This is a genomic window from Pantoea sp. BAV 3049, assembly GCF_009765445.1.
Classification (GTDB): Bacteria; Pseudomonadota; Gammaproteobacteria; order Enterobacterales; family Enterobacteriaceae; genus Erwinia.
Genome location: NZ_WHOY01000031.1, coordinates 3,052,942 through 3,108,720, shown reverse-complemented (window position 1 = coordinate 3,108,720; position 55,779 = coordinate 3,052,942). Strand labels below are relative to the sequence as shown.

The following is a 55,779-nucleotide window of genomic DNA, read 5'->3' as shown; positions in this document are numbered from 1 at the left end:
GGGCTTGCTCCTGGCCACAAAGGATTAGGATCTTGATACTGCTTCTGATGAAGAAGCTTGTGGATAATCTAACTGGAGAAGAGGCAAACGATGGTCGTTTAATTGAAATGCTGATGGGATGAGACACAAATTTTTGGCATATTTTTATGATGTGTTATTAAAAAACACCTGTCTCAATTTTCAGATGCCTTTTCAGGATTAATACATCCATTAGCCTTTCAGGTTTTCAAAAAATTCTGCTGCTGACGTATATTCGGCAGGCAGACAGACATGTATTTTCTTATGCTATTTAAGTATCGGTATTGATGGATTCAAATATCATAACTCTGCATTTTTGCTTAATTGTCGTATTCCATGATTTTTCCAGTTTTAATATTTTTTCCTTATGATTCGGTAAATGTTCTATGGTTTTTTATTGTAATGTCTGGTAAGTGTCTGGCATTCCTTTTTTTCGATTGATTTCTGCCAGTTGACTCATGTCAGGTTCAGTAAAAGCAGCATTGATATTAAAAGAAAAAATGGAGGTAAATAAAACAGTGTTAATTATTTTCATAGAACTCAACCCTTCTTTTACATCTGTCATAAGGAACAGTAAACCAGATTGAACGGTCTGCAACTACTTTTCCAAACCCCGTTACATCGCTGACTCACGGACGAACTTACCTGGCTTCGTTCTGCATGACGGTCATTGTAACAATCAGATGCCTGCAAGGTTATGCTGCCAGAGACAAATAATACCCCCTCAATAAACCCTGTAAATGCTGAAAGTCGGCTTGAAAAAAATCAAGAGTTTTGCCCGATATTGACTGGTGTGAAGATATTCCCTTGACCTTAACCCAACGGGAAGGTGCAGGATGAACACCGATCTTCTTCACTCACTGATAAGGAAAGCCAGTATGAACAAGTTATTTTGCAGCATGATCGCCACCCTGGTCCTGTCCGCTACCGCCCAGGCGGCAGACAAAATGTCTATGCCAATGGATGGCGGGCAGTCAACCACTCCGGCGCAACAGAGCTACCAGGCAGGAATGGATAAAATGCATCAGCAGATGATGGCGGGGATGAAAGAGTCCGATCCGGATAAAGCCTTTGCGGAAGGGATGACGGCGCATCATCAGGGGGCCATTGAGATGGCGAAAACCGAGTTGCAATACGGCAAGGATCCGGAAATGCGGGCGCTGGCTGAGGCGATCATCAAAGCGCAGCAGCCGGAAATCGACCAGATGCAGAGCTGGCTGAAACAGCAGAAAAAATAGCGTTGAAAATCGGAAAAGGGACGCGGAATAATTTCGCCCGCAGCACGGAAAGTTGTTAAAATTACCGTTTACTCCTTTTCACGGAAGCCGCTATGACATCTGAAATTTCCCATCCGGCCAGCAGCCCAAAACAGGCTGCGTTGCAGCTGGTGATTGAGCTGGTTCGCGCAGGCAAACTCAGCCCGATGCAGGGTGATGCCTCGAATATGATCTCCATTTATGAGCAGTTCAAAGCGCACTTTGAGGCTGACAAAAACAAGCATTCGTCGGATTCTGCGATTTCCTGACGTGTCACGGGCGGTATTGCCGCCCGTAATCCCTTCTTATCCACTGATCCGAGCGTCACAGAGCAGGCAAGGGTGGGCTGTTTGAGATATCAGCCAGATCAACAGACGCGACGGGCCACAACGGGCCATAATCAGTGCGTATCAGGCCACGATATAGCCGCGATCCATCTTCACCGCGCGGTCGCACATATGGTCGATCACGTCAGGATCGTGGCTGACCAGCACCATCGTCAGGTTATCCTGCTGTTTCAGGGTGTTCAGCAGGTTGAGGATCTCCGCCTGTACCGACATATCCAGCGCAGAAGTGGGCTCATCCAGCAGCAGGATTTTTGGCTCCAGCAGCAGTGCGCGGACGATCGCCACGCGCTGTCGCTGACCCCCTGAAAGCTGGTGTGAGTAACGATCTGCCAGCACCGGATCCAGTCCGACATGACGGAAGCCACTGTCGATACGATCGTTAATATCCTGTACTTTCAGCAGCTTCAGCGGCTCCGCCAGAGTGCGGCGCAGGCGGTGGCGCGGATGCAGCGAAGCATAGGGATCCTGAAACACCATCTGCACGTCACGTCGCAACTGCCCGGTAAAATCCTTACCCGGTAACACGCTATGCCCGGCCAGCGTCATGCTGCCACGCCAGTTCGGGTTCAGACCGGCTATCACCCACAGCAGCGACGATTTACCGCAACCGGAGGGGCCGACCAGCCCAAAGCACTCCCCGCTCGCCACGTTCAGCGACACATCATGTACCACAGTGCGCTGCTCATAGCCCTGACGGTGCGAAACGCTCAGCGTTTGCAGTTCAATCATGTTCACGGTGTGCCTCCAGCGCGGCACGATCCAGTACCGGCAGCGGTTTCCCCTGCGTTGCCTTGCCCGGACGGCAGGACCACAGGGTTCTGGTATAAGGATGGGTGGCCCGCGGCAGGTCGGTGGCAGGCAGTGTGTCCAGGATCTCGCCCTGATACATCACCATCACCCGCTCGCAGTGTTCTGAAACCTGCTGCAAATCGTGGCTGATCAGCAGCAGCCCCATATTGCGTTGTTCAACCAGACGGCGGATCAGCGCCAGTACCTGATCGCGCATGACATGATCCAGCGCGGAAGTGGGTTCATCGGCGATCAAAAACTGCGGATCGGCAATCAGCGCAATGGCCAGCATCACACGTTGTCCCATCCCGCCGGAAAGCTGATGCGGATAGCGCTGCATCAACTGAGCGGGCTGGGGCAGGCCAACGGCATCCAGCATCTCGCAGACTTTCTCTTTGATCTCTGCGCGGCTCAGCCTGGCGTGCAGCTTCAGCGGCTCGGCCACCTGCCAGCCGATAGTGCGCATTGGGTTAAGGGCATATTTTGGATCCTGCATCACCATCGCCAGCTGGCTGCCGCGCAGCGTATTCCAGCTGCGCTCATTGAGAGTCAGCGCATTTTCACCGGCAACGCTCAGCGTGTCTGCCTGCAGGTCAAGCGAAGGTGACAGCAGTCCCATCAGGCTACGGGCGGTCAGGGATTTGCCGGAGCCAGACTCGCCGACCAGCGCCACGCGCTCACGCCCCAGCGAGAAGCTGATACTTTTGACCAGTTCTGCGCCCGTCGCACTGGCGATGGAGAGGTTTTTTGCCATGATCAGTGGGGAAATATCAGTTGGCATTTCGGGTATCCAGTCGGTCACGCAGGCCGTCGCCCGTCAGATTAAAGGCCAGGCTGGCAAACAGGATCGCGCCACCCGGTGCGGCGGCCACCCACCACTGGTCGAAGATCACCTTGCTGCCTTCTGCCACCATCGAGCCCCACTCTGCGGTAGGAGGCTGTACGCCCATCCCGAGGAAACCAAGCCCTGCAGCGGAGAGAATTATCCCGCCCAGACTCAGCGCCGCCCGTACCACCGCACCTGGCATACAGAGCGGCAGAATGTGGCCGAACATCAGGCGCAGGCCGTTGATGCCCTGCATCCGCGCTGCGGCAAGATAGTCACTGCGGCGTAGCGCCAGCGTCTCGGCCCTCGCCTGGCGGGCAAACGGCGGCCAGCTGGTTAGCGCCAGTGCCAGCGCGCCGTTCATCAGGCCCGGCCCCAGCATCGCTACCAGCGCCAGTGCAATCACCAGGTTAGGCAAGGACAGGAAAATATCGGTAATGCGCATCAGTACACGCTCGCTCCAGCCGCCGAGATAGCCCGCGCAGATGCCCACCAGCATACCGACCGGAATGGTCAGCACCAGGATCAGCGAGACCAGCAGTAGTGTCGGGCGCGCACCGTAGATCACTCTGGAGAGCAGGTCGCGGCCAAATCCGTCGGTGCCGAACCAGTGTGCAGCCGAAGGCGGCAGCAGGCGGGCTGACATCGTCTGGGCATTAGGATCGAAAGGGGCCAACAGCGGAGCCAGCAGGGCCGCGAGGATCAGGATCGCCACCAGCGTACCGCCAATCGCCAGCGACGTCATACGGGATCGGCGGCGGCGTGGCTTCGCGAGTTCAATATCAGTTAAATTTTGCGTCATCGGGTTCTCGGGTCGGTGAGATAAGTTAACGCATCCGCCAGCGCATTCAGGGTGATAAAGCAGCCGCCAATCAGCAGTGTAGAACCGAGGATCGCCGGAGTATCTGAAGCGAACAGCGCGGTAGTCATATACCGTCCAACGCCCGGCCAGGCAAACACCGTTTCGGTCAGCACCGAGCCTTCCAGCAGCGTGGCATAGGAGAGAGCCAGCACGGTAATCAGCGTGCCACGGACATTTGGAAAAACGTGCTGCAACAGAATACGCCCCCGGCTGGTACCTTTAGCACGAGCCAGCGTCACATACTCTTTGCTGCTCTCTTCCAGCAGTGCGGCGCGCAGCAGGCGGGTGATCCCGGCCATCGCCAGCAGTCCCAGCACCACCACCGGCAGCCACAGGTGGGCAATGGCGTTGCGGAACATCTCCGGGTCGCCGGAAAGCCAGCTGTCGACCAGCACCAGTCCGGTTTTCGGTTCCAGCGTGTAGACCCAGATATCGTCCAGCCGTCCCGGCCCGGCGGACCAGTGCAGCACGGCATAAAACAGCAGCAACCCCAGCAACCCCAGCCAGAAAACCGGCACCGAGTAGCCGAGCAGTGAAATCAGGCGGGCGAGATTATCCAGCACGCTGCCCGGCTTCCATGCCGCCAGTAGCGCCAGCAGGACGCCAAAGACCGCACCAAAGATCATCGCACAGGTCGCCAGCTCAATCGTTGCCGGGAAGGTCCGCAGCAGATCGGTTGCAACCGGCTGATTGGTCAGACGGGAAATGCCCAGGTCGCCGTGGGCGAGATGGGTCAGATAGTGCCAGAACTGCATCAGCAGCGGCTGATCCAGCCCCAGTTCGCGGCGTGCCTGAGCATAGGTGGATTCGCTGGCGTGATCGCCGACAATCTGCAACACCGGATCAACCGGGGAGAGGTGGGAAAGCATAAACGTGAATGCCAGCAACCCCAGCAGCGTCACCGCCAGTGACAGCAGCCCGGTGAGCAGCCTCCCGCTTCGCAACCAGAAAAGCCGGGCGGACCCGGCTTCAGCAACAAACAGAGCCATTACTTACTGACCTGGCTGTAGTAAACCATATCCGGGTTGATCCCCTGAACGTAGCCTTTCAGGTTGGAACGCAGGGCAATCAGGTTACGTGCCTGCAAACCGACCACGTACGGCGAGTTCTGCTGCACTTCACGCTGCATACTTTCATAGAGCTTGATGCGTTTTGCCTTGTCGCTCTCCGCCGTGGCGGCCAGCGTTTGCTTGCTCAGTTCCGGAATATGCCAGTTTGAACGCCATGCCAGCGTTTTGCTACCGTCTTCCGGATTATAGGCAAAGGCTGCGGCGTTGGTGTTTGGATCGAAATAGTCCGCGCCCCAGGCATTCAGCGTTGCCTCATATTTATGCGCCTTCACCGAGGTGGAGATCTCACTGCTCAGGCCCGGGATCAGCTCAACGGTAATGCCGCCTTTGGCAAAGCTGGCCTGCAGCGCCTGTGCGATGTCGAGATAAGGCGGCTGATTGCTGACGCTCAGCTTGAAGTGGACGTCTTTCAGACCGGCTTTGCTGAGAATGGCTTTGGCTTTAGCCGGATCGAAGGTGAACGGGTTGTCATTCAGCGCGCCCAGGAAGCCCTGTGGCAGGAAGGACTGGTGTACCTGGAACTGGCCCTTCAGCAGGTCGTCGGCGATGCCGTGGTAGTCAAACAGATAGCGTGACGCTTCCCACAGCGCCGGGTTTTTCAGTACCGGGTTAGCGTCAATGTTGAACTGAATGTAATACAGCGATGCCATCGGAATGGCCATCGGCGTCACGTCTGGCTTGTTCTTCAGCGCGGCCATCTGGTCGGCACCCAGATTACGGGCGATATCCGCATCACCCTGCTCAAGCAGCAGACGGCGGGCAGCCGGTTCCGGCACGTTTTTGATCAACACGTTTTTCAGTTTTGGTGCGCCGCCCGGTGAGCTTGGGTTTGCGGAGAGCAGCACCACTTCATGCGGGATATATTTGCGGATCTGGAACGGGCCGCTGCCCGCCGAATGCATTTGCAGCCATTTATTGCCAAGATCGCCTTTCTGTTCGTTGGCTGTCGCCGTTTTCGCATCAACAATCGACGATACCGGCGCAGCCAGCAGGCTCAGCACATAGGTCGGGCTGACGTTGGCTGTCCAGCTGATCTGCACATGGGTATCGTCGACTTTTTTCAACTGCGCATCGATATTGTCTTTGGTCCAGCCCAGCTGAGTCAGGATAAATGAAGGATCGAGATCCAGCTTCACCACGCGGCTGAGGGAGAAGATCACGTCTTCAGGACGAACCGGATTGCCTGAGGCAAACTTCGCGCCGTCACGCAGGGTAAAGGTAAGGCTGCGGTTATCGCTGCCAGGCCGCCAGCTTGATGCCAGCGTGGGCTTCAGGTCGGTAGGATTTTGCGGATCGGACTGGACCAGACGCTGATAGAGGTTGGTGAACGCCTGGACCGAGGTCAGTTCAAAGCCTTCGGCCGGGTCAAAACTGCTGGCATCATCGATAGACTGGGCAATCACCAGGGTATCCGGAGGAGTGGCGGCATGGGCTGCGAAAGCACCGGCCAGCGCCACGGCAATCATTGACGGAACTACAATTTTCATGACGTTTCCTTACCTTTTAATGTGAGCGCGAGTGTAGATTACCTGCGCGCCAGATAAATAGTAGATTATCCGCTATCGTTATGCTTAGCGGTTATAAGGGAAAGGCATTGGTTATAATAGTTCAACGTCGGTGAGGAATTTTACGGTTGCAGCGTCATCCATAGCCAGGGCGCAACGCCGATAAAATTATTCAGCATATGCAGAAAGATTGGCAGCTTGAGGCCAGAAGAATTCAGCCTGGCATAACACAGCAGCAGGGAGAGGGCGATTAGCGCCAGCAGGGTTTGCAGGTGCGCATACTGAGTGTGCATCGTGGCAAAGATAATCGAGGTCAGCAGCGCACACGCCAGCCGTTGTTTTGGAGCCCATGTCAGCAGGGCCTGCATTACAAATCCGCGAAAAATAATCTCTTCAAACACCGGCGCTAACAGCACTACCGCCAGGGCAAAAGCGATCGTCCGGGGAACGGATTGATCATCCCCCAGCTGGGAGCCGGTCCAGCTCTCCTGCTGCATATAAAAAGATTGTGAAACAATCAGCGCCAGCAGCAGCAGGCTATAGATCACTGTCTGGCGCTGTTTCAGCTGGCCTGACGGAATATTGTCATAGTGGCGGGAGTACCAGCGCCAGAGCGGCACCAGTACGGCAAACTCAACGACGCAAAGCACAGGCATCACCAGGCCATTTTCAGCTAAAGCGCGAAAACCCGGCATGACACCAACCAGCAGAGTGATGCTGTACCACACCAGGCACATTCCCAGGCACAACAGGGTGCAGGTCATTTTATCTGACTCGTTGTTCATCAGCAGGCTCCGGGGCGGGGAAGGGCGGATGTTAACAAGCGCTGCGGGAGCTGTCGAGACGCGCGAATAACTTGACGGCTGGCCTAAATTGTTCAGCTTCCAGGCCGATAATGCTTTAACGAGCGCGTCTGCAGGAGCAGAGGACCTGCGATTTAACAGCTGTCATAAAGGCTTATTACGAACCGGGAAGGTTTGTCAGCCCGTGGGATAAGGTCCGTAGTACATGAAGATTGCCCCTCTGCTAAGTAATCCGGCGCTTACCGATGGCCAGAAAACGACATTTTTTACCCGACGGCTGCTGATGTCGCTGACTCTGCTACTCAGTGGAGTAATGCTGTTCGCCATGCTGATGGTGGTGGGTATCGCCTGGCGGCAGAACGAGAACTCACTCCGGCAGGAAACTTTTTTACTACACAACGCCTGGAAGGAAAGCCGGCAGAATATCCTGACCGATATCCGTGATTATGCTTTCTGGGGTGAGGCCTGGAACCACCTTCATCTGAGGGTTGATCCCGTCTGGGCTTACGATCAGCAAAACTTCGGACCGGGTTTATACAGCGAATATCATTATGAAGGCGTGTTTGTGGTTGATGGCGAAGGGCGTACCCGCTATTCGGTGATCAACGGTAAAATGTCGGATCTGCCGCTGGAAAGCTGGCTGGGCATTCACGCTGCACCGCTGATCAAGCGGGCCCGTGAGCTGGCAGTGGAGGAGAATGCCATCACGCAAAATGCCCTGATTGGTTCAACTCCGGCGATTGTTGCGGCTGCACCGATCACCACCGGAAAAGTGCCGGGGTTACAAATGATCCCGGGACCGCCGTCGGTGATGGTGTTCATTAATCGTTTCACGCCAGAAAAGTTGAAGAAGTTCGGCATGTCGGTCGGGGTGGAGAACGCCCGTATTCCTGACAGTGCGCAGGACAGCTTTGTGCCACCTTTCCTCAATGAGGAAGTGGCGGATGATGCACCGGTTGCTATCCGTTGGGATTCTGCCGAACCCGGGCGAAATTTGCTGATGTATCTGCTGCCGGTATTGTTCGCCGCAGCGATCATTCTTGGCTCCATGGTCCGCCAGGTGATCAATCACGCAATGCACAACGCCACGCTTTCTGACCAGCGTTTTACGCAGCTGATGCACAGTCAGCGGGAGCTGGCCGCCAGCGAGGCGCGTTTCCGTGACGTGGCGGAAACCTCATCTGACTGGATCTGGGAAACCAATGCTCATGGCATGATAACCTATCTGTCGAAGCGTTTTTGTACGGTGACCGGCTACGAGGGGCCGAAGCTACTGGGGCGCTCGATCGATGATGTTCTGCACAATGAAACCCAGCCTGTATCCGCCTGGATTTTTCAGCAGCGCCAGGATAACCCGCGGCGAACGCTGCGCTGTCACTCTTTCTCAGCGCAGGGGGAAACCCGTATTTGCAGCCTGGTGGCTAATCCGGTGGAATTGAATGGCCAGTTGACGGGGTATCGTGGCACGGTGTCTGACATAACGCAGGAGGTGGAGGCGCAGGCCCGCATCCACTACCTGTCGCAGCATGATGCGCTGACCAGTTTGCCAAACCGGACGTATATGTGTGAGTTTTTGCGCGGCAGACTGCAGGCACAACCAACTGCTGAGCGACCATTAGTGCTGATCAGTCTGGATCTGGACCACTTCAAACCGGTTAACGATACCTGGGGCCATGCGGCGGGAGACAGCTTGCTGACCGAGGTTGCTCACCGTTTGCGCAGCGTTCTGAAAGCGGGCGACCTGGTTTCGCGGCAGGGCGGCGATGAATTTATCCTGATTGTCGGGGATATGAGCTGCGAAGCTGAAATCAACGACTGCTGTCGGGCTTTGCTCAGCGAGATTTGCCGGCCCTTTCATCTGGGACAGCAGGAAGTCTTTATCGGGGCCAGCATGGGTATTGCGCTGGCACCGAAGGATGCGATGCAGGCAGATGAGCTGTTGCGGCTGGCCGATATCGCGCTGTACAAGTCGAAGCAAAAAGGACGCAATCGCTGGACCTGGTACAGCCCGGAGATGGCGGAACAGCTGGTACACAAGCGCGAAATGGAGCGCAACCTGCGCAAAGCTATCGGCGGCAACGAGCTGCGGTTGTTCTATCAGCCGCGCTACGACCTGAAAGAGGCACGGCTGGAAGGGGCGGAAGCGCTAATCCGTTGGGAGCATCCTGCCACCGGGATAATCATGCCGGACAGCTTTATTCCTCTGGCGGAGGAGACCGGCCAGATTATTGAAATCAGCGACTGGGTGCTGCAACGGGCCTGTACCGATGCGCTGAGCTGGCCGGAGCCAATGTATGTCTCAGTGAATATCTCGCCGGTGGAATTCCGCAGCGGCAATCTTGCAAACCGCGTGGCCAGAGCACTGACCAACAGTGGGCTGGATGCCCGGCGGCTTGAGCTGGAGATCACCGAGAATATCACCCTGGAAAATCCGCAGAATGCGCTGGAGATTATGCTGGCGCTGAAAAAGTTGGGGGTCCGGTTAACGGTGGATGACTTCGGTGCGGGCCACGCTTCGCTGGGCTACCTGAAGACCTTCCCGTTCGATGGCATGAAGATGGACCGATCCTATATGAACGGTTTCCCGCATTCGGCACAGGCAACGTCGATAGTGGAGGGCATTATCGGCCTGGGCAAAGCGTTCTCGCTGACCGTTACGGCCGAAGGCATTGAAACGCACGAGCAGTTGATTGAGCTGCAGGCTATCGCCTGTCAGGAAGGACAGGGGTATTACCTCGGTCGCCCAATGCCATTGGAGCGATTTCACCTGCTGCTGAAGACCCCGGAACTGCTTCACTCCTGAGTGTTGAATAATAAAAGATCCCGCTGAACCGGGCTTATTTTATGCCGCAGAAGGCTTTTCCCTGCCTGACAATTTTGCCAGTGCGTTAATAAAATGATATGGAATACCTTTATCGTTCACTTTTTGATGAACATGATCCCATATTCTGGCTCTTACCCGGCACGGTCCCCGTCGTTCTGACATGACGCTTGTGCGTGTTATCCATTCTATAAATCCGTTGAGTATGATTGTCGTGGAAAGTCAGTAAGTAGCGGACCACGTGGGGCCGCGCCGGACTTTTTTCCACGTGATAAGCAACGATTTCATACCAGTTTCTGCAGTCAAATATGTGTTTCGTTCCATGAAAACTGAGCAGCAATTCTGAGTGATGGTCCATCATCGTTATCTTTGCCTTATGACCAGGCATAATCCTGTGGTTGGGTGTTTTCAAGCACCTGTGGTGAGTATATTTATCACTGACCGCATAACGTATGTTGGCCACACAAAGGAAGAGAACCTGGCGATGGGAAGGGCGTAAATTTTTTTGTTGGATAAGCCCGCAAAATGAGATCTTTTGCTTTTACGGACTTTTACCACGACCAGAGTCATCGAATCCGCCCGTATTCTTAATAAGGGGCATTTTTTCTTTAACGGATTGGATCTGGTAACCTTGGGTGGAAATTGCCGAAAATGCACAGGAGAGATCATGAAAATGAAAGGAACAATAGCGGTTGCTGCGGCTCTGTTTGCCCTGGCGGGCTGCCAGTCTGCTGCAACAAAAAATAGCACCACTGCACAGGTTGATCCGGAGATGGATCGCTGTGGTGCATCGGAATATCAGCAATATGTTGGCAAACCGCTTTCATCCATCAACGGGATCCGTTTTGAGCATCCAGCCAGAGCGGTGCCTTACAACTCGGCGGTGACGATGGATTTCAACCTCAACCGCCTGAATTTTATGGGTGATGCCCAGGGTAAAATCAGCCGTGTGTATTGTGGATAAACGCCTCCGCAGCTAAGCGGGGCAGCATACAGCTCTGAACTTAAAGCGCGGGGTACACGGACCATAAATAAAGCGTCTCGCGCCATATACGGCGCGAGTCAAGCTGCCACAGATGCGTTGTTTGCGTCTTTATGATTGGTCCGTGTACCCCGCGCAGGCACGGTTTTTGGGTTTAGCTATACCATTTCTTCACCCACCACAGGCGCAGCTGGATCCCCCACGAGCTGCTCCACCCGGTGGTGCTCTGGATCACTTTCCCTTTTGAGATAATCATCCAGGTCGGCGTGACGCTGACGTCCCAGCGTGCTGCCATCTCCCCGCGCGGATCGTTCACCACCGGCATGGTCAGATGCTTGCCGCGCAGGTAGCGGACCACGCTGATGTCATCCCCCGAGCGCAGGGCTACAGTCAGTACGTTCACTCCGTCGTCGCTAAGATCCAGCACCGTAGGGGTCGTGTGGCGGCAGATAGCACACCAGCTGGCCCAGAAATAGACCAGCAGGGGCTTCTTCGCGCTGAGCTCCGCCAGGGTGACATCTTTGCCATCGATGGTGTGCAGTATTTGATCGGCAAAACCTTCAGGAGCCTGCGGTGCCCGAAAAAAATCGGCCACCGAAAACACCCCAATCAACAGCGCAACCATCAACAGCATATCCCGCAGCACGCGGCGGTACTTAGCCACGATCGGCCTGCTCCAGCTGGGCTTTCACCAGCGCTTCCAGCTGCTCGTAAGGGACGGCACCGGAAACCAGCTGATCCCCGATCAACGTGGCTGGAGTTCCGGAGACGGCCAGATGCTGTGCCAGCTGCAGGTTTGTGTTCACCGTGTCGCTGCTGAGCTGATCAGGGTCGATAAACATTGCACCAACTTTGTTCGCTGCGGCTTTGATACTGGCATCATCGTGATAGCCTTTTTTTGCCATCAGACGCTGATGGAGCAGCCAGAATTTAGCCGGATCCTGACGCCACAGCATCAGCGCCTGACGGGCAGAAGTCAGGGAACTTTCAGACCGGTAGGGCAGAGGTTTAATCACCACCGCGACCTGAGGGTGATTTTTGACCAGCTTCTCCAGTTCAGGATCAAACTTCTTGCAGTAAACGCAGTTGTAATCGGTGAAATTCACCAGCGTGACCTTCGCGTCTTTCGCGCCAAGGCGTGGACTGTTGACATCATGGAACAGCGCCTGCTTATTCTGCTCAATCACCTGGCGGCGTATGTCTCCCTGCTCTTTCTGCGCCTGCTTATCGTAAGCATCCGCTGCCTCGGCAAGGAATGACGGGTTTTTCACCAGCGTTTCCTGGATCAGCTCTTTGATTCGGGTTTCCTGTTCCGGTGTGAAAGGGGCAGCAGCCAGTACGGGAGCAGAAACCACCAGCAGAGCAATCAGTAATTTTTTCATTCAGCACTTCCTTTTGCAGTCGTTAAAACAGTAAGAACTTCTTTGTGATCGAGCAACGGAGACAGCACGGTTCCCTGACTGTTCCCGGGGCCATACACCTGATTAAACGGCACGGCTACGCTGCCGCGACGCTGTAAAAATGCAGTGATGGTGGCGGAAGGACGGCTCCAGTCGCCGCGCAATGCCACCACGTCATCTGCCTGCAGCGCCTGCTGAACGTCAGAGCGCAGCAGGACATTGTATTTGTTGGCTTTGCAGCTGATGCACCAGTCGGCGGTTACCTCAACAAAGACCCGTTTATTACTGGTCAGCGCTTCTGAAATCGCCTGCTCGCTCAGTGGCTGCCAGTTGATCTTATCCTGTCGGGTTCCCTGTAAGCCTGTCGCGCTGAGGGAAGCCGCCAGCAGAATACTCCCGGCAAGCAGAGCACCGGAGCCTGCGCAAATCGCTGCGGTTTTTCTACCATGAATACGCCATGCTGCGAACCACAGCAACAGCAATACCGCCCCGGTAAGCGTCAATGTCAACGGTGTACCAAGGTGACTGGTCAGCAGGCTGAGCAGCCAGAGGGCCGACAGCAGCATCAGCGAGGCCATAGCCAGCCGCACTACGTTCATCCAGCGACCCGGTTTCGGCAGCTTCAGTGCCAGCGACGGTAAGAGGGCGATCAGCAGCCACGGCAGGCTCATCCCCACGCCAAGGGCGATAAATATAATCCACAGTACCGGTAAAGAAGCCGCCAGCGCAAAGGCTACCGCGGTGCCAAGGAAAGGCGCGGAGCAGGGAGTGGCCAGCAGAGTGGCGAACGCGCCCTGCAGAAAATGGCCGGTCAGTCCATTGCTGTTGTGCGTTGCCAGGCGAGTCGACAGTGAAGAAGGCAGGCGGAAATAATACAGGCCAAACAGGCTGGCGCTGAACAGCAGGGTGACCAGCGCCATAAAGGCGATAAACCACGGGTTCTGGAACTGAATTCCCCAGCCGAGCGCATGATTGCTCAGCCTGAGTCCGGTCATCAGCACGGCCAGCGCCATAAACGAACTGATAATGCCCGCGCTGGACGCGACAAATTGCAGTCGGACGCTGCGTTTGTCGCGTTGCTCAACCTGGAGAATGGAGCCGAGCTTCATTCCCAGCACTGGCAGCACACAGGGCATCAGGTTGAGGATAAAGCCACCGGCCAGCGCAATCAGCATCACCTGCCACAGTGCAACCCCTTGTGTCACGGCGGCCAGTGGTGCACCAATCTCCAGTTCGCTCTGCTGCGCAAGACCGCGATCGGTCAGCACCAGCGAAACCTTCCCGCCCTGTAAATCAGGCGCATTGTCTCCCCACTGGTCGCTCACCGGAATAGTGGCCTGCAGGGTATCGCCCTTTACCGTTAAGGTGGGTTTGCCAAAGCTGGCGTCGCTGTGATCGTCCAGATATAGCTGTGGCTCGTTCCAGCCGGACTTGCGGGTAATGGTGATCTGCAACAATCCCGGCTGATAACCGGCGTGCAATGTCTCGCTCAGCCCGGAAGGCAGAGGAACCTTGCCCATTGCCTGGGCGAAATCATGCGTGAACTGGTCGTCAGCAGGCGTGCTGAGATCCAGCTCAAAAGGATAGTCTGTCAGGATGCAGACATTGCTGCAGATCGGCAGGGTCAGCGTACCGCTCAGCTTACCAGCAGGCAGATTTTTCAGCTCAATGGGTAGCGAAACCTGGTGGTGATAACCCTGAGTGCTCAGGCCGGCAACATCAAACCGTTGTGGTGCTGGCCAGAACCACTGCGCTTTGACGGATTCAGGCTGCCAGTGAATGACCGGTGCCACACCTCCTTCACCAGGCGAGCGCCAGTAAGTTTTCCAGCCGTCCTGTAGATGAATATCCAACAGGGCTTGTACCGGTTTTCCAGGAATGTTTTCTGCGCGGAGTCTGATCTGCGCGTGACCGTTTTGCGGGCTGGTCATCCAGCCGCTGTCGGCGGCCTGCAGGGCAGGCAGCCAGAGTAAGCCAGACAATAAAGCCAGGCTTCTGAAAAGTCTTAACATTATGTTCTCCATGAATCAGTAAGGGGCCGCAGGTGGGGGACCGGGGGCTCATTCACGGAAAACGCAGTGACAGAGGTGTATTCGCCTTTCAGGCGGAGCCTGCGATGGCCGCAAATACAAACGTGGCAGGTGCATGATTAACGGAGGGAAAATAAGGATCAGGATTGCCATCAGCAACAGAGCCATGTCGGTCACTTCAGGCGAAACGGATTGCAGGGACTTAAAGCTCAGATCGCAGGCTGAAGGGCCGTCAGCCACTTCGCTCGTCTGGGCGCTGATCGAGGGGTCAGCAGTTAACGCAGGCAGGCCCAGCCCGCGGATCCCGATGCAAATCAGGATGACCAGGCAGGCCACGCTTAAAAATCCCGTTGCGTATCGCCGCTGAAGAGTCATGCATTATCCTGTAGAAAGTTGCGTTTATGATAACGGGATAATTTCAACGGGCAATCATTCTGCATGTAAACATTCGTAATATCAGAAAAAGGAATTTTTGCCTGCCACAGGCCCCGCCCGGTAGTGGCAGAGTGCTGTAGCGTCCGCTAAGCTGAATTCTTAAATGTTATCCCGCCTTGCCCGAGGCCCGCTCAATGAAGCCAGATGTCAGCGTCACTTTTGCCACTCCCTCATTTCTGGACGAGGTTCGCAGGCTGGATTTCAGTTTTACCGTAAGCCAGGAACTTAAGCCGGAATTTGATCGGCCAGTCGGCGAGGGGGTCAGTGATGTCGAACCCTACGAGAAGCGCTATTTCAACCGGCCGCAGGACTTCTCTGGCTATATTGATAACCAGGATGCACAGCTGTTTGCTGCCCATGTTGATCGGCAGGCTGCCGGTTATTTAGCAATCAGCCGTCACTGGAATGGCCTGGCACTGGTGGAGGATATTGCGATTGGAAAAGCGTTTCGCCAGCAAGGGTGCGGACGTCAGCTGATGGACAAAGCGCAGGAGTGGGCGCGGGAAAAATCCCTGGGCGGTTTAACGCTGGAAACGCAGAGTAATAATGTTGTGGCCTGTCTTTTTTATCAACGTTACGGTTTTACGCTCAGTGGTATCGACCGCGATCTCTATCGCGCGCTTGATCCTCAGGCACATGAAACCGCACTGTTCTGGTATTTGTGGTTTGAATAAGCGGCTCAGGACTCTTTTTCATCCAGCAGTTGGGTCAGCAAATTTCGGTAGCCCTGCAGCGTCGCTTCATCCACTTCACCTTCCAGTTTTGAAATCACGCTGGCAAGGATCACCTTGCTGGTGGTCGGTCTGCCGCTGCGCATCAGTTCGGTGAGGATGGCGGCCAGCAGCTCGCTCTCTTTCGGCGCGTGAAAGGCCGGACTGTTAAAATAATCGGTAATGGCGCGGCCTGCGCCCGGTGCAGATTGTCTCATGGTAAACCTCCAGAAAAGCGCCACCGATCGCCCAGCGGCTAACCGATGAGATCAGGAAATAAATAGTTAAATTCGATCCGGTTCGCCAGAACGGCGAACCGCTACTTAGCCTGGAAAATAATCAGGCGGAGATAAATTACTCTAGAACGGGGCGGCAGGAAGTCCAGTAACAATCAGCAATATTTTTCATTTTGCTGACAGGATTATGATGAACCTGGCCAGGTGGTGATCACTTCTGATACGCCGTTAATGATAAATTGCACGCCCATGCACACCAGCAGGAAGCCCATCAGGCGCGAGATCGCTTCTATACCGCCTTTTCCTACCAGACGCATTATCGCGCCGGAACTGCGCAAAGAACCCCACAAGATCAGGCTGACGGCGAAAAAGGTTAGCACCGGCGCTACGGAGAGTACCCAGGGGGAGAACTCGGTGCTGTGCCGGATAGTAGAGGCGCCGCTGATGATCATGGCGATGGTGCCCGGGCCAGCCGTGCTGGGCATCGCCAGCGGTACAAAAGCGATGTTGACAGTCTGGCGTTCGCTCAGTTCATCCAGCTTGTGCCTCGCCTCCATCGAGTGTCCGGCCTGCTGCTGTGGAAAGAGCATACGAAAGCCGATAAAGGCAACGATCAGGCCACCCGCAATGCGTAAACCCGGAATGGAGATGCCAAAGGTGTCCATCACCGCATTACCGGCATAAAATGCCACGGTCATAATGATAAACACATACAGCGATGCCTGCATTGACTGGCGGTTGCGTTCGGCGTAGTTCATGTCGCCTGCCAGGCCGAGGAACAGCGCAACGGTGGTTAGCGGGTTTGCCAGCGGCAGCAGCACCACCAGACCCAGTCCGATGGCTTTAAAAAGTTCGAGCATGTTCCTTTCCTTGCTGAAAGAGTAGGGTAGCAGGGCGCCATAATGCCCGATCCTCCGGCGCTTTCGTAGTCTGGCGAAAGCTGACTGCAGCGGAGTTGATCTGCGTCGGTGAGGAAAATAAAGGTAAACTTTATTCTAATGGTCGGTTAAATATCATCCGACCTAAAATAATGTCAATTAATTAGTGTTATTTATCATGACCTTATTGTTTGTTCCGTTTTTTTTGGCCGATGGGGCTTGTGCTGCACCCTTCGTTATGAGTAAATGCACCGTCGGTTTTGAAACAGACAACGTATGCGAGCAATTTTATTAAAGCAGTTTTCAGTTAAAGCGTTATCCTCGATATCACTTCTTCCTGACTTCCTTCTTAAGTGCCTCATAAGTCCACCCTGTTGACAAACCCCGTGCCCATTGCGGCTTAATACTTATTGAAGGAAAGACAAATGTCTAACAAAATGACTGGTTTAGTAAAATGGTTTAACGCTGAGAAAGGTTTCGGCTTCATCTCCCCAACCGACGGCAGCAAAGACGTTTTCGTACACTTCTCTGCAATCCAGAACGGCGGCTTCAAAACGCTGGAAGAAGGTCAGAAAGTTGAGTTCTCAATCGAAAACGGTCAGAAAGGCCCGGCAGCTGCTAACGTAACTGCGCTGTAAGATTGCGAACCTTCACCGCTAACCGCCCAGGCAGTTAACGGCGAAAACGAAGAAACCCGCTTATGGCGGGTTTTTTTGTGCCTGCAATCCGGCCGTTTGTGCAGTATGCCCGCCAGACGCCAGACGCCAGACGCCAGACGCTCCGCGACATTTCCAGCAGGAAAGTCTGTAGCAGCGGCAGGAAAAGCTACCTCATCCGTCAATTACCAGCCCGTTCTGGCCTGCCGGCAGCCAAAAACTTCAAAGTGATCGCTATCACCTTATTTGCCCCTCATTGCTAAAACGCTCTTGTTACACTTTACCCTCGAGCTTCTGCTATAAGGCTTTTTGTACAGCAAGATGGAATCCTGGAAGGTTAACCTCATCTCCGTCTGGTTTGGCTGCCTGTTTACCGGCCTCGCTATCAGCCAGATCATCCCCTTTCTGCCGCTTTACGTTGAGCAATTAGGCGTGACCGACCCCAGCGCGCTGACGCTCTGGTCCGGGTTAATCTTCAGCATCACTTTTATGGTTTCCGCCGTCGTCGCGCCGATGTGGGGCAGCCTTGCTGACCGTAAAGGACGCAAGCTGATGTTGCTGCGTGCTTCCCTGGGCATGGGCGTGGTGATCCTCCTGCAGGCCTTTGTCACCAACGTCTGGCAACTGCTGCTGTTACGGGCCCTGATGGGTCTGACCTCCGGTTATATCCCCAATGCCATGGCTCTGGTTGCGACCCAGGTACCCCGCGAAAGAAGTGGCTGGGCGCTGAGCATGGTGACCACTGCACAGATTTGCGGGGTGATTTTGGGGCCGCTGATGGGGGGCTTCCTGGCTGACTGGGTCGGGCTGCGGGCCGTTTTTCTGATCACCTCCGCGCTGCTTTTGACCAGCTTTCTGATCACGCTGTTCCTGATCAAGGAGACCGGTTATCGCCCGGTGAAAAAAGAGGACAAGCTGAGTGGCAAAATGGTTTTTCGCTCGCTGTCGCACCCGGGGCTGATCGTCAGCCTGTTTATCACCACGCTGGTGATCCAGCTGTGTAATGGTTCCATCAGCCCGATCCTGACGCTGTTTGTTCGTCAGCTTGAGCCTGATGTGCAGAATATCGCCTTTGTCAGCGGTGTGGTCGCGGCAATTCCCGGCGTTTCGGCACTGTTTTCCGCGCCACGATTGGGGAAACTGGGCGATCGCATCGGCGCAGAACGCATCCTGTTCACTGCGTTGATCCTGACTATCCTGCTGTTTATTGCCATGTCCTGGGCGGGCAGCGCTTTCCAGCTTGGCGTGATGCGCTTCCTGCTCGGCTTTGCTGACGGGGCGATGATGCCTGCAGTGCAGACTCTGCTGTTGCGCTACTCCAGCGACCAGATCACCGGGCGGATTTTTGGCTACAACCAGTCGTTTATGTACCTCGGTAACGTGGTGGGGCCGCTGATTGGTTCAGGGGTTTCCGCGATTGGAGGCTTCCGCTGGGTGTTTGCCGCCACGGCGGTCGTGGTGCTGGCGAATACCCTTCAGCTGATCCTGGTTTATCGCCGGGGGAAAGAGGAGCGGAATGTGAATAAAGTGGCCTGAGTGGCACTCAGGCCAGCGCATATTACCGTCCTGTATCAGTGGATTTCAGCGTCACGGTGTAGTGATAGTCTGGCGCAGAAAGCAGGAACTCCGGGCTGACGCTCGGGCTCCATGAGTCATCGCCGCCCACGCCCATATGATAACCGTCCAGGTTCAGCCAGCAGCCTACTTCTTCCCTCAGCAGATGGCGGTGAGTTACCTCACGCAGCTGCTCCAGACTGTAGCGGCTCAGCGAAAAGTGGAAATCACCACTGACCTGCAAGGTACCAAAGGTGAACTGTTTAGTGCCGCATCGCAGGCCGTTTTCACCGGGGTATACGTAAGGCGTAAACATCTCTTCCAGCGGCAGTGACCAGCGTGAGAATTGTGCAGCGAGCTGGCGGTCCGGGTAGTTTTCATCTGGCCCCAGCCCAAGCCAGCTGACCGCCTCATGGCTCTGGCTCAGCTGGCATCGCAGGCCAATTCTGGCCGGTTCGGGCTGACCGGCAGCGACCGACACTTCCACCCGGACAGACATCTCACCCTGGCTGTTAAAGCTGTAATGCTTACGACTGATAAAGCGAATTTCACCCTCATAGCACCAGACATGTTCCGCGATCAGCTGGACGCTGCTGCTCAACTCGTCATAACTCAGTTCGTTCAACTCGCTGGTCAGCTGGTTGAAGCCTGCGCGCTGCCAGCGTTCCACCCACGCATTGGGATCAACTTTCGTCACCTCGCTGATACCAATATCGTTATCCAGCGGGGCACGAACAAAAGAGTCGCGCAAAGGAGAAAGTAGCTGAGGGATGCCCTTTTTCAGCCACTGCACCAGTTCTCCGCTCTGCCGCGAGAACTGCCAGCTCTCCTGCTGAAAATCGACTGTTATACAGTCGTTGTTTTCGATCAGAGTGGGCTGCTGGCTGCCGGAAGGGCGCTGTGTCCTTTCAGGGATTGCAGGCAGCCGCCATTGATCCCAGGCCACGCGCTGTCCGGCTTCAGACCAGCTGGTTGCCTGTGGCTGGGTCACCGCCACATTAAGCCAGACTTCGCCGCTCAGCTTTGGCAACTCACCCAGTTCAACGGTAAGCTTTCCTTCGGCTCTCATTTCCAGCGGCTGACTGCCACCCGATATCCGCTGACCGTTTTGTTCAATGTGCCACTCCAGCTGCTCATTATCGGTGGCGCGGAACAGGTATTCACTGTGGATGGACAGCGTCAGCGGATGGGTATCCAGCAGACTGAACTGGAAAAATTGCTGCGCCCGCTGTGCTTCGAACAGGGCAGGATGCGGCGTGCGATCGGCAAACACCAACCCATTCATGCAGAACTGGCGGTCATTGGGTTTATCGCCAAAGTCACCGCCATAAGCCTGCCATGGCTTACCCTGTTCGTCATAGCGGGTCAGGCTCTGATCCACCCAGTCCCAGACAAAACCGCCCTGCAGACGAGGGAATTCGCGGAACGCCTGCCAGTACTTTGCAAAACCGCCAAAACTGTTGCCCATCGCATGGGCATATTCACAAAGGATCAGCGGTCGGTTCTCGCCAGGCAGGCCGATCCACTTCTTGATCGCCCACTTAGGCACTGCGTCAAACGGCTGATCCTGATCGACTCGTGCGTACATCGGACAGATGATATCGGTGGCAGCGGTATCGGCTCCGCCCCCTTCGTACTGTACGGGACGGGTTGGGTCGCTGCTTTTCACCCAGCGATACAGTGCATCATGCGTACTGCCATGTCCCGATTCATTACCCAGCGACCAGATAATAATGCAGGGATGATTGCGGTCACGCTGTACCATTCGGGTGACGCGCTCGCTGAAGGCATTGAACCAAACCGGATCGTCCGACAGGCGATTCATCGGCTGCATCCCGTGCGTTTCGATATTCGCTTCGTCCACCACATACAGGCCGAAACGATCGCACAGCCGGTACCATAGCGGATGATTGGGATAATGCGAGCAGCGTACGGCATTGAAATTATGCTGCTTCATCAGCCGGATATCGCGGATCATCGTTTCTTCATCCATCACCTGACCGTTCTCCGGGTGATGTTCGTGGCGGTTAGTGCCACGGATCAGCAGGGGTTTACCGTTCAGTTTCAGCTGACCCTGATGAACTTCAACTTTGCGAAAGCCGACATCATATGCCTCGACTTCAATCAGTTGCCCCTGAGGATCGAGCAACGAGATGGTTGCCCGGTAGAGATTGGGAGCTTCTGCGCTCCACAGCGCTGGCTTCTCAACGATCAAATTCAGGGTAGTGCGATCGTTATAATGGCCTCTTTCATCCACCGTTTTGCCGATCAGCGACTGGCGCTGCTGCGCAATACAGCGATCCCGTTGCCACAGGGCTACTTCAACCTGATAGTCATGGGCCTGTTCCAGCGAGCAGATGGCCAGCACCTGCAGGCGAGCTGAGTGATACTCCGGGCTCAGGTGAGTTTCGATCTGCACATCACGGAGCTGTACGGTCGGTTTATGTAACAGGCTGACATCGCGGAAGATCCCGCTCATTCTCCACATATCCTGATCTTCCAGATAACTGCCGTCACTCCAGCGCAATACCAGTACTGCGATGCGGTTTTCTCCCGCCCGGAGCATCCAGGTCAGATCGAACTCTGCGGGCAGGCGACTGTCCTGGGAATAGCCAACAAAATGCCCGTTACACCACAGGTAGAAAGCGGAGTTGACCCCGTCAAAACAGATGCGGGTCTGTCCCTGTTCCAGCCAGTCAGCGCGGCAGAGAAATGTGAGCGAATAACATCCGGTGGGATTCTGTGACGGGACGTGAGGAGGATCGACCGGAATCGGATACTGTACGTTGGTATATATCGGTGCATCGTAACCTGCCAGCTGCCAGTTAGACGGAACATTGAGGGGACGTGCATCCGCCAAATCCTGCTGCAGCCAGCTTTCCGGTACGGCCTCCGGTTGTGGGAAATAACTGAAGATCCATTCACCGTTCAGCAACTGGATATTCTCACCCGGCAGATCGTCTCTTGCCGCTTCCACGCTGCGCCAGCTGGAGAAAGGCGGATGGGCAGGCAGGCGGTTAAGTTGAGTGACCACCGGGTTTTCCCAGTCGCGGCGGCTTAATTGCTGTTGCAGGCTGTTTGCAGGAGAGGAGATCATCGGTAAAACCTCATAAATGTTATGCGCTCACATTGAAGCAAAACAGCGCAACTGTAAAGCAGCCACAGGCGATCCTGCGAGACGGACCTCATCAGCAAATCGCTTTCGTTTCAGTTTGATGATGCTGGCTGGACAGTATTGTTGCTGGTTTCCGCAAGGAAAGCGTTAAGCGTGGTTACTCGTGGTAAAAACGGCCCTGAACAGGAGTTTTCTGCATTGTGGACCGGAAGGGGGGCACTTAATATCAGCGCCAACGTTACCACGAGGAGATAACGATGAGTCGAGTATTGAAAGTTGTGAGTGTGATTGCGCTGGTGACAGCTCTGAGTGGTTGTCTGTTCCCACCTCCGGGTGGCGGCGGTGGCGGCGGTGGCTGGGGTGGCCATCATGGCGGCGGCGGTCCTCGCGGTGGATTCTCAGAAGGCCCCCGCTAAATGAGTTGTGCCAGGGGGAGAGCCCCTGGCTGCAACGGCATAAATGGCGGCAAATGCAGCAAAACGTTTCGCTGGCGCTAAAATATTGCGCCGTTTCACAAATGTGAAACAGGTCGCTTATTTCCGGTTTAAGTCGCGAAAATATATGGCGATTGTCTGTTCTCTTTTCCCTGACGCAATGATAACTTCTTCCTTTACCTCGCTGAGACCTCCGCATGAAAAACCTTATTGCAGAACTGTTAGTCAGGCTGGCGGAAAAAGAAGAAGAGTCTAAAGAGCTGGTCGCCCAGGTTGAAGCGCTGGAAATTGTGGTGACAGCGCTGTTGCGCAAGCTGGACGGCGAGCAGCTTCAGCAAATCACCGACAATATCAGTGTGGCAATGGAGACCGCTGCGAATGCGTGTCCGGCCAGTACGGAAGACTCTTCCCTGCTGAACAGCTATATACAGCGTATGCTGACCCATCCCCGTTCCTGATTCCTGCCGCCTGATTGCTCGCATTCAGGCGTTGTCAGGCCTGATCCCCTTAATTTTTGCGATCCCAGCGGATTTTTTGATCCCGCATCCCCCTCATGTTGCTGATTTCCTGCCAGACTTAACGGGCTTTTAAACCAATTTGAGATGGCAAAAAATGAAAATGAAAATGTTAATGGCCGCGCTGGCGCTGACCGCCGTGGCCAGCGGATATGCTGGTGCAGCAGAAAAAACCGCTCAACAGCAGAAGATGACCGTATGTAACCAGCAGGCCGGGGAGAAATCGCTGAAGGGTGACGAGCGCAAAACCTTTATGAGCAGCTGCCTGAAAAAAGACAGCGGTATGGGCAAAATGACGCCTCAGCAGATGAAAATGAAAACCTGTAATACTCAGGCCGGGGATAAAGCACTGAAAGGTGACGAACGTAAAACCTTTATGAGCAACTGCCTGAAAAAAAGTTAATCTTCACTCTGTATTAACGGGCTCGTCTGAGCCCGTTTGCATTTATTTGTCTGGTAATTAAATTTTTATTTTCAGCTTATTAGCCTCTTTTTATTCCTCAACCTTACTTCCGGAAGTGGTCTTTTTCCCTGTAAATGCCAGGCTTATTAGTCTGAGATTTTGCATAAAAGGAGTACTGTCGTGAGCTATCAGAATGCCATCGTGTTACAGGACTTACCGCAGCAGAAGCCGGTCAGGGTGCCCATTGGCGATACAGGGATCCTTTTAATCCGCGTTCAGGATGAGGTGAAAGCCTATCAGGCGAAATGCCCCCATTCCGGTGCTCCTCTTGAACAGGGAGCCATTGTTGACGGCAGATTAATTTGCCCCTGGCACAAAGCCACCTTTAAAGTCAGTGATGGCAGCCTGTGTGAGCCACTGGCGCTGAGCGACCTGAAACGCTATCCGGTACGGGTTGAGAATGGCATGGTGCAGGTCAATCCCCACGAGGAACCGCCGCTTTATACGTTCCAGGCCGATCAAACTGAGCCGGTATTTGTTATCGCCGGGAGCGGGGCTGCCGGAGCTGCGGCAGCCTGGACGCTGCGGCGGGAAGGTTTCAAAGGCAAGCTGATCCTCGTCGATCGTGAGAGCGAAGCGCCTTACGATCGTACGGTGCTGACCAAGTTTGTCCCATCCGGGAAGATGAAAATCAGCGAAGTGCCGCCGCTGCTGAAGGACGATTTTAACGATTATGCGGAATGGAAACATGGCGACATTGAGCAGCTCGATACTCGTCAGCAGCAGCTGCGTTTTGCCGATGGATCCACGCTGAAATATGACAAGCTGCTTATCGCCACGGGCGGTATCCCACAGCGGCCGGATCTGGAAGGTAAGGCACTGTTTGGCGTCCACGTGCTGCGCAGTATCGAACAGGCCGACACACTGCTGAAAGAAGTGGATAGCACCAGCCAACTGGTGATTGTCGGCAACAGTTTTATCGGTATGGAACTGGCATCCGCGCTGCGGTCACAGGATGTGAAGGTCCAGGTGATCGCCAGAGACCCGCTGCCTTTTAAAAAACAGTTTGGCGAGCAGCTGGCGAAATACTTCCGTGAGCTACATGAAGAGAAGGGCGTGGAGTTTATTGAAGGAGAAGTTGCTGAGCTGAAGAGTGACAACGGTCATGTCAGCGCCGTACAGTTGAAGAGTGGCAAAATTGTGCCAGCAGATGTGGTACTGCTGGCGACTGGCGTCGCACCAGGCACTGGTTTTATTCACGATATTCCGCTCAATGATGACGGCAGTCTCAGCACCAACCTGCAATTGGAAGTGACCAGCAATGTCTGGGCTGCCGGGGATATTGCGAAATTCCCTGCGCCACAGGGTGAGATGCGCATTGAACACTGGCGTGTAGCACAACAGCAGGGCAGGACAGCGGCGAAGAATATGCTTGGCAAAGGCCAGGAGTTTGACCGGGTGCCATTCTTCTGGACAGCGCAATTTGGCACCCGTTATGAATACCTTGGCCATGCAGAAGAGTGGGATGACTTCCAGCTGTTTGGCTCACTGAAGGAGAAAAAATTCGTCGCGTTGTACGGCCAGAAAGGCCAGCTTGCCGCGGTTTCATCCTGCGGGCTGTACACCTTTACGGCCGGACTGGTCGCAAAAATGCAGCAGCCGCTCAGCATGCAGGACGCGGCAAAACTGGCAGAAGAAGCGCTGGGTTGACGAAGCGTTACGCTTTGCTCATCTTCTCTGATTTAGCCATGCACTGCTGTATCGCTTCGATCACCGCCGAACGGAATCCTTTCGCTTCCAGCACTTTCACCGCTTCAATGGTGGTGCCGCCAGGTGAGCAAACCATATCTTTCAGTTCACCAGGGTGTTTGCCTGTCTCCAGCACCATCTGCGCCGAGCCCTTTACCGCCTGGGCAGCAAACTGATAGGCCTGAGCACGTGGCATCCCGCCAAGGACGGCAGCATCGGCCATCGCTTCAATAAACATAAATACATAAGCCGGGGCGGACCCGCTCACACCAACTACCGCGTGGATCATATATTCCGGTACCAGTGCGGCTTTGCCGAAGCCGTTAAAGATTTCTACGATCTCATCCGCCTCTTCTTTGGTCACCAGTACGTTAGGGGTGATTGAAGTCATCCCTTCGTTGACCAACGACGGTGTATTTGGCATCACGCGCACCAGCTTGCGGTCATGACCAAGCACACTGGCCAGGGCGTCCAGCGTTACGCCAGCGGCGATAGAGACCACCACCGTCTCTTTGCTCAGGCTGCCGGAAACGTCCTTCAGCACGTTAAGAATGACGTTAGGTTTCACTGCACCAAACAGGATATCGGCCTGCTTTGCCACTTCTTCCGCGCTGGCGGCCGGAGTAATGCCGTACTGTTCATGCATTGCCTGGTTGGTGGCGGGTTTATGGTCATAAACCCAGATGTTTTCTGCTTTCACCTGACCGGCCGATACCAGCCCACCGATAATGGCTTTTGACATATTGCCGCAGCCAATGAAGCCGATTTTTTTGTCCATCGTCATACCTGTTTTCAGTTTTCATCTGTGTCCAGCTTACGTCATTTCCCGCCTTATTCCAGCATCAGCAATGTTTAATCGGCCGGTTTCACACCGGCTTTTGATCGGAAGGTCAGATTAAATATTGCCATTCCTGAAAAGAACGGCAAGATCACCCGTATTCCCGTCTCAAAGTAAAAAGGAAGTGGCGATGCCAATCTGGGTGGATGCCGATGCGTGCCCGAAAGTGATTAAAGAAGTGCTCTATCGCGCAGCGGATCGTGAGCAAATGATGGTGACTCTGGTGGCTAACCAGACGCTGAGCGTGCCGCCATCACGTTTTCTGCGCACCCTGCGGGTGCCTGCTGGGTTTGATGTGGCCGACAATGAAATTGTGCGCCGGGCTGAAGCGGGGGATTTAGTGATCACCGCCGATATTCCCCTGGCGGCGGAAGTGATGGAAAAGGGCGCCGTGGCGCTGAATCCACGCGGCGAGCGATACAGTGAAGCGACTATCCGTGAGCGTCTGACCATGCGTGATTTTATGGATACCATGCGGGCCAGCGGCGTGCAGACTGGCGGGCCACCTGCGCTTAATCAGCGCGATCGTCAGCAGTTTGCCAACGAGCTGGATAAATGGTTACAGGCACAGAAAAGCAAGAAGTAAGGCGGGAAACTGACCGGACAGAGCGCCCGGTCATGGCTGACTGAAGGGGATTACAGGATCAGACGAAGCTGTCGTCATCGCCAAAATCATCACTGTCGAAGCCGTCATTACCGAAATCACCGTAATCGTTGTTACCGTAATCCTGCTGCAGACCCGCGTCCTGGTTCAGTAACTGGCTGTCGTTGCTGTTACCGTTAAAGGTATCGAGATTATTATCAACGTTCTCCTGCGGCATCGCGGGTTCGTTGATAATGTTTACAATCTCTTCGGGCTGCGAGTGATGGAACATGCTGGTCAGCATATCGGCCATCACTACCCCGCCAGCCACACCCACCGCAGTCTGCAGCGCACCACCCAGGAAGCCGCGAGTTGCTGAAGGTGCCGCAGCAGGTGCTGCTGCCGGTGGTGCAGAATAGGCCGGCTGCTGCTGAGCCGGCGCGCTTCCCCACGGGGAAGATTGCTGAGGCTGTTGCGGCTGCTGACGCTGTCCGCCGCCAAACAGGCCGGAGAGAAAACCGCCGCTGCTCTGCTGGGGCTGCTGCTGTTGCGACTGGGCCAGTTTAGCCTCCAGCTCGCTGACGCGATTATTCAGCTGCTTCATCGCCGCTTCCTGAATAATGATCGCCTGAGCCATGTAATAAGGTGCGCCCGGTTGCTGCTGCAGCTGCTGTTGGATCAATCTTTCCGCTGAGGCATCCCGCGGGCCGGACTGAGTCTCTGCCTGTTTTAAACGGCCAAACAGGCTTTCAATTAACTGTTGTTCTTCGCTCTGCATAGGTAATCCTCCAAAACGGGCGATAAACTCCATTTTGGGGCAGAACAAGGGAAAGTAAACGGGCTTCGGGTAAGTAAATGTTGCCAGAACCTGACGAAAGTTAAATGGAGTGTAAATAAAAAATTACACCTTATTACCCTTTTAAAACATCAGGATAAGCCTTTCTGGCGATCGTTGTGGTGTAAAGAAAAAGTGACTACTGGTGATGGTAACGAATAATCGGTATGATGCGACGCAAAGTTAATCATTATCTGTCCGTCGTCGCGGGGATGCCCGGGGCAATCAGGCTGAGGAAGTGGCTGTTATGTCTTTACCCATTTATCTGATCGGCGCGCGTGGCTGCGGGAAAACAACCGTAGGGCAGGCGCTGGCTACCGCTCTGGGCTACGCCTTCAGCGACACCGATCGTCACCTTCAGCAAACGACCCGTCGCACCGTCGCGGATATCGTGGCAGAAGAGGGCTGGGATGGGTTTCGTCATCGTGAATCACAGTCTCTGCAAGCTGTTACCGCACCTGCCACGGTGATTGCGACCGGCGGCGGTATGGTTCTGGCGGTGGAAAACCGCAACTACATGCGCGAGAAGGGGCAGGTAATCTACCTGAACGCCGAAGCGGGCGTGCTGGCTGCCCGCCTGGAAGCCTATCCGGAGCAGGAGCAGCGTCCGACGCTGACCGGCCGCCCGATTGCCGATGAAATGGTTGAGGTTCTGGCAGCCCGTGACGCGCTTTATCAGGAAGCCTCGCACTACGTGATTAATGCCATGCAACATCCTGATAGTGTGGTGGAAGATATTATCAATATCCTGGCCCTTGCTCGCGCCAGTTGACTCATCCTCCGGGCGACGCCGATATCTCGCCGCCCGTGTTTTTAAGATTTGCCCGATTTATCCCCCCTTCCTGAGAAATTTCAATCATTGTCTATACTTAAGTCACGCAGGTTGTCCGGCCCGTTGCCGGACGGATAATTGAAAATTTCTTACTGGAGGGAAAAAGTATGCCAGGCAGACCGCCCTATCCTCGTGAAGCACACATCAACCCGGTAGAGAAAGGCGCTCCGGGCAAATCAGTAACCTGGTACGAGCTGCGGGCCGACCATCCTAAACCGGACACGCTGATCAGTGAGCATGAAACGGAGCAGGAAGCAATCGACGCCAAAGCGCGATATGAAGACCAGTCAAAAGAATAATTCCGCGCGGCAGGGAAGCCGCTGAATCCTCTCTATTTAATCCTCTTTACAGACCATAATTTCGCGGCAGGCCTTACCTGAAGATTAGCGCTTGACCGCAGCCAGCCATCATCATATTTTCGCACAGGTACTTATTATCCACTGCTTTAATGCCGCTGCAGGCCGACTGGACAGACCATTGAACGATTTTCTGAATAATCCTCTGATCCCCCGTGAATCCCCGCTCCTTTCAGGGGCCGATGCTATGCTTTCTGTATTCGTTGCACCCGTTCATAGCGGCGGTGGGCACCTTGAGAGTGCTCTCGCCTCAGTGAATTTTGCGGAAAGTAAAGCGATGAAAAACACGCTGGCAACCTTAACACTGGGCGTTGCGCCCCGGGATGATCTTCATCCTTTGCTGCTGGAGCATCTGCCGGAAGAACAAATTGCCCATTTTGGCTTGCTGGACGGTCTCACCCCTGAAGAAATTGAGCAACGTTATGCCCCGGTCGCGGGTGAAAAAGTGGCGATGACGCACATCGAAGATGGATCGTATGTGTTACTGTCGGCTGCCAGGGTGGAAGCCGCCCTGCAGCATCTGATCAAAGAACTTGAGCATCAGGGGTTTGAAACAATTCTGATGTTGTGCAGCGGCGAGTATAAAAATCTCGTGACGGATAACGCTGTTTTACTCGAGCCCTACCGCATTTTGCCGCCGCTGGTGGATGCCATCACCGGCGGGCATCAGGTTGGAATTATGGTGGCTCGTGAAGAGTATCTTGGCGAGCAGGCTTACAAATGGCGGACGCTGGCTTCAAAACCGCATTTTGCCGTTGCTAACCCCTGGAAGACCAGCGAGGACGACCTGATTGATGCCGCCCTGCAGCTGCAGGAGCAGGGCGCGGACGTGCTGGTGCTGGACTGCCTCGGTTACCATCAGCGGCACCGTGATTTTTTACAAAAGCTGTTGGGGATCCCTGTGCTGCTGTCTAATGTGCTGATCGCCAGACTGGCAGCAGATTTGCTGGTGTAAACGAGAGAACCTCGGTACCTTTACACTGCTCTTTTACCTTTGTCTCTGATTCTAAGGATATTTATATGCTCAACGTCAGTGAGTACTTCGACGGAAAAGTGAAATCAATTGGTTTCGACAGTGCCTGTACCGGGCGCGCCAGCGTGGGCGTGATGGCGGAAGGAGAATATACGTTTGGCACCGGCCAGCCGGAAGAGATGACTGTGGTCAGCGGCTCGCTGAAAGTGCTGATGCCGGGTGAAGCAGAGTGGAAACACTATGGTCCGGGCGAGATCTTTAACGTACCGGGTCACAGCGAGTTTCATCTGCAGGTTGCAGAGCCTTCCTCTTATCTGTGCCGCTACCTGAAAGAGTGATGTGAAAGCGGGCCGTGCAGACGGCCCGCCAGAGATTAACGCTGTGCTTCGCCGCCAAGAGCTTCAACGGTATTGGCGATCAGCGCGGCCAGTTCGCCGGTCATCAGGATAAAGTCGGCATCAAAACGGGCCGCCACATCTTCCCGATCGATATCATCATTTTGCTCGCGCAGGGTATCGGCAAACTTCAGGCGTTTCAGTGAGCCGTCATCAGACAGCAACATCTGTACGCGCTCCTGCCAGTCCAGCGCCAGTTTGGTCACCAGTTTACCCGCTTCAATATGGTTAGCGATTTCGTCGCAGACCAGGTCCTGCTTCTTGCAACGGATCACGCCGCCATCTTCCAGCAGCGCTTTCAGTTCGGCTTCATCCATCAGTGCGAAACCGGCTGGTGTTTCACCTGAACGCACCCATTCGGTCATGGTCAGCTCGATAGGGCTTTCCAGCGTCAGCGGCACCACCGGCAGCGACCCCAGGCTCTTACGCAGCAGGGCCAGCGTGTCTTCCGCTTTTTTGGCGCTGGCGCAGTCGACCATAATCAGGTTGTTGACGGTATCGATCCACAGGAAGGTCTGGCTGAAGCGACTGAAGGCGCGTGGCAGCAGGCTGTGCAGCACTTCATCCTTCAGCGAGTCTTTTTCGGTTTTCTTCAGCTTGCGCTGCTGTTCCGCTTCCAGCTTGCCGATTTTGGCTTCCAGTGCCTGTTTGATCACCGGGGAAGGCAGGATTTTTTCTTCTTTACGGGCGCAGATCAGGATCTGGCCCGAATGAGCGTGGGTCAGTGCATCGCCGCGTGATCCCATCGGGGACACCCAGCCGGTCTTCGCCATGTCCTGGCTGCCGCAGGGAGTGAAAGTGAATGCATCGAGTTGTTTTTCCATCTCGTCCACCGCCAGCGGAATCTCGCGATTCAGACGATATACCATCAAATTTTTAAACCACAGCATGCTGCTTTCCCTCTCCGGGCGCTTGAGTCGCGCTAATTCAAAGTCAGCGCGCATGATAGCGAATCGGCGGCGGGGTTTCATTGCCTTTCCGCCTGTGGCCTTCTATGGTAAGAAGCTGAGTGCAGAATAATGAGGAATAACAAGTGCGTATCGGTATTGACCTGGGTGGTACTAAAATCGAAGTGATTGCGCTCTCTGATGAGGGCGAGACCCTGTTCCGCTACCGCGTGGCCACACCGCGGGATGATTATCATAAAACCACAGAGGCGATTGTCGGGCTGGTCCAGCTGGCGGAAGAGAAAACCGGTCAGCAGGGCAGTGTGGGCATCGGCATCCCCGGCACGATTTCGCCTTACACACAGCGGGTGAAGAATGCTAACTCCACCTGGCTGAACGGTCAGCCGCTGGACAAAGATCTGCAAAAAATGCTGGGACGGGAAGTGCGGATTGCCAATGACGCCAACTGCCTGGCTGTTTCCGAAGCGGTGGATGGCGCGGCAGCGGGTAAGGCGACGGTATTTGCGGTGATCATCGGTACTGGCTGTGGTGCTGGCGTGGCGCTGAACGGACAGTCCCATATCGGCGGTAACGGTAACGCGGGCGAGTGGGGTCACAACCCACTGCCGTGGATGGATGAAGATGAGCTGCGTTATCGCGATGAGGTTTCCTGTTACTGCGGCAAACAGGGCTGTATCGAAACCTTTATCTCCGGCACTGGCTTCGCAACGGATTACCATCGGTTGAGCGGCGTGGAGCTGAAAGGCGCGGAGATTATCAGGCTGGTGGAACAGCAGGATCCGGTGGCCGAGCTGGCGATGAGCCGCTACGAGCTGCGCCTGGCGAAATCGCTGGCACATGTCGTCAATATTCTCGATCCGGACATGATCGTTCTGGGAGGAGGAATGAGCAACGTCGATCGTCTTTACCAGACCGTGCCGCTACTGATCAAAAAATGGGTATTCGGCGGCGAGTGTGAAACGCCGATTCGCCAGGCGGTACATGGCGACTCCAGCGGCGTGCGTGGTGCGGCATGGCTGTGGCCGCAGTAGTGTATTTTTTTTGAAAGATCGATGGCGACTCTGATGCTTTGGGAGGCAGTAAGGTGCGTCTCCGTCGGGTGTTTGCCGCAGGAACGCGGCAATCAAGCCTCCAGGGTGAGATTCTCAGCGTCCCGTCGGAGACGCACCTTACCGCTGACTATCATCAAAACCGTTTTGACTTTGGCCTGTCGGCTCCTCGCTTAATCCCCTAACAGCATTGCATCGCGTGGGGCACTGGCACGCTGGCCTTTGGTCATCAGGAAATAGAGGTATCCCGCTACCATAAAGGCCACGAACAGGCCGCCAATCACCGCGTTAAACCACAGCATCGCAATCAGGCAGACAAACGCCAGCACCAGCGCAATGCCCGGCACGATCGGATAGCCTGGTGCGCGGAAGGTGCGTTCCATTTCCGGAGCCGTGCGGCGCAGGCGGAACAGGCTCAGCATGCTCATGAGGTACATTACGATAGCGCCGAACACGGCCATGGTGATCATCGCGGCTGTCAGCGTCATGCCCTGCAGGTTAATCCAGCTGTCGCTGAAGATGGCGGCAATCCCGATAACGCCGCCGGCAATGATCGCCCGGTGCGGCGTCTGGAAGCGTGACAGTTTTGCCAGACCTGCAGGCAGATAACCGGCACGGGACAACGCAAAGAACTGGCGCGAATAGCCGAGGATAATGCCGTGGAAGCTGGCGATCAGGCCGAACAGGCCAATCCACACCAGCATGTGCATCCAGCCCGAATTTTCACCCACTACCATTTTCATCGCCTGCGGCAGCGGATCGTTGATGTCGGACAGTTTGCGCCAGTCGCCCGCGCCGCCAGCCATCAGCATCACGCCAATCGCCAGCACCACCAGAGTCAGAATGCCGGTGATATAGGCTTTTGGAATGGTGCGTTTCGGATCTTTTGCCTCTTCGGCGGCCATCGCAGCTCCCTCGATAGCCAGGAAGAACCAGATGGCAAACGGAATGGCCGCGAAAATACCGGAAACGGCAGGCAGACCGAAGTGTTCGCCGCCTGACCAGCCGTGAGCCGCAAAATTGGTGATGCTAAAGCCCGGTGCCACCACGCCCATAAACACCAGCAGCTCAAGTACTGCCAGCACGGTCACCACCAGCTCAAACATCGCTGCCAGCTTCACGCCCAGTATATTCAGCGTCATAAAGACAAGATAGGCTCCCACCGCGGCGTATTTTGGGTTCAGCCCCGGATACTGCACGTTAAGATAGGCCCCGATAGCCATGGCGATAGCCGGTGGCGCAAAAACAAACTCAATCAGAGTTGCCATCCCGGCAATCAGACCACCGGTTTCGCCAAAGGCGCGGCGGCTGTAGGCAAACGGACCGCCCGCGTGTGGGATGGCGGTGGTCAGTTCAGTAAAGCTGAAAATAAAACAGGTATACATGGTGGCGATTAACGCCGTGGTGACCAGAAAGCCCAGCGTGCCTGCCACGCCCCAGCCGTAACTCCAGCCAAAGTACTCACCGGAAATCACCAGACCTACCGCAATGCCCCACAGATGTATTGTGCCCAGAGTGGGCTTTAGCTTGCTTGTCATACCGATATCCCCGTCATGAATTTTATTGTCAGTCGATAATGCAGCCGGTGTCGGGGGGAAACTTGACGCTGGCGTAATGATTTTTGTGCTCTGCAGTCAACTCAGACGCAAGAAAAGTGCCAGATGCACGCTAAAGTCAAAAGAGGGTCGTCTGCGGTCAAGCGGTTCAACGCAGGCGACGCCATGCTGGTAACACAAGGCGGGGAACCGACAGCCAATCCATTCTGGAGCCAGACTATGACCGCACAGCAATATGATGACCTGGATAACACTGCACTGCTGAAACTTGCTCAGCGCGCGCTCACCCGCTACCCGTTTGCTCTGCAGGGCAAGCTCAGCCTGCTTTGCCGTTCTGAAAATGCCACCTTCCTGCTGGAAGCGGGCGGCAAACGTTACGCGCTGCGTCTGCATCGCGGCAACTATCACGAGCGTGCGGATATCGAAAGCGAGCTGAACTGGCTGGATGCACTGCGCGAAACGGGAATTGTGGTGCCACAGGCGGTGCCTGATAGTGAGGGGAAAACCGTGCAAGGTTTGCAGCTGGAAGGCGGCGGCGTGCGCTATGCCGTGCTGTTCGACTGGATCGAAGGGGATATGCCGACCACCGATGTTGATCCGCGCGCGTTTCAGCAGCTGGGGGACATTACTGCCCGGCTGCATCGGCACAGCAAGAGCTGGCAAAAACCGGCAGGCTTTCAGCGCATCATCTGGGATCATCACACTATGGTCAGTCCGCAGAGCCACTGGGGAGACTGGCGTGATGCCCCGAACCTGCGAACGGAAGATCATTCGATCGTTGAAGAGGCGATCGCCCGCGTGGGCAGCGAACTGCAGCTTTTTGGCAAAGATTCTTCGCGTTATGGGCTGATCCACGCCGATCTTCGCCTCACCAACCTGCTGCTCCACAAGGGGGAAACGCGGGTGATCGACTTTGACGACTGCGGCATGGGATGGTATCTGCACGATCTTGCGGCAGCAATCAGTTTCGTGGAGCACCATCCTCGTGCAGCCGACTGGGTGGATAACTGGATCACCGGCTATGAGCAGGTCGCGCATATCACCGATGAAGAGATGGCGCTGGTGCCCACACTGCTGATCCAGCGCCGTATCCAGCTGCTGGCGTGGGCTGGCTCGCATGCCGGGACCGAAATGGCCATCAGCCTGGGGCCGCAGTGGGCCGATCACTCGGTACGCCTGTGCCGCCGCTATCTGGAAACTTCAGAACTGCCGGTCGGTGCCTGATCTGGTATGAAAATTGCTCCTGTTATGGGATGTATTCTGTAGCGGGGGCGATGATGATGGAAACCGGTTTGATCAAACAGCCTGAAATGGCTTCTGCACTTGACGCCAGCATAGCCAGCAATCGTGGCGTGCTGGCCGCCGCCGCCAGCGGGTTAAGCGAATTTATCTGCGATAAAGGAGGCGATGTTGACCGGATTTTCGGCGTCAGCGGCATCGATCCGGAACAGCTGGCCAGCCCGACGCTGAGTCTGGGGTTGATTAACTACTGCCGCGTAATGGAAGAGGCGGCGCGATATTCAGGTTTTGATAACTTCGGTTTGCACTACGGCAAGCAGTTTAAACCACAGTCATTAGGTCTGATTGGCTACGTTGGCCTCTGTTCCGCCACGCTGGAACAGGCGCTGCACAACGTGGTGAATGCCTTTCCCTGGCATCAGCATGACACGCTGACCCGCCTGGTGGACAAAGGGGACAGCTGGCGGCTTGATTATCAGGTGCGTCACGGTGCGATCCTCTGCCGTCGCCAGGATGCCGAACTGACGCTGGGCATGTTTCTGAACCTGATCCGTCACGTGGCCGGTAAAAACTGGGCCCCGCGTGAGGTGCATTTTGAACATCCCCGTCCTGCTCAGTGGCACGAACACTGCAAAGTTTTCGATGCGCCAGTCTATTTTGATCAGCCCTTCAACTCGCTGTTGATCCCGAAGCGGGATCTGGCCCGTGCGATGCCGGACAGCGATCCGATGTTGCTGATGGTGATGCAGGATGCCATCCGCCGCCTGAACAGCGCCGTCCCGCAGCAGAATATTGTCGATCAGGCTCGTGCTCAGGTGCATCTGGTTTTACTGAAAGGTGAACCGGTGCTGGAAGAGGTGGCGGATAAGATGGGATTGTCCAGCTGGTCGCTGCAGCGTCGCCTGCGTGATGAAAACCACAGCTTTACCTCGCTGGTGGATAAGGTGCGTTGTGAGATGGCGACGCATTATCTGCAGCAGAAACAGATCCCGATTTCCGAGATGGCGCTGCTGCTGGGATATTCCGAGGTCAGCGCCTTTTCGCGGGCTTTCCGCCGCTGGTTTGGCATCAGTCCCCGCCAGTGGCGACAGGATGAGCTGGCGGGCTAATCCCGCCAGATTGCGCTGAACATCCCCCGACGCTGGCAGCCCTCCGTCAGGCATTGTTCACGCTGGTTTATTGCGGCCTGAAATCAATGACCAGTTTCGATGGCATTTGCTTCGGCGGCGGGGGTAAATTCTCCGCACTGCTGACCACGCTCCAGGTCTTCAGACACAACACTTCATCCCCGGCGGTGCCCAGCACGCTGTAGCGGCCGTTCTGCCATGCGATGGTGACCGCACACTCGCGGCCTTTATACTGCGCCGCGTTATAGAAATTACGCTGAATGCCATACTGCAGTTTCGCCAGATACTGGCAGTCGTCCCGCGATACGCCCTGCGGCTTGCTGCACTGTTTTTCCGCCGCGTTCTGCATTTCTTCCGCTGTCGGCGCAGGCAGTTTCTTCGGCACCGGAGGCTCTTTCGGTGCTGTCTGGCAGCCTGCCAGCAGAGCGGCCAGCAGAACCATGCCCGTGCCTGAGATGAATCTTGCTGATGCCATTTTTACCCCGGATAGTTAACTCTGTTTCCAATGCTGCTGCCATTCTAAAGCAGGTATCTCGCGGTTTTTACTCCAATGGTCTGTAAAAGGATTCGGTTTGAAAAATCTGACGTTTTATCCTTCTTCAGGGCGTTGGGGTATCCAGCCTGCTGTAGCCCAATCCATTGATTTTACGCACTTTAATCTGCACCGGGATGCGTTCCTTCATCGCTTCCACGTGGCTGATCACCCCAATGGTTTTGCCGCTGGCGTTCAGCGCATCCAGCGCATCCAAAGCACTGTCCAGCGTCTCGGCATCCAGCGTGCCGAAGCCCTCATCCAGGAACAGCGATTCAATGCGGGTCTTGTGGCTGACAAGGTCGGAAAGCGCCAGCGCCAGCGCCAGGCTGACCAGGAAGCTCTCCCCGCCGGAAAGGGTGCGGGTATCGCGCAGCGCATCTGCCTGCCAGGTATCCACTACTTGCAGCTCCAGTGCTTCCTGAGACTTACGCTGTAGCAGATAGCGCCCATGCAGCCGGTTAAGCTGATGGTTCGCCAGCCACATCAGATGATCCAGCGTCAGTCCCTGAGCGAATTTGCGGAATTTATCGCCTTCCTTCGAGCCGATCAGCTGGTTAAGGTAGCCCCAGTCTTCCACGTGCTTCTCATTTTCTGCAATTTGCGTCAGCAGGCTTTGCTGCTGTTGCCGCCGGGTGGCATCGCTGGTCAGCTGCTGGCGGGCCTCGCCCTGCTGGCGGGCATTTTCCCGCAGTCGCAGAGCCAGCGCGGCGACGGTATCGCTCAGCGTTCCGGCTTCCTCCGGCAAATCTTCCGGACGTTGCTGTTGATGGGCAACGAGATTTTTCTGTGCCTGCTCCAGCAGCACGGCGGTTTGCTGACGGCGCTTGTCGTGCTGCTTCTGCAATGTTCTCAGCCGGGCGGCCTGCTCTTCATCGAGCAGGGCAGCGCGGAAGTGCGCTTCATCAGGGAAGTTGCCGGAAGCCAGCGCAGCGATAAAGCCTGCCTGAGTGTCGTTAAGGCGACGGGTTAGTGTGTCTGACTGTTCAGATAGTGAGTTATGCTGTCCGGTCAGAGTATTTAACTGGTTCTGCTGCCGTTGCCACTGCTGCTGAAGTGCCTGGCTGCGTTCAGCGTGATGTTGCGACAGCTCACGCAGCTGGTGCTGCACCTCCGTGGTCAGTTGGTCACCGAAAAGCTTTTGTCGCTGCTCACGCCAGTCCTTCAGCGTATCCTGTTCAGTTTTAAGGCGTTTTTCCAGAGCGTCCAGTCGCTGCTGTTCGCTGAAGATCTCATCATTCAGCGCCTGCTGTTGGGTGGCCAGAGTGGTTAACTGCGGTAGCAGGTCAGTTAGCGCCCGCTCCGCTTTCAGCCATTGCTGCCATTCATTCTGGCGTGCGGTGAGCCAGGATTCATGCTCACCCTGAGCCGGGAGCGTCAGGGCGTAATCAGTCAGTGAAGCCTGCAGGGCGTCACGCTGTACCTTAACTGATTGTTTTTCCAGCACCAACTGCTGTTCATGCTCGCTGATGGCCTGACGGAGAGTAAGCAGTTGCTGACCTGCCAGCTGCTGCTGTTGCAGAAGTTGGGTCAGCTCATTCTGCCGTTGGCTGAGAATATCCTTCTGCTCCTGAAGCGTGCGTGCGCTCTGCTGCAGGGTGAGGAGCTGAGCCTGAAGAGTGGTTTCCTGCCGATCCTGCGCGGCCAGCCATTCTGTCACCTGCTGCTGGTCGTCCGGCGTGAAGCTCTGTGCCAGTCCGGTGACCGCCGTCTGCCATTGAGTGCCCAGCGTGGTGGCTTCCTGTCCGGCTTCGAGCTGTTCCTGCTGCAGTTTCTCCGTCTGTGACAGCAGGTTTTTCACCTGTTCGCGCTTCGTGGTGCCCTGGTCTTTCAGCTTCTCAACCTCAGCCTTCAGTTGCGTCAGCCGCTGCTGGTTTTCTGAAGGCTTCAGGGCCTGATATTCACTAACGGCCGGGTGCTGGCGGGAGCCGCACAGTGGGCAGGGCTGATCCGCTTCCAGATGGGCGCGGTGCTGCTCAAGGTCAGCTATGCGCTGCTCCAGCTCGCAGCGTTTTTCCAGATCCTGCTGGTGCTGATACTTCTCTTTCCAGCCGTTGCGCAAAATATGTAGCTGCTGTTCTGCTTCCTGCAACTGCTGCTGTAAAAGCTGTTGGCTGGCAAGGGTGCGCTGGCTGCGTAACATCAGTTGTTGCCACTGTGGCGAGAGCAGCGCCAGCATCTGCCGCAGCGGGCGCTGTTGGTTGAGACGGGTCAGTGCAGCCTGCAGTTCGCTTTCCGGTTGCTGTTGCTGCAGGGCCAGATGGTTTTTCTCAGTCTCTGAATACTGTTTTTGCGCCTGATCCAGTGCCTGCTGCTGCGGTTTAGCCTGCTGTTCAAGCTGGCTGAGCTGTACCTGCAGCTGTTCCAGATTTTTCTGCTGCTCCGTCAGCCGTTGCTGCTGCGAGATCAGTGCCACTTCACTCTGGTGCTGCTGCTCAAAGCGGGCGCGCCACAGCGGCAGAGATTCGCCCCAGTAAGCAAAGTGCGGGTTGTCCTGCTGCCATTTCTGATTCTGCTGTTGTGCGGTCTGCTTCTCTGCCTGCGCCAGCTGATTCTGTTGCAGGCTGGCCTGACGGCGGGTGAGAGAATGTTGGTAGTCACTGACCTCTTTCGCCAGTTGGGTGCTTTGCTGCTCCAGTGAGGCAATGCGGTTATCCAGCGGCATGACGCTTTCAGTCATCAGCGTCTCCTGCTGCTGGCGATCTGCCTCGTGCTGCTGTCTTTGCACCTCAGCCTCTTTCAACTGAGTGGTGGAACCTTCCAGCTGTTGCTGAGCCTGCTGTAGTTGCTGAGTTAACTGCTGATGCTGCTCTTTCAGCCCCTGCAAATCCTGCTGCTGTTGATTGCGCTGCTGCCAGAGCGGGCGAAGCTTTTCCGCCGGTTCGGCCTGAAGCAGACGATCCAACTGCGCGCTGTCCTGCTGCCAGGCGGTTTCCGCCTGCAGGCGTTGGGTTTCGGCAGCGGTTACAGCCTGAGAAATGGCCTGAAACTGTTGATACCACTGCAGTAAAACCTGCTGACGCTGATGCTGAGAAGTGAGTACCTGCTCCTCTGCTACCCTTTGCTCCAGCTGATCGGTAAGTAGTTGAACCTGCTCTTTATCCAGCAAAGCCATGCCTGCAGCCTGGGCTTTGAGCGTCTCCAGTGCCTGACGGGCATTTTTATGTCGCTCAAAAACGCTGGCCGACAGGCGGCCGTAGATCTCCGTGCCGGTCAGTTCTTCCAGCAGCTCGGCGCGGCTGTTGGCATCGGCATTCAGGAAGGCCGCAAACTGCCCTTGTGACAGCATCATCGATTTGGTGAAGCGTTCAAAATCCAGCCCGGTCAGCGCGGTCAGCATTTCCAGCTTGTCCTTGACCTTGTCGGCAACGATCTGGTTGTCTTCGCAGCGGGCCAGCTCCACTCGCGGTGCCTGCAGGTTGCCGTCCGCCACGCCACGCGCCCGGTTCTGGCTCCAGAAAGCACGCCAGGCCACGCCTTTCACCTCAAACTCCACTTCGGCCAGGCATTCTGAAGTGTCGCGCGTCATCAGGTCATTCTGCGACTGCGACAGTTTTCCCAGTCTGGAGGTTTCGTGATACAGCGCCAGGCAGATTGCATCCAGCAGCGTGGTCTTACCCGCGCCGGTCGGGCCGGTAATGGCGAACAGGCCGTTGCTGGCAAACGGCTCGGCGGTGAAATCAATTTTCCATTCGCCCTTCAGCGAGTTGAGGTTTTTAAAGCGCAGCGTCAGGATCTTCACAGCTGTCCCTCGTTATCAATTTCGGCCAGCGTCTGGTTGAACAGCAGGGTGGCGCGGGCCAGCCGCTCCGGCTCTTCATCGGTTTCCATCGCCAGACGACGGGTGAAGACTTCCTCCACGCTCAGCTCACTCAGCGTTTCATTATTATGACGGTCAATGGCCAGCTCGCGCTGTTCACGGCTGCGGCGCAACAGCACAACTTCCACAGGCAGTTCCAGCGTCATCTCCTGAATACGACGTTGCAGATCGTTCAGCCATGCGCCGGTGACAATTTCTATATCCAGCCACACCGTTTTGCCATCTTCGCGCGGTTGGATCTCCGCCAGCTGGTTTTCGATCGCCTCCAGCGAGCCTTTAATCATCTGCATTGGCTGGAATAAAGGGATATTCAGCGGTTGCACGCTACTCAGCTTGCCGTCAGTAAACCCGACCAGAAAGACGCTTTTCTCCTTACCCAGCTCGTCAAAGCTGAGTGGGATCGGCGAACCGCTGTAGCGGATATGTTCAGTGTTGGCGATGCGTTGTGCACGGTGAATATGTCCCAGCGCGATGTAATCTGCTGGTGGGAAGGCCTGCGCGGGAAAAGCATCCAGCGTGCCGATATAGATATCGCGCACCGCGTCACTTTTGGTCACGCCCATCGTGGTCAGATGCCCGGTGGCAATGATCGGCAGCGGCAGGTCCATCGCCTTCCGCTGAGCCAGCGCTTCCTGCCAGCACTGCTGGTAATGGATGGTGATCGCTTCCAGCAGGGTTTGCTGTTTTTCATGGCCTGACTGACCCGCCTGACTGGTGGTGATATCACGCGGGCGCAGATAGGGAATAGCACAGAGCAGGGCACCAGGCTGGCCGTCGCGGGTATTGAGCAGCAAAACCTGTTCACGCGGGTCATCGCTGGCTGCGGCAATCACCCGCGTATTCAGGCAGGCCAGCAGTTCGCGGGATTCGTTCAGCGTGGCGACTGAATCATGGTTGCCGCCGAGGATCACCAGCTGGCATTGGGTCTGCTGCAGCCTGACCACAAAGCGGTTGTACAGCTCGCGGGCGTAGCTGGGCGGCGAGCCGGTATCGAAAATATCGCCTGCCACAATAATGGCATCCACCTGATGGGTTTCCGCCTGCGCCAGCAGCCAGTCCAGAAAGGCCTGGTGCTCTGCGGCCCGGCTCTTGGTGTAGAAAAACTGGCCCAGATGCCAGTCAGCGGTATGAATCACTCGCATGGGATCCCTTCGGTGCGGAAAGCTGATCCGACGATTATAAACAGCCCCGGCAAAAACCCCAGCGCGAAAGGCGTTTGCGCCTTCAAAAAAGTGTTATAAAACGGTGTTCTTACCGGTGCTTTTTTCATAAAACTGTCATAAAACTGACGCATAATGACGCCGCAAATCCAGTGACATTCCGTCACAGTAGCAGGAGCAATAATGGCTAAGCGCATTCTGGTGGTCGAAGATGAAGCCCCAATCCGTGAGATGTTGTGTTTCGTTCTGGAGCAAAATGACTATCAACCTATTGAAGCTGAAGATTACGACAGTGCCATCAATCTGCTGATCGAACCCTGGCCTGATTTGATTCTGCTGGACTGGATGCTGCCGGGTGGCTCAGGCATTCAGTTTATTAAACATCTCAAGCGCGAAGCGATGACCCGCGATATCCCGGTGATGATGTTAACCGCGCGTGGTGAAGAAGAAGACCGCGTGCGTGGTCTGGAAGTGGGCGCAGACGATTACATTACCAAACCGTTCTCGCCAAAAGAGCTGGTGGCCCGAATTAAAGCGGTGATGCGCCGTATCTCGCCAATGGCGGTGGAAGATGTGATTGAGATGCAGGGACTGAGCCTGGACCCGTCTTCGCATCGCGTGATGTCCGAGACTCAGCCGCTGGAAATGGGCCCGACGGAATACAAACTGCTGCACTTCTTTATGACTCATCCGGAACGTGTATACAGCCGCGAACAGTTGCTTAATCACGTATGGGGAACTAACGTGTACGTCGAAGATCGTACCGTTGACGTGCATATTCGCCGCTTGCGTAAAGCGCTGGAAGTCACCGGGCACGATCGTATGGTGCAGACGGTTCGCGGAACAGGTTATCGTTTCTCTGCACGCTACTGATCGTTCGCACTGGAGTCTTAACCGTGTTGGAACGCCTCTCCTGGAAGAGATTGCTGTTTGAGCTGGTGCTTGCCTGCATGCCCGCCCTGGTGCTGGGGCTGCTGGTTGGCTACCTGCCTTGGCTGCTGTTGATTTCCGTGCTGGCCGTATTAGGCTGGCACTTCGCGAATTTACTTCGTTTATCTCACTGGCTGTGGGTTGACCGCAGCATGACCCCTCCTGCCGGACGCGGCAGCTGGGAACCTCTCTTCTATGGCCTTTATCAGATGCAGGCGCGAAATCGTCGGCGTCGCCGCGAGCTGGGCAGCCTGATCAAGCGCTTCCGCAGCGGGGCGGAGTCGTTACCCGACGCGGTGGTGCTGACCACGGAAGAGGGGACGATTTTCTGGTGTAACGGCCTGGCACAGCAGATGCTGGGATTGCGCTGGCCGGAGGATAACGGCCAGAACATCCTCAACCTGCTGCGTTATCCGGAGTTCACCCGCTATCTTCGCCAGCGTGATTTCTCCCGCCCGCTGACCCTGGTGCTGAACAGCCATCGCCATCTGGAATTCCGCGTGATGCCGTACAGCGAAGGTCAGTGGCTGCTGGTGGCGCGCGATGTGACGCAGATGCATCAGTTGGAAGGGGCGCGCCGCAATTTCTTTGCCAACGTCAGCCACGAGCTGCGCACGCCGTTAACGGTGCTACAGGGCTATCTGGAGATGATGGAAGAGTCGGATATGAAGGGCGCGCTTCGCGATAAGGCGCTGCACACCATGCAGGAGCAGACCCGCAGGATGGACGGGTTGGTGAAACAACTGCTGACATTGTCCCGCATTGAAGCGGCACCGGCGCTGGATCTGCAGGAAAAAGTCGACGTGCCGATGATGTTGCGGCTGCTGCAGCGTGAGGCGGAGACGCTCAGTCAGGGACGGCATGAAATTCATTTCAATACCGATCCGAATCTGCGGGTATTCGGCAATGATGAGCAGTTGCGCAGTGCGATTTCAAACCTGGTGTATAACTCGGTAAATCATACGCCAGAAGGCACACGTATTGATATCAGCTGGCTGAAGACGCCGCAGGGAGCGCAGTTTAAGGTGACGGATAACGGTCCCGGCATTGCGGCAGAGCATATTCCCCGCCTGACGGAGCGTTTCTACCGGGTGGATAAAGCCCGCTCACGGCAGACCGGCGGCAGCGGGTTGGGGCTGGCAATCGTGAAGCATGCGCTCAGCCATCACAACACGCGGCTGGATATCACCAGCCTGCCGGGCAAAGAGACCTGTTTCAACTTTTCACTGCCGCCGAGGTTGATTGTCAGCAACGAATTGTCCCAGAATGCGGTTCGTTGACCGAATCGGAAGTTCAGGATGAAAAAGCTGTTTCTCGCGCTATTGTTGATGCTCAGCACGGTGGCCCAGGCACAAGAGGGCATGCTGGCGGGGAACCTGACCAGCGTCGGGTCGGATACGCTGGGCAATCTTATGACCCTGTGGGGAGAGAGCTTTAACCGGCAGTATCCTGGCGTGAACGTGCAGATCCAGGCAGCCGGTTCGTCTACTGCGCCGACGGCACTGGCCGCCGGGGCGGCACAGCTTGGTGCGATGAGCCGCCCTATGCAGGCCGTTGAGCGGCAGCTGTTTGAAAACAGCTATGGCTATCCGCCGCTGGCGGTTCCGGTTGCCATGGATGCGCTGGTGGTGGTAGTCAATCAGGACAACCCTCTGCAGGGGATGAATGCGCAGCAGCTCGACTCGGTGTTTTCTGTCACCCGTCGATGTGGCGGGACTTTTTCGGTTAATCGTTGGGGAGATCTGCAACTGGGTCAGCCCGGCTGGGCGAAGCGTCCTCTTCAACGGTTCGGCCGCAACTCTGCTTCCGGCACCTGGGGCTTCTTCAAACAGCAGGCGCTGTGCAACGGGGATTTCCGTAATGATGTGGGGGAATATCCTGGCTCGGCTGCCGTGGTGCAGGCGGTGGCGGGAACCCTGAACGGCATTGGTTACGCCAGCATGGGGATTCACCTGAGCGGGGTGAAGACGCTGCCGGTTTCCCGCGAGGGCAATAACTGGATTGCTCCCACCGCGGAGAATATCCGCAGCGGCCTCTATCCATACGCCCGTCCTCTCTATATCTACGTCAACAAAGCGCCCGGCAAGCCGCTGGAGCCGCTGACCAGAGCCTTCCTGCAGCATGCGCTCTCTGTGCGCGGACAGGGGCTGGTGAATCAGGCGGGCTATCTGCCGCTTTCCGACGAGCAGATTGCTCAGGCCCGGAAAATGATCGGCGGGTAGGCTGGCTTTACGGCTTCTTTCCACGCTTAACATGAATTTTCTTCATGCATAATGAAATTTCCTCGGTTGCCGCTGAAAGTTTCTCGTGACATTCTTCCTGTCAGCCATATAGACATCCAGAAGTCTAAAAATAACCAGGCGAAACTATTTCGAACATAAATTATGCGCCGCATGCGCAGGCCAGGAGTGACCAGATATGCAAAGAGATTCCGCTCAGTACCGTGCCGAAGTGGTCGGCAGTTTCCTTCGTCCGGCAGCCATTAAAAAGGCCCGTGAACAGTTCCAGACCGGAGAAATTGATGCACCAGCCCTGCGCCGTATTGAAGATGAAGCGATCCGCGATGTAGTCACCCATCAACGCGCCTGCGGCCTGAAAGTGGTCACCGACGGTGAGTTCCGCCGCGCCTGGTGGCACTTCGACTTCTTTGACGGTCTGGAAGGCGTTGAGCGTTACGAATCCGAACAGGGCATTCAGTTCAATGGTGTACAGACCAAAGCGCACGGTATCCGCGTTATCGGCAAGCTCGGCTTCGGTAACCACCCCATGCTCGAAGACTTCCGCTATCTGCAAAGCATCAGCGGCGATGCGGTTGCCAAAATGACCATCCCAAGCCCAAGCGTGCTGCACTTCCGTGGCGGTCGTAAAGCCATTGATGCCAGCGTCTATCCGGATATGAATGCCTACTTCGACGACCTGGCGCTGACTTACCGTGAGGCGATCAAAGCTTTCTACGATGCGGGCTGTCGCTACCTGCAGCTGGACGATACCGTCTGGGCCTACCTGTGCTCAGAAGATCAGAAAAGTCAGATCCGCGAGCGTGGTGACGATCCGGAAGAGCTGGCCCACATCTATGCGCAGGTGCTGAACAAGGCTATCGAAGGCAAGCCGGACGACCTGACTATTGGTTTGCATGTCTGCCGGGGTAACTTCCGTTCCACCTGGATCTCAGAAGGCGGCTACGAGCCGGTGGCCGAAATTCTGTTTGGCACGGTGAACATTGATGTTTTCTTCCTGGAATACGATAACGAACGTTCAGGCGGCTTTGAGCCTCTGCGCTTTGTTAAGCCAGGCAAGCAGCAGGTGGTGCTGGGTCTGATCACCACCAAAAATGGCGAGCTGGAAAACCCGGAAACCGTGAAAAAGCGCATCGCGGAAGCGGCGCAGTATGTCAGCCTGGATCAGATCTGCCTGAGCCCGCAGTGTGGCTTTGCCTCAACGGAAGAGGGCAACAGCCTGACCGAAGAGCAGCAGTGGGCGAAGCTGCGTCTGGTGGTCGATATCGCTAACGACGTCTGGTAACGCCGCGTCAGATTGTGTAAATGGCGCGGGAATCCGCGCCTTTTGTGCATCTTGCGGCAAATTTCTGCAGAAAATAACCCCGCAGCGAACAAAAAAAATACAAATCATGTAATGCTTCCCGGCAATAAACTGAAGTGATGAACTGGCTAAGAGGATTTTTGCGCTATATCACTCTGCTTTCTCAATCCCGTATTGCCTTTCTCCGCTATAAACGGTTTACTTACCGCCGTTTTAACGTTATCCCCCTGTAAAAAGATCATAATCCGCGCAATTCCGCCACGAAGCGACACCGGACCAGGAGATTTCCCTGTACCGGTTTGAAAATCTGGTGTTTTTAGGGCAGGCAGGGCGATAAAGCTGACATCACGATTTCAATCACACCAGTAACAGGCTAATCCTCTGCTTATGACTAACCGTTTAACTTCCAAAGACATTCTCGCACTGGGCTTTATGACATTTGCCCTGTTCGTGGGTGCCGGTAACATTATTTTCCCGCCGATGGTGGGCATTCAGTCCGGTGAACACGTCTGGATCGCCGCACTTGGCTTCCTGATCACCGCCGTTGGCCTGCCGGTCATTACCGTTATCGCGTTGGCGCGTGTTGGCGGCGGTATTGACGCCCTCAGCTCACCGATTGGTAAAGCGGCCGGGATTGTGCTGGCCACCGTTTGCTATCTGGCCGTTGGCCCGCTTTTCGCCACCCCGCGTACCGCCACCGTCTCCTTCGAAGTGGGGATTGCCCCGCTGACCGGTGACGGCGCGATGCCGCTGTTTATCTACAGCCTGGTCTACTTCGCGCTGGTGATTGGTATTTCACTGTATCCGGGCAAGCTGCTGGATACCGTCGGGCATATCCTGGCTCCGCTGAAAATTGTGGCGCTGACTGTACTGGGCGTCGCTGCGCTGTTATGGCCAGCCGGTGGCATTGCTCCGGCAACAGAAGCCTATCAGCATGCCGCTTTCTCCAGTGGTTTTGTCAATGGCTACCTGACTATGGATACGCTGGGCGCGCTGGTGTTCGGTATCGTTATCGTTAATACCGCCCGTTCACGTGGCGTCAGCGAGTCTTCCCTGCTGACCCGTTACACCATCATTGCTGGTCTGATTGCAGGTATTGGTCTGACGCTGGTCTATCTGACCCTGTTCAAACTGGGTTCTGACAGCGCATCGCTTGTTGACCAGAATGCTAATGGTGCCGCGATCCTGCATGCCTATGTTCAGCAGACTTTTGGTGGCATGGGCAGCTTCTTCCTGGCCGCGCTGATCTTTGTGGCCTGTATGGTCACAGCCGTGGGCCTGACCTGCGCTTGTGCGGAGTTCTTTGAGCAGTATCTGCCGCTGACCTATCGCCAGCTGGTGTTTATCCTCGGCCTGTTCTCAATGCTGGTTTCTAACCTGGGGCTGAGCCACCTGATCCAGTTCTCCATTCCGGTACTGACTGCGATTTATCCTCCGTGCATTGTGCTGGTGCTGCTGAGCTTCACTCTGAGCTGGTGGAAGAAAAGCAGCCGTATCATCGCGCCAACTATGCTGGTCAGCCTGCTGTTTGGTATCGTTGATGCAATCAAAACCACCCAGTTTGCCAATCTGCTGCCTGGCTTCGCCACTCATCTGCCGCTGGCCGATCAGGGTCTGGCCTGGCTGCCGCCGTCACTGGTGATGCTGGTGCTGGTCGCCATTTATGATCGGGCTATGGGGCGTCAGCAGGTTAGCGCGCATCAGCAATAATAAATGTGATACCTTCTCCTGACCGCTTCCGGCAGGAGAAGCAAAGATTGTGAAGATACAAAGATGACTAAAAATACGCTCAAAAAGGGACTGAGTACCCGCCATATTCGTTTTATGGCGCTGGGGTCGGCTATTGGCACCGGGTTGTTCTATGGTTCGGGCAGTGCAATAAAAATGGCCGGACCGAGCGTGATCCTCGCTTATATCATCGGCGGCGCAATCGCCTACATCATTATGCGCGCACTGGGCGAAATGTCGGTGAACAACCCGCAGGCCAGTTCGTTCTCGCGCTATGCTCAGGATTATCTTGGCGGGCTTGCCGGATACATCACCGGCTGGACCTACTGCTTCGAAATCCTGATTGTCGCTATTGCTGACGTTACCGCCTTTGGCATCTATATGGGTGTCTGGTTCCCGGACGTGCCGCACTGGATTTGGGTGCTGAGCGTGGTGTTGATCATTGGTGCCATCAATATGGCCACGGTTAAGGTGTTCGGTGAGGTCGAGTTCTGGCTGTCACTGGTCAAAGTGGCCACCATTATCATCATGATTGTCGCCGGTATCGGCATCATCTTCTGGGGCATTGGCAACGGCGGGCAGGCAACGGGCATCAGTAATTTGTGGACCCACGGCGGCTTCTTCGCCCACGGGGTGATTGGCATGGTGCTGTCGCTGCAGATTGTGATGTTCGCCTACGGTGGCATTGAGATTATCGGTATCACAGCGGGTGAAGCGAAAAACCCTGAGACATCTATTCCGAAAGCGATCAACACCGTTCCACTGCGAATCCTGGTGTTCTATGTAGGGACGCTGTTCGTCATTATGTCCATCTACCCATGGAACCAGGTCGGTGTTGACGGCAGCCCGTTCGTGCTGACTTTCCAGCATTTGGGTATTGCAGCGGCAGCGGCCATCCTGAATTTTGTGGTGATCACGGCTTCACTGTCAGCGATTAACAGCGATGTGTTTGGCGTGGGGCGTATGATGCACGGGATGGCGGAGCAGGGGCATGCGCCTAAAGTATTCTCTGCCGTCTCTCGTCGTGGCGTGCCGTGGGTAACCACAGTAGTGATGATGGCGGCGATGCTGATCGCTGTGTATCTGAACTACCTGATACCAGAAAAAGTGTTCCTGGTGATCGCCTCACTGGCAACCTTTGCCACCGTCTGGGTGTGGATTATGATCCTGTTTGCTCAGATTGGTTTCCGCCGCAGCCTGACCAAAGAGCAGGCTAAAGAGCTGAAGTTTGCCATGCCAGGCGGCAAGTACACTGCCATGTTGGGTATCGTGTTCCTGTTCTTTATTATCGGGCTGATTGGCCACTTCCCCGACACGCGAATTTCGCTGTATGTCGGTATTGGCTGGTTACTGCTGCTGCTCGTAAGCTGGATGTTTGTGCGTAAGAGAGTGGTTCAGTAATTCTGCAGTTTTTTTCAGTGTGGTCACGCCATCCTTTCAGAAGGGCCGGAGAAATCTCCGGCCCTTTTTTATCAATTCGGTTGTTCAGGCGATATCAGCGTATCTCTGATTTCTGACTGATAATTCCTGTAGCCGGTTAATCCTGCTATCAGTCCATAAAGGCTGATATAATCATTGAAACGATATGCCGGGCCTGCTGACAGCGAGTAATAGGTCAGTTTAACATGATGCTCTATCTTGTCTTTAGCCTCAGAGTAAGACTGATCAAATTTACTACTCATATAGGTGAAAGAGCCGATAATGCTGAACGGTGAATCCCACTCATAGCGATATTTCAGGTTGCCCCCTTTAATATCACCAAAGTCCTGGAACTTGCTTTGAGCGTAACCTGTCGTCACTGTCTGATTTTCAGCCGTGGAAAAAGGGGAAAAGGCAACGGAGGAAAGTGAAATGGCGATAATTGATAATTTATTCATTACATCATCCTTAATGAAGTAAATGTATACCATAGAAATGAAAAATAGTTTTTTTGCAACAACAGGGCGATATAAGCTGCCGGAAAAGACGTGCAGGGCGAAAATTAACGATTTAAAGTTTGATTAAAACGTATGAGAACCTGATAAAAATGCATTGAAGATCAGATAATTGGATTTTTTTTAAAGAGTAATGGATACCGTTAATGAAATCCGTAATCATTTCCCCAGAGCATTTTTTTTCTGTTGATGAAAGGAAATTATGTTTCCTTTGCAGGGACTCTGTTTCAGGAACGTAAAGATTCCAGGCAGTGACCGGAATTAATCAGATCGCTGCCTGAAATTTATTGATCAAAGCTGTGTTGATAAAGTTCACTTCCTTCAGCGAACGAATACTTCTCTGACTCTTTTGGAAAGAATAAAATAAGGTACCCAAATAACTGTCCCGATAATGGAACCGGTCAGAATCCCAACGTCATGATTTTGAAGAGTAACCTTGTACAGTACAATTGGGACGACAGTTAAAATGAGAGATAAAATCAGACCTGAAAAATAATAGATAATCATCATGTTACGGGTTTTACTGGCCTTTCGGAGGAAAAACCAGGTCGCCATGACCGTCACGATATACATTGCGAACATGGATACAATCAGCGTGATTGCATAGTAACTGATAAACGCTGTTTCTTTAAAATGGGAAATAATTAAGTTTAAATAGTGGTAAATATTGAAAGGGATAAATATCAAACTGAGGATCAGCCCCAGAGCCGGAAGATACAGCCAGCCATTAATTCTCTCCTTTTCTTTTTTTTCGCAACTATCACACAATCCGGATTCCGGATTGGCGCTGTTGGTTTCACAATGATGACACGACATTCTATTAATCCTTTAACAAATGATGAGCAATGGTTCCTTTCGGTTTCAGGTGCATCCAGTTACTTCGTAAGTATGGTTGAATAACTGAGAAAAACCTGATTGTAATAAAAGAGAAGCACAGTGAGTCTATGTGTTTCTGTTTACTCATTCAATGAAATAATTAGTTTTTCTGCGCTAACAGTCTCGGAAGCTGGCTTTCAGCCCAGTAAAGCAGGAACACGTCTGTTTGGTATTTATCAGAGCCAGCCCGAAAGATTGAACACAGACTTAATGATTGTTATTCATATCAGATGGAGTGGATTATTTGTAAATAAACTGATAGTCCAGAATATAAGAACCCAGATTGTTGCTGCGTGCCGTTACCCGGACTTTGTTCATACCCGGACTTTGCTTCTGATATAATTCTGTCCTGTTTGTGCAAAGTTGGATCCACCTCTGTGTATGGGCGTCTTTAATCCATAATCCGGCTTCACAGTGACTGGACTTTCCTGTCGATGGACCAGGAAAAGTTATCTCATACTCAGATTTATATTGATTTATCTCTCCGGGTACAAGATAAACACAAACATCATAGAAGTTTAAAATGCTTACTAAGCCGATGCAAAAACCACCTCCAAAAGATTTCAGAACATAGATTGGTGTTCGACCCACAGGTCGGTAATAGGTGGTGTGCCCGGCAAAAAAAAGTCCGATGATACTCCCGACGGTGATGTATGTCGTCAATTCGGGTATGGTTTTCATTAACACCGTACGTCTTCCGATACCGGAGGCCCATAACATATACCAAAACCATAATCCCAGGATTGCGATAGCAATAATCACTAAAAGGTGTTTTTCCTTTTTGTTTTCAAAATAAAAATTATTTTTCATATTATTTTAGCGAGGTAAGCTTCTCTTTCACTGCATTCAGTCCTTTATCTCCCTGCGTGTGGGATATGTCTGCCACCTTTAGGGAGTTATTATGCTGTGCAACATCATAAGGCAGAACAGATTTCAATTAAAGTCTGGCATAACACTGTGAGCTATATCTGGGATTGCATTAAACGCCAGCCTCTACTGTCGGTCATACAATGGGCTATTGGGTTAGGGCGCCTGGATTCGAGAGAGTGAAGAGTGAGGAAGTGCTGATTGAGTAGAAGGCGTTGGTTACCAGGCTGGCTAAGAAGTGGCGATAACTGACAGGTGTGTAAAGTAAAATCCCAACAGCCAGGGGCTGGGATTCCGTAAGCCACGATATTTAATTGCTAATAAATATAATCAACCATGTTGCCTATGCCAGTCTTGATAACCAAAGAAAAATTGCACCAAAGAATAGATCAAATTTTGTTAAAAAACCTTAATAAAAAAAGGTTTTTCAGCATCAAGTAATCCTTGGTAAAAATTTTTCCCATATAGCGCAAAGAAAAAAATGATATCCCCCCTGACATAGTAGATATTAATGATAAATCATCTGTTCTGAGGGTAGTTTGACCTGCGTTGTTAATGGTCAGACAGTGCCTTAATCTGTTCGTAAATCGTCGGGTTCCCCAGCAGGATCGCATTGCCGTTCCTCAGGCCATTTCCGGCCAGAAAATCATTACTGACGCCGCCAGCTTCCCTGACCAGCACCAGCCCTGCCAGCGCATCCCATGCATTGGTATGCGGTTCGTAAAAGCCAATCAGGCGACCAGCCGCTACCCATGCCGCCGTCAGTGCACCCGATCCCAGGCGGACAAACATACCCTCCTGCAGTAGCAGGCGCTGAATAAATCCGGTGATGATTTCCGGTGCAATCTTTGGTGAGTTGCTGATCCCGGTCACGCCTTCTTTTAGCGTCAGCCCCGGATGGACCTGCATTGGCGCATCATTCAGCCAGGCTCCGCCACCCTTGCAGGCGTGGAACACTTCATCATGGTTAGGATCGCAGATCACGCCGATGGCGGGTTCACCGTCAACAATTACCGCAATGGAGACGCACTAGGCTGGCAGGCCGTTGAGAAAACAGCTGGTGCCATCAATCGGATCCACCACCCACAGACAGGCAGCATCTGCCTGTGTTCCACCGCCTTCTTCGCCGAGAAAACCATCCTGCGGGAACTGCTGCTTCAGCCGGTTACGGATCAGATCTTCCACTTCCCGATCGGCACGGCTGACCAGATCCTGCATGTTACCCTCCTTGCGTTCAACAGCCAGCTGGGCGCGCTGCCGGAAGAACGAAAAGGCAAAAGCGGCAGCCTCTCCGGCCACCTCACGGGCAAAAAGATAGCGTTGTTGTAAAGCCTCTGGCGTCACGGTCCACTCCTCAGGTCATGGTTGCGGAGAGTCGATCGGTGCGATCGACGAACGATCTATATTCTTCTCAATACGTTGCAGTGATATGTCATATGGGCAAAGCGTGCCCACCGGGGTTGCCTTGCAGCCAGTGAACTTCAGCTCGCTGAGCAACGGAGGATTGCGCTGACTGAGTGGCGTCAGCTGGCGCAGCTGATCCAGACCCTGCGACTGAAAATAGATGCGGATAAAACGTTGCTGGTGGTCATTGCGCCAGCGTTCAAACACCAGGCTGCCGCCGGGAGGAATATTGCCCGGGGGATAGAGGCCTTGCTGCCAGCGGAAGTCCAGCAGGGTACGCAGCCAGGAGATATTGATATCATGCGCCACGTACAGCAGCCAGCGGACGTCAGGTGGGGCATTTTGCTGGTCGGTTACACCCTGTTGCAGCGCTCTGGAAATCTGATCCATCAGTAGCGAAGCACCGCGCTGTGCCGGGCCTTGCAGATCGTTGGTGTAATCATATTTTGCGGTCAGCAGCGGCAGCAGTCTGGCAACCTCTTCAGCACTGCGGGCATGCCCGAATGCCACCTGAGCGGTGGGTTTGTTCTCGCTGTATTCCAGCCGGATCGTTTCGGCCATCGCCGCCAGCGAGTCCAGACCTTTGATGCCAACACCACCGGACGACCAGCTTTTCAGTTCCCATGGCTGGCTGAAGATCGGGCAGCTTTGCCCTGGCGGGCAGACTGCCTTTCTTAGTGCGCCAATTTGCGGCTGTAAGCGTTGCTGAGCGCTGGCAAGGTTACCGCCCATTGCCTGCAGCGCCTGCTGACGGGTTGCTTCAGCCTCTTCAGGGCTGGCTTTTTTAGCCGGGGTAAAGAAAAGGGGATCTTCTTTTTCACTGATAATGGCAATGTTGCAGCCAGGGAAAGCCGCTTCCGTCAGCGCTTTCGCCGTCGCCCGGGTTCGCTGGAGCGGGCTGGCGCGAACGTAGAATTCTCCGCTGGCAGGACAGCCGTCTTTCAGCAGGCCGAGCTGGTGATAACGCTGACTTTCATATTGCCCCTTCAGCCAGACTGCGGTGTAGCCATGGCCGGTGAGGTCGCCGTCCGGTGTCAGCCAGTTGGCCCAGGATCGCGCCGTTCCGGCTTCAATCTCTTTACGGTTATCAGGAGAGGGCGGGCGGACACCGTGGCGGCTGACTTCCACCACTTTTTCCAGGGTGTAATGGGGGGCGGCGTGGGCCAGAAAAGGAGCAGCCAGCGCTGCGGCCAGCATCACTATCGGGAAGGTTTTGATCACATCGGGCATCAGGTTCATCCATGCGCTTTCGGCTGAAGACAACGGTCAGCATGCCCTGGCCTTATCTCAGGCGCAAAAAAAAGCCCGCATTTGCGGGCTTTTTCGGACTAAGAGGCGGCGATTACAGCTTGCCAGCGTTCTCAGACAGGTATTTGGCCACGCCATCCGGAGACGCGCCCATACCTTCTTTTCCTTTTTCCCACTGAGCCGGGCACACTTCGCCGTGCTCTTCGTGGAACTGCAGCGCGTCAACCATACGCAGCATTTCGTCTACGTTACGACCCAGCGGCAGATCGTTAACAACCTGGTGGCGGACCACACCGGCTTTGTCGATCAGGAATGAACCGCGCAGCGCAACGCCTGCGTCCGGGTGCTCGATGCCGTAGGCTTTCTGGATTTCACGCTTGATGTCAGCAACCATGGCGTATTTCACTTCGCCGATGCCGCCTTTTTCAATTGGAGTTTTACGCCATGCGTTGTGTACGAACTCGGAGTCGAAGGAAACGCCTACAACTTCCACACCGCGCTTCTGGAACTCTTCGTAACGCTTGTCGAAAGCGATCAGTTCAGAAGGGCAAACGAAAGTGAAATCCATTGGCCAAAAGAACACAACGGTGGCTTTACCAGCGGTGTGTTTTTTAAAGTTGAAGTTTTCAACGATTTCACCGTTGCCCAGCACAGCTGCGGCAGTAAAATCAGGGGCTTGACGAGTTACCAGGACCATGTTCACTCCTGTAAAGGTAGTTAGATTAAGAAGACAAGAACGCAAGTATACGGGCGACTTCGGCCCACGAACCAGCGTAATTCATCGATTGTTCCGATAGGTTAAACCTATCGAAAAAAAATTATTCACAAGGAAGCCTCATACAATAACCTTTTTTGCCAAAAGGGCAAGGGTTATGCGTTTATCTGCCGCTCAGAGAGCCTGCTGCGAAGCTTTTGCCATCATCTGCGGGTAGAACTGCCAGAAGAGTTCGCTAAATTGCTGATAATGCGCGATGAAATCCTGGAACGAGTCCGTCAATGCCGCCAGGCGGGGACGACGGCTGGCCATGCCGCTTAATACACTCTGCAAATAAGCCGCTTCGGCATACTTCTCCATCCAGCGGTCGGTCCATAAGTAAAGATTAAGTGTGCGGAACCGCTCCGGTGTGGTGTGTAATTTCGGTTCGATCACACTTCTGCAATTGGCCAGAAAAGCTGGCAAAGATTTTTCCGGGTGAATTTTATCCCAGTTTAATGACAGAAAATGATCCCAGATAACGTCCAGCGTAATCGGGGCTACACGATAAGTTTCTGGCCGGAATAAACTGCGCGCTGCCCGCACTTCAGGCAGCGAATCGGTCATCACGTCGATACGCCGGTGCAGCAGAATCCCTGCTGCAACCTTTTCCGGCCAGACCTCGCGCGGATTGCCGCGCACAAAGTCGGCCATCAGATTACCGATCAGGGAGCTGTCAGCCAGTGAAGCGAGATGGAGATGGGCAAGAAAGTTCATCGGGGGAGTATATCGCCTTATTCATTGCCATCACAGCGGCGTTATCTCACGGTTGTTTAGATATAGCGGGATTTCAGCTAGAATGTGCCCCCTGATTTCCCTGACAGTGAATGACCATGCGCGTTGCCGATTTTTCTTTTGAGTTGCCCGATTCTTTGATTGCCCACTATCCGCAGGCCCAACG

The 55,779-nt window shown here is 54.7% G+C and carries 55 protein-coding genes and 1 pseudogene (1 of these 56 only partly in view); 27 read left to right on the top strand and 29 right to left on the bottom strand.

Annotated features, from left to right (window positions below; all coding sequences use genetic code 11):
- Nucleotides 1-412: 412 nt before the first annotated feature.
- Nucleotides 413-553: a hypothetical protein gene (locus GSQ70_RS26035; RefSeq protein WP_233268319.1), complete on the bottom strand. Its 141-nt coding sequence runs from the start codon at nt 551-553 to the stop codon at nt 413-415.
- Nucleotides 554-896: 343 nt separating this feature from the next.
- On the opposite strand from GSQ70_RS26035, the gene GSQ70_RS15560 reads away from it, so the two are divergent.
- Both GSQ70_RS15560 and GSQ70_RS15555 read left to right on the top strand, forming a co-directional pair.
- Nucleotides 897-1,256 (top strand): DUF305 domain-containing protein, encoded by a 360-nt coding sequence (locus GSQ70_RS15560; protein ID WP_158783385.1) that lies wholly within the window; start codon nt 897-899, stop codon nt 1,254-1,256.
- A 92-nt stretch (nt 1,257-1,348) separates the two neighbouring features.
- Nucleotides 1,349-1,543, top strand: a complete 195-nt coding sequence (locus GSQ70_RS15555; protein WP_158783384.1) for a hypothetical protein — start codon at nt 1,349-1,351, stop codon at nt 1,541-1,543.
- 141 nt (nt 1,544-1,684) lie between these two features.
- On the opposite strand, the gene GSQ70_RS15550 is transcribed toward GSQ70_RS15555, so the two are convergent.
- The 6 genes from GSQ70_RS15550 to GSQ70_RS15525 form a co-directional block, all read right to left on the bottom strand.
- Nucleotides 1,685-2,350 (bottom strand): ABC transporter ATP-binding protein, encoded by a 666-nt coding sequence (locus GSQ70_RS15550; protein ID WP_158785334.1) that lies wholly within the window; start codon nt 2,348-2,350, stop codon nt 1,685-1,687.
- Complete coding sequence (locus GSQ70_RS15545) at nt 2,343-3,191, bottom strand: ABC transporter ATP-binding protein (RefSeq protein WP_158783383.1); 849 nt, start codon at nt 3,189-3,191, stop codon at nt 2,343-2,345. The genes GSQ70_RS15550 and GSQ70_RS15545 overlap by 8 nt, the downstream gene beginning before the upstream one ends.
- Nucleotides 3,181-4,038 (bottom strand): ABC transporter permease, encoded by an 858-nt coding sequence (locus GSQ70_RS15540; protein WP_158783382.1) that lies wholly within the window; start codon nt 4,036-4,038, stop codon nt 3,181-3,183. Before GSQ70_RS15540 ends, GSQ70_RS15545 begins: the two co-directional genes overlap by 11 nt.
- Nucleotides 4,035-5,087: an ABC transporter permease gene (locus tag GSQ70_RS15535; protein WP_158783381.1), complete on the bottom strand. Its 1,053-nt coding sequence runs from the start codon at nt 5,085-5,087 to the stop codon at nt 4,035-4,037. Before GSQ70_RS15535 ends, GSQ70_RS15540 begins: the two co-directional genes overlap by 4 nt.
- Complete coding sequence (locus tag GSQ70_RS15530) at nt 5,087-6,655, bottom strand: ABC transporter substrate-binding protein (RefSeq protein WP_158783380.1); 1,569 nt, start codon at nt 6,653-6,655, stop codon at nt 5,087-5,089. The genes GSQ70_RS15535 and GSQ70_RS15530 overlap by 1 nt, the downstream gene beginning before the upstream one ends.
- Nucleotides 6,656-6,795: 140 nt before the next feature.
- Nucleotides 6,796-7,458 carry a CPBP family intramembrane glutamic endopeptidase gene (locus tag GSQ70_RS15525; RefSeq protein ID WP_158783379.1) on the bottom strand — a complete coding sequence of 221 codons (663 nt, stop codon included), beginning with the start codon at nt 7,456-7,458 and terminating at the stop codon, nt 6,796-6,798.
- Between the two features lie 223 nt (nt 7,459-7,681).
- Between GSQ70_RS15525 and GSQ70_RS15520 the strand changes: the two genes are divergently transcribed.
- Entirely contained in the window at nt 7,682-10,279 is a 2,598-nt protein-coding gene (locus GSQ70_RS15520; protein WP_233268316.1) for an EAL domain-containing protein, read from the top strand.
- 685 nt (nt 10,280-10,964) lie between these two features.
- The gene (locus GSQ70_RS15515) at nt 10,965-11,261 is read left to right on the top strand and encodes an I78 family peptidase inhibitor (RefSeq protein ID WP_158783378.1); all 297 of its coding nucleotides are present in this window, start codon (nt 10,965-10,967) and stop codon (nt 11,259-11,261) included.
- A gap of 172 nt (nt 11,262-11,433) precedes the next feature.
- On the opposite strand, the gene GSQ70_RS15510 is transcribed toward GSQ70_RS15515, so the two are convergent.
- The 4 genes from GSQ70_RS15510 to GSQ70_RS15495 are packed head-to-tail and all read right to left on the bottom strand — an operon-like array spanning nt 11,434 to nt 15,084.
- Nucleotides 11,434-11,946 (bottom strand): protein disulfide oxidoreductase, encoded by a 513-nt coding sequence (locus GSQ70_RS15510; protein ID WP_199257334.1) that lies wholly within the window; start codon nt 11,944-11,946, stop codon nt 11,434-11,436.
- The gene (locus GSQ70_RS15505; protein ID WP_158783376.1) at nt 11,936-12,661 is read right to left on the bottom strand and encodes a DsbA family protein; all 726 of its coding nucleotides are present in this window, start codon (nt 12,659-12,661) and stop codon (nt 11,936-11,938) included. The genes GSQ70_RS15510 and GSQ70_RS15505 overlap by 11 nt, the downstream gene beginning before the upstream one ends.
- Nucleotides 12,658-14,691 carry a protein-disulfide reductase DsbD gene (locus GSQ70_RS15500; RefSeq protein WP_158783375.1) on the bottom strand — a complete coding sequence of 678 codons (2,034 nt, stop codon included), beginning with the start codon at nt 14,689-14,691 and terminating at the stop codon, nt 12,658-12,660. The genes GSQ70_RS15505 and GSQ70_RS15500 overlap by 4 nt, the downstream gene beginning before the upstream one ends.
- Nucleotides 14,692-14,739: 48 nt before the next feature.
- The gene (locus GSQ70_RS15495; RefSeq protein ID WP_158783374.1) at nt 14,740-15,084 is read right to left on the bottom strand and encodes a hypothetical protein; all 345 of its coding nucleotides are present in this window, start codon (nt 15,082-15,084) and stop codon (nt 14,740-14,742) included.
- Between the two features lie 194 nt (nt 15,085-15,278).
- On the opposite strand from GSQ70_RS15495, the gene GSQ70_RS15490 reads away from it, so the two are divergent.
- Nucleotides 15,279-15,818 (top strand): N-acetyltransferase, encoded by a 540-nt coding sequence (locus tag GSQ70_RS15490; RefSeq protein WP_158783373.1) that lies wholly within the window; start codon nt 15,279-15,281, stop codon nt 15,816-15,818.
- Between the two features lie 5 nt (nt 15,819-15,823).
- Here the strand turns inward: GSQ70_RS15490 and GSQ70_RS15485 are convergent, their stop codons facing one another.
- Nucleotides 15,824-16,072: a biofilm development regulator YmgB/AriR family protein gene (locus GSQ70_RS15485; RefSeq protein ID WP_158783372.1), complete on the bottom strand. Its 249-nt coding sequence runs from the start codon at nt 16,070-16,072 to the stop codon at nt 15,824-15,826.
- 203 nt (nt 16,073-16,275) lie between these two features.
- On the bottom strand, nt 16,276-16,950 hold the full coding sequence (locus GSQ70_RS15480) for a MarC family NAAT transporter (protein WP_158783371.1): 675 nt from the start codon (nt 16,948-16,950) through the stop codon (nt 16,276-16,278).
- A gap of 443 nt (nt 16,951-17,393) precedes the next feature.
- Between GSQ70_RS15480 and cspA the strand changes: the two genes are divergently transcribed.
- The 3 genes from cspA (at nt 17,394) to GSQ70_RS15465 (ending at nt 19,160) form a co-directional block, all read left to right on the top strand.
- The gene (gene cspA / locus GSQ70_RS15475) at nt 17,394-17,606 is read left to right on the top strand and encodes an RNA chaperone/antiterminator CspA (RefSeq protein ID WP_013200976.1); all 213 of its coding nucleotides are present in this window, start codon (nt 17,394-17,396) and stop codon (nt 17,604-17,606) included.
- Nucleotides 17,607-17,668: 62 nt separating this feature from the next.
- Nucleotides 17,669-17,887: a hypothetical protein gene (locus GSQ70_RS15470; protein WP_158783370.1), complete on the top strand. Its 219-nt coding sequence runs from the start codon at nt 17,669-17,671 to the stop codon at nt 17,885-17,887.
- Between the two features lie 58 nt (nt 17,888-17,945).
- Nucleotides 17,946-19,160: a multidrug efflux MFS transporter gene (locus GSQ70_RS15465; RefSeq protein ID WP_199257267.1), complete on the top strand. Its 1,215-nt coding sequence runs from the start codon at nt 17,946-17,948 to the stop codon at nt 19,158-19,160.
- A 22-nt stretch (nt 19,161-19,182) separates the two neighbouring features.
- On the opposite strand, the gene GSQ70_RS15460 is transcribed toward GSQ70_RS15465, so the two are convergent.
- Nucleotides 19,183-22,275 (bottom strand): beta-galactosidase, encoded by a 3,093-nt coding sequence (locus tag GSQ70_RS15460; protein ID WP_158783368.1) that lies wholly within the window; start codon nt 22,273-22,275, stop codon nt 19,183-19,185.
- Nucleotides 22,276-22,550: 275 nt separating this feature from the next.
- Between GSQ70_RS15460 and GSQ70_RS25780 the strand changes: the two genes are divergently transcribed.
- From GSQ70_RS25780 to GSQ70_RS15445, 4 genes are all read left to right on the top strand, one after another.
- The gene (locus GSQ70_RS25780) at nt 22,551-22,709 is read left to right on the top strand and encodes a hypothetical protein (protein WP_199257266.1); all 159 of its coding nucleotides are present in this window, start codon (nt 22,551-22,553) and stop codon (nt 22,707-22,709) included.
- A gap of 215 nt (nt 22,710-22,924) precedes the next feature.
- Nucleotides 22,925-23,185 (top strand): anti-adapter protein IraP, encoded by a 261-nt coding sequence (gene iraP, locus GSQ70_RS15455; protein WP_158783367.1) that lies wholly within the window; start codon nt 22,925-22,927, stop codon nt 23,183-23,185.
- Nucleotides 23,186-23,339: 154 nt separating this feature from the next.
- The gene (locus GSQ70_RS15450) at nt 23,340-23,645 is read left to right on the top strand and encodes a PsiF family protein (protein WP_158783366.1); all 306 of its coding nucleotides are present in this window, start codon (nt 23,340-23,342) and stop codon (nt 23,643-23,645) included.
- Nucleotides 23,646-23,825: 180 nt separating this feature from the next.
- Nucleotides 23,826-25,355 carry an FAD-dependent oxidoreductase gene (locus GSQ70_RS15445; protein WP_158783365.1) on the top strand — a complete coding sequence of 510 codons (1,530 nt, stop codon included), beginning with the start codon at nt 23,826-23,828 and terminating at the stop codon, nt 25,353-25,355.
- A 7-nt stretch (nt 25,356-25,362) separates the two neighbouring features.
- Here the strand turns inward: GSQ70_RS15445 and proC are convergent, their stop codons facing one another.
- Nucleotides 25,363-26,172, bottom strand: coding sequence for a pyrroline-5-carboxylate reductase (gene proC / locus GSQ70_RS15440; protein ID WP_158783364.1), 810 nt, complete (start codon nt 26,170-26,172; stop codon nt 25,363-25,365).
- Nucleotides 26,173-26,362: 190 nt separating this feature from the next.
- On the opposite strand from proC, the gene GSQ70_RS15435 reads away from it, so the two are divergent.
- Nucleotides 26,363-26,818 (top strand): YaiI/YqxD family protein, encoded by a 456-nt coding sequence (locus tag GSQ70_RS15435; protein ID WP_158783363.1) that lies wholly within the window; start codon nt 26,363-26,365, stop codon nt 26,816-26,818.
- Between the two features lie 58 nt (nt 26,819-26,876).
- Here the strand turns inward: GSQ70_RS15435 and GSQ70_RS15430 are convergent, their stop codons facing one another.
- Complete coding sequence (locus GSQ70_RS15430) at nt 26,877-27,593, bottom strand: DUF2076 domain-containing protein (RefSeq protein ID WP_158783362.1); 717 nt, start codon at nt 27,591-27,593, stop codon at nt 26,877-26,879.
- 304 nt (nt 27,594-27,897) lie between these two features.
- Between GSQ70_RS15430 and aroL the strand changes: the two genes are divergently transcribed.
- From aroL to ppnP, 4 genes are all read left to right on the top strand, one after another.
- On the top strand, nt 27,898-28,422 hold the full coding sequence (aroL, locus tag GSQ70_RS15425) for a shikimate kinase AroL (protein WP_158783361.1): 525 nt from the start codon (nt 27,898-27,900) through the stop codon (nt 28,420-28,422).
- Between the two features lie 167 nt (nt 28,423-28,589).
- Nucleotides 28,590-28,781, top strand: coding sequence for a YaiA family protein (locus GSQ70_RS15420; RefSeq protein ID WP_158783360.1), 192 nt, complete (start codon nt 28,590-28,592; stop codon nt 28,779-28,781).
- Between the two features lie 334 nt (nt 28,782-29,115).
- On the top strand, nt 29,116-29,793 hold the full coding sequence (locus GSQ70_RS15415; RefSeq protein WP_158785332.1) for an AroM family protein: 678 nt from the start codon (nt 29,116-29,118) through the stop codon (nt 29,791-29,793).
- A 65-nt stretch (nt 29,794-29,858) separates the two neighbouring features.
- Complete coding sequence (gene ppnP / locus GSQ70_RS15410) at nt 29,859-30,149, top strand: pyrimidine/purine nucleoside phosphorylase (protein WP_158783359.1); 291 nt, start codon at nt 29,859-29,861, stop codon at nt 30,147-30,149.
- Nucleotides 30,150-30,184: 35 nt separating this feature from the next.
- On the opposite strand, the gene rdgC is transcribed toward ppnP, so the two are convergent.
- Nucleotides 30,185-31,096 carry a recombination-associated protein RdgC gene (gene rdgC, locus GSQ70_RS15405; protein WP_158783358.1) on the bottom strand — a complete coding sequence of 304 codons (912 nt, stop codon included), beginning with the start codon at nt 31,094-31,096 and terminating at the stop codon, nt 30,185-30,187.
- A gap of 143 nt (nt 31,097-31,239) precedes the next feature.
- On the opposite strand from rdgC, the gene mak reads away from it, so the two are divergent.
- A complete protein-coding gene (gene mak / locus GSQ70_RS15400) occupies nt 31,240-32,145 on the top strand; it encodes a fructokinase (RefSeq protein WP_158783357.1) in 906 nt (301 codons plus the stop codon).
- A gap of 191 nt (nt 32,146-32,336) precedes the next feature.
- On the opposite strand, the gene eat is transcribed toward mak, so the two are convergent.
- Entirely contained in the window at nt 32,337-33,701 is a 1,365-nt protein-coding gene (gene eat, locus GSQ70_RS15395; RefSeq protein WP_158783356.1) for an ethanolamine permease, read from the bottom strand.
- A 237-nt stretch (nt 33,702-33,938) separates the two neighbouring features.
- Between eat and GSQ70_RS15390 the strand changes: the two genes are divergently transcribed.
- The gene (locus GSQ70_RS15390) at nt 33,939-34,943 is read left to right on the top strand and encodes a phosphotransferase enzyme family protein (protein WP_158785331.1); all 1,005 of its coding nucleotides are present in this window, start codon (nt 33,939-33,941) and stop codon (nt 34,941-34,943) included.
- A 56-nt stretch (nt 34,944-34,999) separates the two neighbouring features.
- Nucleotides 35,000-36,067, top strand: coding sequence for an AraC family transcriptional regulator (locus tag GSQ70_RS15385; RefSeq protein ID WP_370521116.1), 1,068 nt, complete (start codon nt 35,000-35,002; stop codon nt 36,065-36,067).
- A 67-nt stretch (nt 36,068-36,134) separates the two neighbouring features.
- Here the strand turns inward: GSQ70_RS15385 and GSQ70_RS15380 are convergent, their stop codons facing one another.
- The 4 genes from GSQ70_RS15380 to GSQ70_RS15365 all read right to left on the bottom strand — a co-directional run bounded on the left by GSQ70_RS15380 (nt 36,135) and on the right by GSQ70_RS15365 (nt 41,731).
- Nucleotides 36,135-36,560 carry a cell envelope integrity TolA C-terminal domain-containing protein gene (locus GSQ70_RS15380; protein WP_158783355.1) on the bottom strand — a complete coding sequence of 142 codons (426 nt, stop codon included), beginning with the start codon at nt 36,558-36,560 and terminating at the stop codon, nt 36,135-36,137.
- A 124-nt stretch (nt 36,561-36,684) separates the two neighbouring features.
- Nucleotides 36,685-40,359 carry an AAA family ATPase gene (locus tag GSQ70_RS15375; protein ID WP_158783354.1) on the bottom strand — a complete coding sequence of 1,225 codons (3,675 nt, stop codon included), beginning with the start codon at nt 40,357-40,359 and terminating at the stop codon, nt 36,685-36,687.
- Entirely contained in the window at nt 40,356-41,579 is a 1,224-nt protein-coding gene (gene sbcD / locus GSQ70_RS15370) for an exonuclease subunit SbcD (protein ID WP_158783353.1), read from the bottom strand. The genes GSQ70_RS15375 and sbcD overlap by 4 nt, the downstream gene beginning before the upstream one ends.
- Nucleotides 41,570-41,731: a hypothetical protein gene (locus GSQ70_RS15365; RefSeq protein ID WP_199257265.1), complete on the bottom strand. Its 162-nt coding sequence runs from the start codon at nt 41,729-41,731 to the stop codon at nt 41,570-41,572. Before GSQ70_RS15365 ends, sbcD begins: the two co-directional genes overlap by 10 nt.
- Nucleotides 41,732-41,780: 49 nt before the next feature.
- Here GSQ70_RS15365 and phoB point away from each other — a divergent pair, with 49 nt between their 5' ends.
- From phoB to proY, 6 genes are all read left to right on the top strand, one after another.
- Complete coding sequence (gene phoB / locus GSQ70_RS15360) at nt 41,781-42,470, top strand: phosphate response regulator transcription factor PhoB (protein WP_158783351.1); 690 nt, start codon at nt 41,781-41,783, stop codon at nt 42,468-42,470.
- A 23-nt stretch (nt 42,471-42,493) separates the two neighbouring features.
- Complete coding sequence (gene phoR, locus GSQ70_RS15355) at nt 42,494-43,807, top strand: phosphate regulon sensor histidine kinase PhoR (RefSeq protein ID WP_158783350.1); 1,314 nt, start codon at nt 42,494-42,496, stop codon at nt 43,805-43,807.
- 18 nt (nt 43,808-43,825) lie between these two features.
- On the top strand, nt 43,826-44,749 hold the full coding sequence (locus GSQ70_RS15350; protein ID WP_158783349.1) for a PstS family phosphate ABC transporter substrate-binding protein: 924 nt from the start codon (nt 43,826-43,828) through the stop codon (nt 44,747-44,749).
- A 196-nt stretch (nt 44,750-44,945) separates the two neighbouring features.
- Nucleotides 44,946-46,049, top strand: coding sequence for a cobalamin-independent methionine synthase II family protein (locus tag GSQ70_RS15345; RefSeq protein ID WP_158783348.1), 1,104 nt, complete (start codon nt 44,946-44,948; stop codon nt 46,047-46,049).
- A 405-nt stretch (nt 46,050-46,454) separates the two neighbouring features.
- Nucleotides 46,455-47,777, top strand: coding sequence for a branched-chain amino acid transporter carrier protein BrnQ (brnQ, locus tag GSQ70_RS15340; protein WP_158783347.1), 1,323 nt, complete (start codon nt 46,455-46,457; stop codon nt 47,775-47,777).
- Nucleotides 47,778-47,840: 63 nt separating this feature from the next.
- On the top strand, nt 47,841-49,196 hold the full coding sequence (gene proY / locus GSQ70_RS15335; protein ID WP_158783346.1) for a proline-specific permease ProY: 1,356 nt from the start codon (nt 47,841-47,843) through the stop codon (nt 49,194-49,196).
- 71 nt (nt 49,197-49,267) lie between these two features.
- Here the strand turns inward: proY and GSQ70_RS15330 are convergent, their stop codons facing one another.
- From GSQ70_RS15330 to GSQ70_RS15300, 7 genes and pseudogenes are all read right to left on the bottom strand, one after another.
- Nucleotides 49,268-49,672 carry an Ail/Lom family outer membrane beta-barrel protein gene (locus GSQ70_RS15330; RefSeq protein ID WP_158783345.1) on the bottom strand — a complete coding sequence of 135 codons (405 nt, stop codon included), beginning with the start codon at nt 49,670-49,672 and terminating at the stop codon, nt 49,268-49,270.
- Between the two features lie 378 nt (nt 49,673-50,050).
- Nucleotides 50,051-50,545, bottom strand: coding sequence for a DUF2569 domain-containing protein (locus GSQ70_RS15325; protein WP_158783344.1), 495 nt, complete (start codon nt 50,543-50,545; stop codon nt 50,051-50,053).
- 300 nt (nt 50,546-50,845) lie between these two features.
- Nucleotides 50,846-51,415 carry a hypothetical protein gene (locus GSQ70_RS15320; protein ID WP_158783343.1) on the bottom strand — a complete coding sequence of 190 codons (570 nt, stop codon included), beginning with the start codon at nt 51,413-51,415 and terminating at the stop codon, nt 50,846-50,848.
- Between the two features lie 609 nt (nt 51,416-52,024).
- Nucleotides 52,025-52,816: pseudogene (locus GSQ70_RS15315) on the bottom strand (inositol monophosphatase).
- A 15-nt stretch (nt 52,817-52,831) separates the two neighbouring features.
- Entirely contained in the window at nt 52,832-54,139 is a 1,308-nt protein-coding gene (locus GSQ70_RS15310) for a histidine-type phosphatase (RefSeq protein ID WP_233268314.1), read from the bottom strand.
- Nucleotides 54,140-54,218: 79 nt separating this feature from the next.
- Nucleotides 54,219-54,821, bottom strand: a complete 603-nt coding sequence (locus GSQ70_RS15305) for a peroxiredoxin C (RefSeq protein WP_158783342.1) — start codon at nt 54,819-54,821, stop codon at nt 54,219-54,221.
- 192 nt (nt 54,822-55,013) lie between these two features.
- A complete protein-coding gene (locus GSQ70_RS15300) occupies nt 55,014-55,595 on the bottom strand; it encodes an ACP phosphodiesterase (protein ID WP_158783341.1) in 582 nt (193 codons plus the stop codon).
- Between the two features lie 116 nt (nt 55,596-55,711).
- Between GSQ70_RS15300 and queA the strand changes: the two genes are divergently transcribed.
- Nucleotides 55,712-55,779, top strand: partial view of a tRNA preQ1(34) S-adenosylmethionine ribosyltransferase-isomerase QueA gene (gene queA / locus GSQ70_RS15295; RefSeq protein WP_158785328.1) — the 5' portion only. Its footprint extends 1,003 nt past the window's final position; only the first 68 of its 1,071 coding nucleotides appear in the window; its start codon is at nt 55,712-55,714; its stop codon lies off the right edge, out of view.

What these genes read in the sequence shown, in the direction of transcription:
- GSQ70_RS26035 (WP_233268319.1), bottom strand. Translation starts at nt 553, where the DNA reads ATGAAAATAATTAACACTGTTTTATTTACCTCCATTTTTTCTTTTAAT.
- GSQ70_RS15560 (WP_158783385.1), top strand. Translation starts at nt 897, where the DNA reads ATGAACAAGTTATTTTGCAGCATGATCGCCACCCTGGTCCTGTCCGCT.
- GSQ70_RS15555 (WP_158783384.1), top strand. Translation starts at nt 1,349, where the DNA reads ATGACATCTGAAATTTCCCATCCGGCCAGCAGCCCAAAACAGGCTGCG.
- GSQ70_RS15550 (WP_158785334.1), bottom strand. Translation starts at nt 2,350, where the DNA reads ATGATTGAACTGCAAACGCTGAGCGTTTCGCACCGTCAGGGCTATGAG.
- GSQ70_RS15545 (WP_158783383.1), bottom strand. Translation starts at nt 3,191, where the DNA reads ATGCCAACTGATATTTCCCCACTGATCATGGCAAAAAACCTCTCCATC.
- GSQ70_RS15540 (WP_158783382.1), bottom strand. Translation starts at nt 4,038, where the DNA reads ATGACGCAAAATTTAACTGATATTGAACTCGCGAAGCCACGCCGCCGC.
- GSQ70_RS15535 (WP_158783381.1), bottom strand. Translation starts at nt 5,087, where the DNA reads ATGGCTCTGTTTGTTGCTGAAGCCGGGTCCGCCCGGCTTTTCTGGTTG.
- GSQ70_RS15530 (WP_158783380.1), bottom strand. Translation starts at nt 6,655, where the DNA reads ATGAAAATTGTAGTTCCGTCAATGATTGCCGTGGCGCTGGCCGGTGCT.
- GSQ70_RS15525 (WP_158783379.1), bottom strand. Translation starts at nt 7,458, where the DNA reads ATGAACAACGAGTCAGATAAAATGACCTGCACCCTGTTGTGCCTGGGA.
- GSQ70_RS15520 (WP_233268316.1), top strand. Translation starts at nt 7,682, where the DNA reads ATGAAGATTGCCCCTCTGCTAAGTAATCCGGCGCTTACCGATGGCCAG.
- GSQ70_RS15515 (WP_158783378.1), top strand. Translation starts at nt 10,965, where the DNA reads ATGAAAATGAAAGGAACAATAGCGGTTGCTGCGGCTCTGTTTGCCCTG.
- GSQ70_RS15505 (WP_158783376.1), bottom strand. Translation starts at nt 12,661, where the DNA reads ATGAAAAAATTACTGATTGCTCTGCTGGTGGTTTCTGCTCCCGTACTG.
- GSQ70_RS15500 (WP_158783375.1), bottom strand. Translation starts at nt 14,691, where the DNA reads ATGTTAAGACTTTTCAGAAGCCTGGCTTTATTGTCTGGCTTACTCTGG.
- GSQ70_RS15495 (WP_158783374.1), bottom strand. Translation starts at nt 15,084, where the DNA reads ATGACTCTTCAGCGGCGATACGCAACGGGATTTTTAAGCGTGGCCTGC.
- GSQ70_RS15490 (WP_158783373.1), top strand. Translation starts at nt 15,279, where the DNA reads ATGAAGCCAGATGTCAGCGTCACTTTTGCCACTCCCTCATTTCTGGAC.
- GSQ70_RS15485 (WP_158783372.1), bottom strand. Translation starts at nt 16,072, where the DNA reads ATGAGACAATCTGCACCGGGCGCAGGCCGCGCCATTACCGATTATTTT.
- GSQ70_RS15480 (WP_158783371.1), bottom strand. Translation starts at nt 16,950, where the DNA reads ATGCTCGAACTTTTTAAAGCCATCGGACTGGGTCTGGTGGTGCTGCTG.
- cspA (WP_013200976.1), top strand. Translation starts at nt 17,394, where the DNA reads ATGTCTAACAAAATGACTGGTTTAGTAAAATGGTTTAACGCTGAGAAA.
- GSQ70_RS15470 (WP_158783370.1), top strand. Translation starts at nt 17,669, where the DNA reads ATGGCGGGTTTTTTTGTGCCTGCAATCCGGCCGTTTGTGCAGTATGCC.
- GSQ70_RS15465 (WP_199257267.1), top strand. Translation starts at nt 17,946, where the DNA reads ATGGAATCCTGGAAGGTTAACCTCATCTCCGTCTGGTTTGGCTGCCTG.
- GSQ70_RS15460 (WP_158783368.1), bottom strand. Translation starts at nt 22,275, where the DNA reads ATGATCTCCTCTCCTGCAAACAGCCTGCAACAGCAATTAAGCCGCCGC.
- GSQ70_RS25780 (WP_199257266.1), top strand. Translation starts at nt 22,551, where the DNA reads ATGAGTCGAGTATTGAAAGTTGTGAGTGTGATTGCGCTGGTGACAGCT.
- iraP (WP_158783367.1), top strand. Translation starts at nt 22,925, where the DNA reads ATGAAAAACCTTATTGCAGAACTGTTAGTCAGGCTGGCGGAAAAAGAA.
- GSQ70_RS15450 (WP_158783366.1), top strand. Translation starts at nt 23,340, where the DNA reads ATGAAAATGAAAATGTTAATGGCCGCGCTGGCGCTGACCGCCGTGGCC.
- proC (WP_158783364.1), bottom strand. Translation starts at nt 26,172, where the DNA reads ATGGACAAAAAAATCGGCTTCATTGGCTGCGGCAATATGTCAAAAGCC.
- GSQ70_RS15435 (WP_158783363.1), top strand. Translation starts at nt 26,363, where the DNA reads ATGCCAATCTGGGTGGATGCCGATGCGTGCCCGAAAGTGATTAAAGAA.
- GSQ70_RS15430 (WP_158783362.1), bottom strand. Translation starts at nt 27,593, where the DNA reads ATGCAGAGCGAAGAACAACAGTTAATTGAAAGCCTGTTTGGCCGTTTA.
- aroL (WP_158783361.1), top strand. Translation starts at nt 27,898, where the DNA reads ATGTCTTTACCCATTTATCTGATCGGCGCGCGTGGCTGCGGGAAAACA.
- GSQ70_RS15420 (WP_158783360.1), top strand. Translation starts at nt 28,590, where the DNA reads ATGCCAGGCAGACCGCCCTATCCTCGTGAAGCACACATCAACCCGGTA.
- GSQ70_RS15415 (WP_158785332.1), top strand. Translation starts at nt 29,116, where the DNA reads ATGAAAAACACGCTGGCAACCTTAACACTGGGCGTTGCGCCCCGGGAT.
- ppnP (WP_158783359.1), top strand. Translation starts at nt 29,859, where the DNA reads ATGCTCAACGTCAGTGAGTACTTCGACGGAAAAGTGAAATCAATTGGT.
- rdgC (WP_158783358.1), bottom strand. Translation starts at nt 31,096, where the DNA reads ATGCTGTGGTTTAAAAATTTGATGGTATATCGTCTGAATCGCGAGATT.
- eat (WP_158783356.1), bottom strand. Translation starts at nt 33,701, where the DNA reads ATGACAAGCAAGCTAAAGCCCACTCTGGGCACAATACATCTGTGGGGC.
- GSQ70_RS15390 (WP_158785331.1), top strand. Translation starts at nt 33,939, where the DNA reads ATGACCGCACAGCAATATGATGACCTGGATAACACTGCACTGCTGAAA.
- GSQ70_RS15385 (WP_370521116.1), top strand. Translation starts at nt 35,000, where the DNA reads ATGGAAACCGGTTTGATCAAACAGCCTGAAATGGCTTCTGCACTTGAC.
- GSQ70_RS15380 (WP_158783355.1), bottom strand. Translation starts at nt 36,560, where the DNA reads ATGGCATCAGCAAGATTCATCTCAGGCACGGGCATGGTTCTGCTGGCC.
- sbcD (WP_158783353.1), bottom strand. Translation starts at nt 41,579, where the DNA reads ATGCGAGTGATTCATACCGCTGACTGGCATCTGGGCCAGTTTTTCTAC.
- GSQ70_RS15365 (WP_199257265.1), bottom strand. Translation starts at nt 41,731, where the DNA reads ATGCGTCAGTTTTATGACAGTTTTATGAAAAAAGCACCGGTAAGAACA.
- phoB (WP_158783351.1), top strand. Translation starts at nt 41,781, where the DNA reads ATGGCTAAGCGCATTCTGGTGGTCGAAGATGAAGCCCCAATCCGTGAG.
- GSQ70_RS15350 (WP_158783349.1), top strand. Translation starts at nt 43,826, where the DNA reads ATGAAAAAGCTGTTTCTCGCGCTATTGTTGATGCTCAGCACGGTGGCC.
- GSQ70_RS15345 (WP_158783348.1), top strand. Translation starts at nt 44,946, where the DNA reads ATGCAAAGAGATTCCGCTCAGTACCGTGCCGAAGTGGTCGGCAGTTTC.
- brnQ (WP_158783347.1), top strand. Translation starts at nt 46,455, where the DNA reads ATGACTAACCGTTTAACTTCCAAAGACATTCTCGCACTGGGCTTTATG.
- proY (WP_158783346.1), top strand. Translation starts at nt 47,841, where the DNA reads ATGACTAAAAATACGCTCAAAAAGGGACTGAGTACCCGCCATATTCGT.
- GSQ70_RS15330 (WP_158783345.1), bottom strand. Translation starts at nt 49,672, where the DNA reads ATGAATAAATTATCAATTATCGCCATTTCACTTTCCTCCGTTGCCTTT.
- GSQ70_RS15325 (WP_158783344.1), bottom strand. Translation starts at nt 50,545, where the DNA reads ATGTCGTGTCATCATTGTGAAACCAACAGCGCCAATCCGGAATCCGGA.
- GSQ70_RS15320 (WP_158783343.1), bottom strand. Translation starts at nt 51,415, where the DNA reads ATGAAAAATAATTTTTATTTTGAAAACAAAAAGGAAAAACACCTTTTA.
- GSQ70_RS15305 (WP_158783342.1), bottom strand. Translation starts at nt 54,821, where the DNA reads ATGGTCCTGGTAACTCGTCAAGCCCCTGATTTTACTGCCGCAGCTGTG.
- GSQ70_RS15300 (WP_158783341.1), bottom strand. Translation starts at nt 55,595, where the DNA reads ATGAACTTTCTTGCCCATCTCCATCTCGCTTCACTGGCTGACAGCTCC.